We start from the raw sequence: 57,671 nt of genomic DNA on the forward strand, positions 1-57,671 counted from the left end.
AGGCGAGGATCGGCGCGCGATCAAAATTTATATCCCACCGTCACACCATAGGTCCGCGGCGTACCGTAGGACTGGAGGGTGCAGCCGCAGATCTGGGTGTTGTCGAAGCCAATCTGGCCGTAGCGCTTGTCAAACAGGTTGCTGACATAAGCGGTCAGGCTGAGGCCGGTCGGCTGCTGAGCCCAGCTGGCGCTGAGGTTCACAAGCGTACGTCCCTTGTACCAGTTGCCCTGGAAATTGCGCAGATTGTAGTAGAAGCCCGAGGAATAGTTTCCAAGCGCGCTGAACGAGAGCTCGCCGCCAGCAATTTCCTCAGGGTAGGTATAGGCAAGCGAGGCCGTCACCTGCGTGCGCGGCGCATAAGGCGGACGGACCGTCTTGAAGACGCCGGGCGCCACCTCATAGTCCTTCACAACCGCGTGGGAGTAGGCTCCGGCGACAGTTGCTCGTAGCCCGTCTGTTACCTGCAAGCTCATGTCGGCGTCGATGCCCCATACCTTGCTGTCCTGGTTCTTAATGACGCCAGCAGCGTTGGAGAACAGGAACGCCTGAAAGTCCTGATAGTCGTAGTAGAAGCCAGAGGCGTTCAACGAGAAATCGCGGTCGCCATATTTGAACCCGGCTTCATAGGCGATCAGCGTTTCGGCCTTATAGGGCACCTGCGCGTCGGAGATGTTCACCCCGAGGGCCTTCCCGTTATAGTTGCCACCCTTTACGCCGCGATTGACGCCCGCATAGACAAGGAGATCGCTGTTCGGCCGAAATTCGATCTGCGCCTTGCCGGCCCAGAGCGTTTTCGTGCGCTCGTCAGAAAAAGGCGCCGTATAGGGAAACAAGGGCGTGTCGTAGCTCGGATGATAGGCGTCGCCACTGCGGTAGGCGTTCCCGACCGAAGCATATTCCTGATGCTCCCGGATGACGCGTCCACCCAGAATGAACTTCCACTGCTCCGACAGGGCGAGTTCGAACTGCCCGAAGCCGGATATGGACTCGGTCTTGGTCCTGCTGATCGGTCCGATAAAGACGCCGGCGGAGGTCAGGTTGAATAGCGCTGCGACGATCGAGCCGGGCGGTCCGATCAAGCCGCTTCGCGAGTCATTCCTGAGATTGAGATAGTAAGCGCCGGCCGTCCAGAGGAAGCCATCTTCATCACCGCCGCTCAACTTGAATTCCTGCGAGAAGGCCTTGGTGTCGGCATCCGCAGAAACTGCGACGAAATTCGCAGGGCCGCCATCGCCGTCCAGCACCTGGAACTTCGAATGTTTCTGATAACCGGTGATCGACGAGAAGGTGACGTCGCCAAAGTCATAGTCGATGTGCGAAGCCGCCATCCACACCGACGCGCGGTTGGTGTCCTGTCGTGCATAATCCGACGAGAGCTCGAGATCCTTCGCGCTGATGGGCACATATCCGAACCAGTCGGCACCTGGTGCGCGGGTTCCGTTGCCCGGGAACGCGAAAAGCGAATATGGTACACCGACGGTCGGCAGGTTCTGTCCGTTGGGACCGATCGCGAACCGCGTTTCCGTAGGCGAGGCATAGTCGTTTTCGACATATCCGCCGGCGGCATTATAGGTCCCGATCGTTGCCACTGAAGTATAGGGCGCGGTCGACATACGCTGCTTGGAGCCGGAAATGCCGATGCGGATCGTCAGATCGTCAGTCGGCTCCCACTTGAACTGGGCGCGGCCCGCATAAGTCTTGCCGCCGCCAAGGTCTTCGCCGCGGGGGGTGACCGGAGGACCGACCGTGCCGGGTGCGCCGGATGAAAGCCCTTCGGGATAACGGTTCTTCCAAAAATCATCGATCCGCGAATAATAGCCCGCGACGCGGAGGGCCGCATTCGATCCCAAGGGGAAATTGAGCGCGCCCTCCGCCTTCAGCTCGTTGAAGCGAGCATAAGAAAGATCGACATAACCGCCGACCGCGGAGGGATCGGGCTGCGCGATCAGTGTATGCACAAGACCGCCGGTCGCGTTGCGCCCGAAAAGCGTGCCCTGCGGGCCTTTCAGGATTTCGATGCGGTCGATGTCGAACAGCGCAAGCATGTGGCCCTGCTGAGCCGGGATATAGATGTCGTCGACATAGACCGCGACCGGAACCTCGAGCGAATCCGAGAAGGCCGACTGGGTAACTCCGCGGATCGTATATTGCTGCGTCTGGCCGCCGTAGCTGCCTGACGCGTAGACGCCCGGCGTGATCTGCGCGATGTCGGTGCTTTCCGACAAGCCCATCGCCTTTAGCGAGTCGCCCTCGAAAGCCGCGACCGAGATGCCCACATCCTGAAGGCTTTGCGCACGGCGCTGCGCGGTCACGACGATCGTACCGTCATTCGACGACTCGGCTTTTTCGGCGGCAAGTGCGCCGGTTGTTTGCGCCGATGCAGGCGCCACCAAGGCGGCGAGGGCCGCGATCGCCGTTCCAGCCAGCAGGGCCCGGGCCGGTGCCGTCCTCAGCGTCCGCTTCTGCTTTTCTTTCGAAGATGTCAAATTCATCACTAATCCCTCTCGATTATTTGCTCTGACTTGGCATTCCGTCCGGTTTTTCCGGATCTTGAGATCTTTCGAATGACGGGTGCGGCGAATGCGAATCCGTTTCCCCGGATTGCTATGCCAGCACCGGCGCGAGCGATTGGCGTGCGGGCACATGACGATTGATGATGAAGCAGCCGCACACGCCTAATATGAGTGTGGCGGCAATGACGTAGAACAAGCCGGTCGGCCCGAAGGCGCTGTCGAGGATCATCCCGCCGGCGATGATCGCCGCGAGGCCGCCGATCCTGGCGACGACAAGCGCGAGGCCGATCCCGCGACCACGGCACCCGTCGTCATAACCGCAAGCGAGCAGCCCGTTGAGCGCAGCAGCGAGGATCGAGTAAATCGCCCCCATCGCACCGATGCCGAGGTAGATGACGAACCGTAATGCGTCGCTGGGTCCCGCTTGGTGAAGTCCGACGACATTGGCCAGAAGGATCGCGTTCGCAATGCCGATCAAAAACGCCGTGATCATCAGGCGGAGTGTTCCGATCCGGCTGATGACCAGGCTCGTCACCAACGGACCGAGCAGCGCCATGACGTTGTAGGCGAGATAGCCCATGACGGCTTCGGAGAGCGGAAGACCAGCCTTTGCTAGGATCATTGGCGTCCAGGCGAAGGAATAGCCCATATAGGTGATACCGGCAAAGGCCAGAGGGGCGCCAACGTTGATGCGGCGGTTTTTCGCCGTGAACAACGGCGTTTTCGTCGGTGGTGCGTCAGGGTTTGCACCACCGCGAGCCGGCCCCATGCTCGCAACCGGAGCCGGTAAGGTCGCAAGAATGATGAGGGTCAGGAGCATCGCGGCACCGGCCGCGATGAAGCAGGCATGCCAGCCATGGCCTGGTTCGATGAGCAGCACGACGACGCTGCCGAGCATCCCGCCCGCCGGACCGCACGCTCCTGATAGAGCTCCGACTGATGCCCGTCCTTCTGGACGGAGCGCTTGCGTCATATAAACGAGCGTACTGGTTGCCGTGGCGCCGATTGCGATGCCGGTGAAAAAGCGAACGGTCGCCATCTGGATAATGTTCTGGGTGAGCGCAGTGAGCGCGGTGAGCGCTGCACATCCGAACATCGACCAGAGCAGAACCCGCCGGTGTCCGACATGATCACCAATCCACCCACCCAATGCGGCTCCCAGCGCGATCCCAACAACCGCCGAGGCAAGTGCCTGCGAAAAGGCCGAATTACTGATCTGCCACTCTTGGATGACTTTCGGGCCGACCATGCTAAGCAACTGCACGTCGAGCCCTTCGAGAATTAGGGCGATCAGCACGACTGCGATGACGAGACAGGAGCCCTTGAGCCCCTTTGAGAGAACGCCTCTCATCGCACGCGACCCAAGATCGAACGGCGGTGCCCACAGCGATGGTGCGCAATTTGTCGAAAGCCACTTCCGGTGCGTGCCAACCGATCCTCCATCCCTAAATCTTCTGCACGCCGGCTACCGGTGGCGATATGAGCTTGCGGCGGGAGCCTGTCCTGACCCATGCCGCGCAGCCTCGCATCCGGCGGCGCTTTTTTGTTGCTTGAGAGTTAACGACCGAGCGGGTGCAGCCGCAAACGCGAAAATTTTGGCCAGTCATGAATAGAAATAATCAGGGGCATTCTACTTAATTCCGTTCGGTGCTGGTCGGGGCACCCACATACACAGCCGCGCGGGCGACGCAGACACAGCCATATCGCCGTCCAGTCGCCCACCTTCATTGTTAGTCGGACCGGTCAGTGACTCACGCGAAAGGCGCAGGCGAGCACCTCCCGCGCATGAACGATATTTGCACTGCGCGGACGCCAGGCTTGAGTGCCTCGTCCCCGAACGAAATCTTCTCATTTAGGTCATGAGCAAAACTGATCGGATCATGGCAACCGCCTTTTGTGCTTTCGTTGAATACCGCGCGCAAGATCGGGGTTTATCGCCATTTTCGTCGCTCCACCTTCACTCGGCAGGTGCTCACCTGCTCCTCTTTCACGGGAGTGGCGCCAGCGATCTTTACTCGTTCACATAATATAATGCATAGTGTCATTCTCTTTAATTATTGACCTTCAACCCCTCGATGGTTTAGCGTCGGGTAAGCGCGGAATGGAGGAATTCCAGGGCGCAGCCTGGTTCCTACCGCTCCTTGAAGCACCACCTGAAAAGAGATTGGAAGGAACCGCCCAGATAGGTCGGAGAAGGATTGCCATGGCGGCGAAGCGGAAGCGTGTCCCGCTCAAGCAGAAACAAGGCAAGCGAAGTAAGCGCGTCGAACATGCCGGCACATTGGCTCGGTGCGCACCGCTCTTACCGCGTCGCGAAGGCTCGCTCCCTACTCACTGCGACATTTTGATCCCGCCTCGCGGACTAAAACCGAGGATTTTTTGCAATGGCGCTACTTGAATTGGAACCGATTGTGGAACGACAAGTCGAAGCGGATCTAGAACTTGAAGTTTCCCGCCGCTGGCTTGCCGCCGATGGCGTGGTCGCCCTCGAGCTACGCTCTGCGGAGGGTCACCTGTTGCCGGAATGGGCGCCAGGCGCGCACATTGATATTCTGCTCCCGGACGGCAGTGCGCGACAATATTCGTTGTGCGGTGATCCAGCGGACCGAATGGCTTGGCGTGTCGGCGTGCTCCGGGAAGCCGAAGGCCGCGGTGGTTCGCGCTGGCTTCACGACGATATCCGTGCAGGCGACCAGCTCAACGTCCGCGGTCCGCGCAATCATTTTAGCTTCGACGCCGCCACGGACTATCTGTTCATCGCCGGCGGCATCGGCGTGACGCCGCTCCTTCCGATGGTTGCGGCTGCGGAGGCGGCAGGCGCTTCATACCGATTCATCTACGGTGGCCGTTCGCTCAATACGATGGGTTTTCAGGATGAGCTGGCGCGGTTCGGCGACAAGGTCGAATATTGCCCGGAATCCGTGACCGGCATACTCGATCTGGATGAACTTCTGAGCACGCCGAAGCCGGGCACACTCGTCTACACCTGCGGTCCGGGCGGACTTCTCGATGCCATCGAGGCGCGGGCATCGCACTGGCCTCCAGGCAGCGTCCGTATGGAGCGCTTCAGCCCTCGGACGCCGGTGCGGCGCGAAGGGGGCGACACCGAGTTCGAGGTTGAGCTCGCCCGCAGCGGCCGGATTCTCACTGTACCGGCTGATCGTAGTCTGCTCGATATTCTCGAAGAAGCCGGCACCGACGTGGTGAGTAGCTGCGCCGAAGGAACCTGCGGCTCGTGCATCACGACCCTGCTCGCTGGCGAGGCCGATCATCGCGACTCGGTATTGACCGGCATCGAACGGGCCGCAGGCGACCAGATCGTCGTTTGCGTCTCGCGCTGCCTCGGGAAGCGCCTGACACTTGATCTTTGAGGTGGTGGAGGCCACAGGGTTGCCCGGACCGAGCCGAGACGGCCCCTGGAAAGATATAACGATATGAGCGATACCGGACCTGCGTTGCTGTACTCGGGCAAGGTCGAGCCCCCAGGGGCAAAGCGTTCGAATGGCCGCGGCCGTCCGACCCGCGAACAGAGCGAACAGCGGCACCTGGAACTGCTCGACAGGGCGCTCGACCTCTTTCTCGAACGAGGTTTTGACGGCACGTCGATCGAAGCGATCGTGGATTCGCTTCGGATGGCGAGGCGTACCGTCTATGCGCGCTACGGCGACAAGCTGACGCTCTTCAAGGCGGCGCTCCAGCGCGCAATTGACCGGCTTGTCATTTCCCACGCGACGCTGCGCATGGCCGAAACGGACAGTCTCGAAGAAACGCTACTCAACGTCACCCGTAATATTGTGGCGAACATGCGGACACCCGAGGGGCTGAGGCTGATGCGGATCGCCAATGCAGAGGCGTTCACGAAACCCGAGATCGGTGCCTATCTGTGGGAACGGACTGGGGGCGTGACCCTGATCTATCTCACCGATCTCTTCGAGCGCCGCCTCGATCCAGAACACGCATCCGACGCCGCTCTCGCCTTCTATCAGCTCATGATCGACGGCGCGTTCCGCACCTGGCTCTGGTTGCGCCCGTCCGACGATGAGATCGACCGGCAGGCCGTCTATCGCATTCGCCTGTTCATGGCGGGTATGGGTCGACCTATTTCCGATATTTGACCGGCCGATCGGCAGTCTAGGTGTTTGGTCCCGGGCTTTGATGGTGCGAATCTAATCTGAATCGGTCTGGCTCGGTTGTCCAGCATTTTGCAGATATATTCGGAGCGTGTGAGGCCGCGGAACGTCTTGAGGCGCGGCCGTAATTGAGGGCATAGCGTGGAAAGTACGCCAGACAACGCTAAGAGTCGGTTTGAACCGCGCCGTGTTTGCTGGAGGCTCCAACTTCTGAGTAAGTGGAGCCGATATGAGCAAGACGACGAACAAGTTTGCCCCCGAGGTTCGCGCACGGGCGGTGCGGATGGTGCTGGATCACGAGGCTGATCATCCTTCCCGCTGGGCAGCAATGATTTCCATTGCCGAGAAGATCGGGTGCTCGGCGCATAAGGGGAAAACCTGCCCGCCGGCACTTTGGCCAGTCGGGACACGTCAATGGGCTTCGTCACGCGCGGGGCATCGTCGAGAATCGCGGAGTCAAGCGACAGGCCCCATAGCCGGTGACAACGACAAACGGCACTGCGCGGGCGCTCATCAGCATCATGCAGCGATGGCCGATCGCGGGAAAGTCATGTTCGACCTCGAAGCCGGCAATATGGTCATCATCGGCAGGGGGGTCTTCCAGCAGACATCGAAGCTCGAGAATATCCCATTGACCGTTCCCCAGCAGAATGGGAGAGGGCGTATCCACCGGTTTTAATCAGCACGGATTTGATCGTTTCGCCGGTTCAAATGTTACTGATTGTTGCTGGTCCCATTTCTGAAGGACCAATAACAAACAGAGGGTGCCGCCATGGATCGCTTGTTCACCGCCATCGCCACTCGCATCTCCGCCGCTTCGGGGCAGCCGCTCACCTTCGCGCTCGCCTTGGCGATCATCGTCGTCTGGGGGGTTACCGGGCCGGTCTTCGGCTATTCCGACACCTGGCAGCTGATCATCAACACAGGCACGACGATCGTGACGTTCCTCATGGTCTTCCTCATCCAGAATAGCCAGAACCGCGATGCCGCAGCCATGCAGGCCAAGCTTGACGAAGTGATCCGCGCGCTCGACGCGGCACGCGAACAATTTATCGGCATCGAGCATCTGACTGCGGCGCAGGTAGAAAAGGTCCGCTCAGCGATCGAGAAGGAGGTTGGCGATGCCAAGGGCAAGGCCGGCACCGCAGACGATAGCGTTGAGCGCGTGCTCAAACGCTATTGATTCAGTATTGTCCTCTTCAGATCGACAAAGTTGGACTGTTCAACGAAGTGACCGGTCGAAACCGGGCTGGGGAAACGTGTCCACGCAGTGGCGTTATATTCGCCCGAACCGGCCCTGACGATCCTGGTGCTGCAAAAAAAGGATGATGGGAGGGGGGGACTGGCACAGCCTCCAAAAATGACATCGCCACACAGACGCACGTGGGACTTCACCGGGCAGCGGCAAAAGGCACCCGGCGGCAGGTTGACGATGTCATTGATTCAGATTCTCTTTAGGCCGCGAGCAGTTCGTCAGCCGGACCAAAGAACTCATAATGGATGCGGGTGGCGGGCACACCAGCCAGCGACAATGTGGAAACCGCGTGGCGAAGGAAGGGACGCGGTCCGCAGATATAATAATCGGCCTGCGCCACGGGCGTGTTTGCAACCAGCCATTCGTCGGTGATGATACCCGCGGCGTCGAAATCCTGGCCCTCGATTTCGTCAGCCAACGGCGTCTGATGGAAGTCCGTCACCTGAACGGCGCTCCCCTTTGCGGCCAGTGTGCGAACATGATCACGCATCGCATGGGTATCCCGATCGTGGGTGCCGTGAATATATTGGACCGGCACGTCCGCGCCATTTTTCACCAGCGATTCCAGCATGGCGACCATCGGGGTAAGCCCAACGCCGCCAGAAAGCAGGACGATGGGCCGTTCGACATGTTCGCTAAGGAAGAATTCGCCAGCAGGGGCGGCAACCTTCAGCATGGCGCCCGTCCCAACCGCATCATGCAGCCAGCGGGAAGCCATCCCCTGTGGTTCGCGCTTGACGGAGATGCGGTACGTCTCACCATTGGGAGCCGAGGAGATCGAATAGTTGCGTTTGAGCGGCGGGTGACCGGGGATTTCGAGCCAGAAGGTGAGATATTGCCCCGGCAGATGCGCCATAACTGGTCCGCCATCAGCAGGCCGCAGGATAAAGGAGTTGATCACGCTACTCTCGCGAACAACCTCCTCCACGCGGAAATCGCGCCAGCCGTTCCAGCCACCGGTCATATCCTTCTGTTCGGTATAGATACGCCCCTCGCGAGCGATAAGAATGTTGGCGAGGAACCAATAGGCTTCGCCCCAGGCCGCCAGGATTTCATCTGTCGCCGCATCCCCGAGCACCGCCTTGATCGCTCCCAGCAACGCTTCAGCCACATGAGGATAATGCTCGGGCAGGATTTGCAGGCCCACATGCTTCTGCGCGATACGTTCGACGGCGGGCGCCAGTGCGCCGAGATTATCGATGTTGTTCGCGTAGGCCAGGATCGCGCCTGTCAAGGCGCGCGGCTGTGAACCGCTGTCACCATGGTGGGACTGATTGAACAGGTCGCGGATGTCCGGATTCTGAAACATGCGCGAATACATTTCGCGCACGATGTCGAGGCCATGTGCCTCCAGAGCAGGAACGGTGGCCTTGACCAACGCGATCGTCTGTTCACTAAGCAGCTGATTCATCGGGAACTCCTTCGTTGAGCATGGGCGGCATGGCGGTTCGGCCGATCAAAGACCCGGCGCGTGATCATAGAATTCAACCTGCATCTTCATCGGACCAAGCGGCGTCACAAAATGCGGTTGTTGTGGGAGTAGGAGGCCGGGCGTATCGGGGCTCAGCACCATTTCCCAAGCCGGATCGAGATAGGTGAGCCTCACTTCGCCCTCGATGATTCGCAGCAGGCCCCACACGCCCGCCTTCGTACTGTGACGTGAGCGTAAGGCCGCGGGCAGCGTGTCCTGATCGAAGACCGGCGTAGATCGATAAGGAAGCTTCTCAGGCATGGTCACGCTGTCTCGTCAGTCGTTCGACCCAAGGAGCATCCATCTGGCTTTCGCTCCAACCGAAAGAACATCGCCAGCTGCAGGCTCTCGGCGATCCGCGCAGCCTTGGCTTGAAGGGCAGACGCGGCACCCGCTTCCAACAACTCCCCCGTCGTCCTGTTCCACAGGTCCAGCCAGCGATCGAACAAAACTGGTGTGATCCGGACCCTGTGCTTCATATGCGCGGGCACTGGCTGACCCTTATATTGGCGGCTGCCCAACATCACCGATGACCAGAAATCCGTGAGTTTGGCCAAATGGCCGGGCCAATCATCGATAGCGTCGTTGAAGACTGGCCCCAATTCGGTGTCAGCCCGCACGCGAGCGTAAAAGGCGCTCACCAGTTGTTCAAGATCTGCTTCGTCAATCCTTGTGCCCACGACTGAGGCTCCAATCATGTATATGAGATACATCTATAATGAGTGTTTGAAACATGCAAGCATGATGCATATTATGAAGGGGCCGATCGACGGCCCCACGGACCCCGTATGAAGCTAACCTTGTTCACAGACTATTCTATCCGGACGCTGCTCTACCTTGCCTCGCGCCCCGAACGGCTGTGCTCGATTGCGGAGGTGGCTCAGGCCTACCGCATCTCCCAAAATCACCTGATGAAGGTGGTCAATGATCTTGTTCGTGCCGGCTATATCGAAAGCGTGCGCGGACGCGGGGGAGGAATTCGCCTCGGAAGGCCTCCTGAAGAAATCAATATCGGCACGCTCGTCCGGCATACCGAAGAAGGTTTTGATCTTGTCGACTGTGGGAACTGTGTGATCGCCCCGGCATGCGGGATGACGGGCGTGCTCAAAGAGGCCCTGTCCGCTTTCCTGGCAGTCCTCGACCGCTACACGCTTAGCAATCTCGTAGATAAGCGCCAGGAATTTGGGCAATTGTTCGGGAGGAACTTTTCTGGTGCCGTTTCCTTCACGCCTTGAAGATCGCTGTATCACAGTCCGCTGATGAAGCAGCGGTGGTGAGGATTGCCGCTGATACAGAGCGAGGGCCAATATTCGGCGGACGGAAACTTAACATAATGATTATTATCAAACATACCATAACCGACTGAAGACCGATAAGCCCGAGTGCTTCATTCCCCATCCCTGATCAGGCGCCCAGTGTTGATTTATGAAATAGATTCTCATTAGCATTTTCCTTGCCTGCGTCGCAGCTGATTGCTAACGCTCACTGCACCCTTGCCACGTACCTTGTGGTCAGGGCGTCGGAGAATTCAGTGTGAAAAGCTGGCGAAAATGGACCCGCATCTCGTTGGCCGGACCGGGAGCGGTGCTGGTGGCGCTGATGATCATGGCGGGCATGCCGCTGTGGCTTCCAGGAGGAGCGGCCGGCGTCGACAATCTGGTGCTGCCGCTGGTTCTGATGCCGCTGATCTGGGCTGCGCTGTTCTTCCATGCCTGTCTTGATCACAGGCTTTCGCGCGTGGCTGCTGTCGCTGCTGCCCTTTTCCTTTTGCACGCAGCTCTGGTCGCGCACAAATTTTTGATCCAGAGGACAGACACGGGGGAACAGCGCTCATGATCCACCTGAAAAAGGAGGAAACGAAGCTGATGGTCGCCGTCCATGGCTGGTCGGGGATCGGGCTGGGATTGCTGCTCTACGCGGTCATCTTCACCGGCATGGCGGCTGTTTTCGCTGAGGAGATCGGCATCTGGTCGGCTGGCCATGTCGAAACGCGCTCGGCCTTCGAGCGGCCGATGGACAGCAGCATCCGCCGTCTTGCCGCGCAAACGCCCGCCAAATATCATGAGGGCGTCGATATTTTCGAGATTGGCGATCATGATCTGGGCGCCTTTTTTCATCGGCACGAAACCGATCCGGACGGCACTTTGGTCAGTCGCGGCATCTATTACCAACTCGACAAAAAGGGCGATGTTGCCAAGGCGCTGCACGGAACCGGCGAGGAAGTGTTCGGGCCACGCAACGACGATGCACTGAGCAATTTTCTGGTCGACACCCATGTCCGCCTGCACGTGCCCAATCCGTGGGGCCTGCTGTTGACCGGCATAGTGGGGCTGGCGATGTTGGTCGCGGCCATTTCGGGCCTGCTGATCCATCGCCATCTGTTCAGGGACATCTTCACCCTGCGGCAGCGCGCCAACCCCGTGCTGGTGGACCGCGATCGGCACAGCGTGGCCGGAACCTGGAGCCTGCCCTTCGCCTTCGTCCTGGCGTTCACGGGCAGTTTCTTCTCCTTCTTCGGGACGATCGGCGTGCCGATTGTGGCGATGGCGGCTTTTGGCGGCGACGTGCAGGCGTTCAACAACGCAGTCTTCGGTAATCCGGGGCGGCCCGACCCCCGCCCCGCCGCCATCGGCAATATGGACCGGATCGCTGCTGATGCCATTCGCCGGACGGGCGAGATCCCGACCTTTATCACCATCGAGAATTTCGGTCGGGCTGACGCGAAGGTCACGAGCTTCCATCCCCCAAAAGCTGGAGACATCGAGCCTGTGGCCCTGTTGTATGACGGCGCACAGGCAATGTTCCTGCGCACCAAGCCGTCGATCGGCACGCAACCATCAGCGGGCGGAACACTGGCCGCCATCATGGCGCCCATGCATTTCGGCAATTTCGCGGGCATGCTGTCCAAGGCTGTCTGGTTCGCGCTGGGATTCGCCATGTGCTATGTCACCTTCACCGGCCTGCGGCTGTGGCTCGCGCGGCGGGAGGATATGCGCTCGCTCGAATGGCTGGATCGCACCGTGATGGTGGTGAGTTTCGGCCTACCCTTTGCGCTGGCGGTCGCGGCCGCCGCCTTCCTCATCACAATGCCACTGGGATCGGCGACATATTGGACCCCCGCCGCTTTCCTGATCGCGTCCGGCATGGCCGTAGCGGGCGGCGGACTCGCGCGCTCGGCAGCGATGCTGGGTCGGGTCCTGCAACAGGGCACCGGGCTGGTCATGGCTGTTTTGCCCCCACTTCGCTGGATCACTGGCGGACCGGGCTGGGGCCGTGCCATTGAGGCCGGTCAGCCAGTCATCGCTGCTCTTGATCTTGCATTCCTGCTGGCGGGAATAGGGATGATCTGGCGGGCGGCGGCTTCGCCCCAAAGACCGTTGCCGATTGCTGCTCGCCCGGTCGCTGCGGCATGACCACATTGCTGACCTTGATTGCAACCAGCATATCGGCATTGGCTCTTATGGCCCTATGTGTGGGCGATCCCAAGCGGAACCGTGCCGCGGGCGCGCGGCGTGGAAGTCAGACAAAGCGGATGCGACAGCTGCTGTCCGGCGCAGCCTGCGTCCCGGGGATCATATGCGCTCTGACGGGGGATGCGGCGGCTTTCCTCATCTGGCTGGGCGGCTGCGGTGTGATTGGCTGGTCGATAGCAATCTGGTTCCGCCACAGCCGACAGGCAGGTTGATACCGGCCACAATGGGGGCGCGCCGATCCCGGGATGAGGAGTCACGGCTCCGTTTGAAATATCGATATACGCCAATAATCACAGGAAGATAGTCTCCTCACAGATAGACACCGTCCCCATAAAAAATAGGCTGAGAGGATATTGCAATTAATTAGCAATAACGATAGTAGGCCAGCACTTTTTGGGGAGGTCCATATGAAAAATCGCTTTTGCCTGGTAAGCCTGTCAGCACCTGCGATGGCGGTGGCAACCACAGCCTATGCGGCAGATGGCAGTGGCGCGACGGCGCACCCGGATATCGTCGTCACCGGCAGCAACCTTGCCGAAGCCATTGCTGCCGGTAAATCGGACGTCCCGTTGATCGAAACGCCTCAGGCCATATCGGTCGTTGCCGCCAATGACATCGAGGCCCGCGGCGTCACGCGGCTCTCCGAAGCCCTGCGCACGGTCGCCGGCGTCTCCCGCAGCACCACCTACGGCTTTTACGATGCCTATACGATCCGCGGCTTCGACGCCGCTTATGGCAGCGTCTACCTCGACGGGCTGGTCAATGAAGCAGGCGTCGGCTTCAATCAGGAGCTGTCCGCTGTCGAGCAGATCGAAGTGGTCAAAGGCCCTGCCTCCATGCTCTTCGGCCAGGCGCCGCTCGGCGGCCTTATCAACCTTGTCAGCAAGCGGCCGCGCGATGATGCCTTCCTCAAGGTCACCGCGTCAGCCGGTTCGTGGAATCTTGTCGAGAGCACGGTCGATGCCAACGCGCCGCTCAACAGCGGCGGAACCCTGCTCGGCCGTTTGACCGCCACCTATCGCGATGCTGACAGTTTCGTGCGCAATGCCGGAATCAACCGTATCTTCGTTGCGCCAGCCATTAGCTGGCGGCCCGGTCCCGACACGACCCTGACCCTGCTGGGCCGCTATCAGCGCGACCATGACAACCCGATTTCGCCAGTCCCCTCCTATGGCACGGTCCTGCCCGGACTGCTCGACATCCCCGAAGATTTCGCCATCAACAATAGTGGCAGCCAACGCGTCATCAACAATCGCGACCGCGTCCAGATCGGCTATATTTTCGATCATCGCTTCAGCGAAACGGTCAGTTATTCCCAGACGCTGCGCTACACCCGCCGCAAGGAATATTGGAACCGCTGGATGTTCGCGGCGGGGTTCATCGACAGTGACGGCGATTATACGGATCAGCCGACCGACACGATCGGCCGTTATTACTACGGCCCCTATCGAGCGACGGACAAGGACTTCGCGGTCGACAGTCGGTTAAAGGGCAAGTTCGGGACCGGCGGCATCATGCATGAATGGCTGGCAGGCGTCGACTATCGCCAGAACAGGAACAGCTATGACAGCGCGGGTGACTATGATCCCACCCATTTCCCGCTGAGCATCGCCAACCCTGACTATAATGCCCTGTACGACATCTCTGCCGTCCGGGGTGCGCCAAGCGGCAGCAAGTCCCATCAGACCGGCATCTATGTCCAGGACCATCTCAAATTCGGCAATCTCGTCACACTGACGCTGGGCGGGCGCTATGACTGGGCGGAAGCCTCAGGGCAGAAGGACGACGCCTTCAGCCCTCGGGTCGGCGCGACGGTGAAGCTCGCGCCCGGCATCAATGCCTATGCCAGCTGGTCCAGATCCTTTCTACCTCAGCTCTACAGCCAGCAAGTGGTCGGCTTCGACGCCGACGGCAATCCGATCGGCGGCCCGGTTCCACCAGAGCGCGGCAAGAATATCGAACTGGGCTTCAAGTTCGCGCCCGATGGCACAACGCTCAGCGGCAGTCTCGCAATCTATCAGCTGACCCGCCAGAACGTCGCGACGGCGGACCCGATCTACCTCGACTTTTCGGTTGTGTCCGGCGAACAACGCGCGCGCGGTCTTGAGGCAGAGCTTCAGTGGGAGCCGATCAACGGCCTCAGTCTCAATCTGGCCTATACCTACGTGGATGCGGAGGTGACAAAGGACAATTTCTTCACCGTCGGTACGCCCCTGTCCAACATACCCAGGCATAATTTCGGTGCGTTCGCCCAATATGAAGTGCGGGAGGGACCCTTGACCGGCCTGGGCACGACATTCGGCATCAGCTACAACAGCAAGCGAAACGGTGACATCTACTCGACAAAGCCGGATGGGTCCGTGCTGCTCTGGCTGCCAGAATATATGCTGGCCGACGCCGGCCTTTCCTACAGGCGCAGTGGCTGGGGCGCTCAATTGACCGTCGCCAACATCTTCGACAAGCGTTACTGGCCCGACACCGGCGGTATCGACCGCGTGACGCCCGGCAATCCACGGAACTGGCGGCTGACATTTTCGCGCGAATTTTGATCGTCATCGGCGAGTTCGTTCAAACATCGTTTCAAACCCGAGCCAAAGCGCGCTTCACCTCCGGCATGATGGTGTAGACGGCCTCACGCTGCGCGCCCCGGTTCGGATGATCGACGCGGAAGCCCTGATAATGGCGCCGAAGAACGCCCGCCCGCACAAGATCCGATACCGCGCGACTCACATTGGTGCGTCCCGAACGCAGGATTCGCGACCGAATTTCTTCCTCCATTCGACGTTGGACGCCGGATGGGTCCTCCTCCGGCGACTGCCCCTCCATGGCCAGCTCCGCGCGCACCGCCTCCACCATGGCCAATCGACGGCAATCTCGCCGGGCCAAGGGAGCAAGCGCCTGACAGAGCCAGTCCCGAACCGGAACCCGGCCCCCCTTGTCGCAAACATAGGGGCCCAGGCTGCCATTATTGCCCGCCTCTTTCGCAATCAGGTTCAGCACCATGAAGGCATAGCGCGGTCGCCTCGATACCCGCGATATCCGCTCGACCAGATCCGGCAGATCGACGGACTCTGCGAAGGCTTGGGGCTGCTCAAAAAGATCGGCTTGGTAGAACATATCAGGAATCTAGCACAAGCTGACTCCATGTGAATCCCCTTCCGACCGCCGGCGACACAAAAATCACAGATGTCACTTTACCTTGCAGAAACTCTTTGTCCCGGCCCGCAAAGCCGATATGACTTGGCCTCCCAATAGGAGAGATGCGATATGAACAATAGCATATTGGCTGAAACGCTGGCCGCCGAGCATGGCCTGACCAAGACCGATGCCCGCAAATATGTCGATAGCGTCTTTGCCGCGATCACTTCTGCGGCGGCCGATGGCAATGAGATTTCGCTGAACGGCTTCGGCAAGTTCAAGATCAAGGACCAGCCCGCGCGTGAGGGCCGCAATCCGGCCAATGGCGAAACCATTCAGATCGCCGCGTCGAAAAAGCTGACCTTCAATCCCGCCAAGGCCGTCAAGGATCAGCTTAACGGCTGAGATCCTCCGGGGCGCCGCTACAGCGCAAGTCAGCGGCGCCTTTGGAAAATCACCCGTGTCACTTTATCGCCAGTAGTCGGGTAAAGTGACACATATGTCACTCATGTGAAGATCACGAAGCTGCGGTCCCGGTTCCAGACCGCCAGAGCGTTGTTGGGGAAAATCAATTAACGGGCCATGCTCGGGTCGATCCGACCATATATCCTTCAAGCGAGCCTTGGAGCGGCGCGGTCAGCAGCCCGTCAGGTCGCATTTCCCAGCGACATCAGGCCCTTGAAAACATAAGAGACAGTAAGGCGGACCGATTATGGACGCCCAGTTTCCTGTAAATCCGCCTCAAATGGTTTTCCACGGTGTAATCCGGGATGGATAGCTCATGCGCGATCTGCTTGTTCAAAAGTCCGGATTTGACGAGAGAAACGATCGCTGAGTCCCTCTCGCTCAAACGATACCGATCGACAAGGCCGTTCAAGGCATCGACAGTTGAAATTTCGTTCCCCTGATCCAGAGCGCCTATCGCGACACTCATCAATCGGGATGCTGCGCAGTCGAGCACGCCACCCATTTCATCGGCTACGGTCGCTATGCTGGCGTCCGACGGACGATAATCGCCGTGCAGCGCGCCGACCAGGAAAACGTCCGAAGTGATCGGCTTGATGATCGCGCCGCCCACGCCGATCTTGTATCGTGACAGAAATGCCCAATATTCGGATGCGCACATGTCTTCCCGCACCTCGCAATCATTGGACTCGACCACAAGCCACCCCTTTTCACCAACGCGCCGCCGCACGACTTCCTGCGACAAAAAGGGATCATGCGTGAAAATTCCGGCCGCAGAATAATCCTGAAGCGCGGCCATGGGTATGCCATGGGCATAGAGACGGTGAAGGCTGGGCGCAGTCCTGGTCCTGTCGCACAGGAAAACGACTGCGCTCTGGGACCGTGTCTGCCTTATCGAATGGGCAAGCAGGTTAGACGCCTGCTGATCCAAAACCACCCTGACGTTCACCGGACCCACTCTCTGCCAAGAGCCGAAATTTCCTGAAAGAACAGCGAAAAAGACATCATCGTAAACCAGCGCAAAATTCGGCGCCTCGATTGTAGATCATGACAATCGGCTGCGCAAGCACGTCCGGGTTTACGGATTTCCGTATTTTGAAGCCGGATCAGCAGGCGATAAATCCCTGGCTGCTTCCGCATCCTTCGCCGCGCGGAAAGATAAGGAACCGGCCTCCTTCGCAGGCGGAACGAAAGACGGCTGAAATCGACGACGCCCACATGCCTATCGCATGCGCGTCAGGAGAGGAAAAAATGGTGCTGGTTGAACCTTCGACACAAAATGCGGGCAAGCTCCGGTCCGTTCCGACGACCATCAACTATCTCGCCCGCAATTGCCCTGAACCCTATGTCAACAATGGCGACTTTTCAAAAAACCGCCTGCCGCTCGAAAAGGTCGAGGTCAACATCCTCGACGCCGACGCTTTCCCGACTCCGCCAACGCTGGAGATCGAAGGCTTTTGCAGCGTTCCGCACAAGATCGACCTGCCCGATCTGGCGGATTCCCGGGAAGCCGCCGCTTCCTATCGCGAAAGCCTGCTCCCTCTCCTCAAGGCAATGACCGGCGCCGACGAACTTGTCATGGCGCAGTTCTGCGTGGTCCGCCGGCAGGAATTGACGGCCATCGAAAAGGACATCGAAAAGACCGTCGGGGCGGATTTCGTCCATTGGGACGTCACGGATATCGGCATAGAGCAAGTGACGGACTATTTCTACGCGCGTCCGTCCCGCCCCGGCATGCGGCGCATGGCGCTCTACAATATATGGAAGCTGCTCTCGGTCGGGCCGACCAACCTGCCGCTGGCAGTGTGCGATGCGCGGTCGGTCCGTCCGGAGGACATCACGGCGGGCCCGGCCTATTTCCCCAGCGTGGACGGGGATGTCGACACGGGTTTCTTTCACCCCAACGACCATTTCCGCTGGGCCTATTTCTCGAAGCTGACGAGCAACGACGTGTTGATATTCAAGCAATATGACACGGACCCCACCCAACCCAAAATGGTTCCCCACAGTGCGTTCAACGACCCCTCCTGCCCGCCTGGAGCGGCGCCGCGTATCAGCATTGAGAGCCGCTGCATGGCCTATTGGTACTGAACGAGCAGCTGGACGACGCCCCTCAGCGCTCCGTCCGCTGCGATCCAAGCCGGTTAAACGAGAGATTTTCCATGAACAGCTATAGCAAGACCTTCCTCCCCGAGATCAAACACCGTCAGTTGCTGATCAACGGTCAGTGGCGCGACGCATCGGATGGTCCCTTGATGGACACATATGATCCGGCGACCGGCGCCGTGATCTCGTCGGTCGCGCAGGCGACGGCCCAGGACGTCGATCGCGCCGTCCTGGCCGCCCGGGCCGCGCTGGAGACGGGCCCGTGGGGCAAGATGGCCGCGGCCGATCGCGGCAGGCTGCTCTATCGGCTGGCCGATCTGATCGAGCGCGACATCGAATATATCGCCGCGCTCGACGCCTATAACAGCGGCAAACTGCTGATCGACGCACGCGACGAAGCGGGCCTTGTCGTCAATTCCCTGCGCTATTACGCCGGTTGGACCGACAAGATCGAAGGCCGGACCATTCCCGCGCGCGGTGATATTTTCGCCTATACGGTCAAGCAACCCGTCGGGGTCGTGGGCCAGATCATCCCCTGGAATTTCCCCCTGCTGATGCTGGCATGGAAATGGGGTCCCGCGCTTGCGGCCGGCAACACGATCGTCATGAAGCCCGCCGAGCAAACGCCCCTTTCGGCGCTTTATCTTGGCCAGCTCGCTCTGGAGGCCGGATTTCCGGACGGGGTGATCAATCTCGTCAACGGCCCCGGTGAGATCGTGGGCGATGCGATCGTCACTCATCCCGGCATCGACAAGCTTGCCTTCACCGGTTCGGGCGCGACGGCCCGGATCATCCAGAAGCGCGCGGCGGACACGCTGAAGCGCTGCACCTTCGAACTGGGCGGCAAAAGCCCTATCGTGGTCTTTGCCGATGCCGATCTCGATCAGGCCGTGGAAGGGGCGTTCTCCGCCAATTTCTGGCACGCCGGACAGTGCTGCTCGGCCGGAACGCGCATTTATGTGCATGATGAGGTCCGACCGGAATTTGTCAGCAGACTTGCCGCGAAGGTGGCGAAACGCCGCCTGGGCCATCAGCTCGACACGGACGTGACGCAGGGACCGCAAATCTCGCAAGAGCAAAGCGACAAGATATTCGGTTATCTGGAGGCCGGACAGCGCGAGGGCGCGCGCCTTGTCACGGGCGGGGCGCGCCACGGAAATGAGGGATATTTCATCCAGCCGACGATCTTCGACGATGTGACGGACAATATGTCCATCGCGCGGGAGGAGATTTTCGGCCCGGTCGCCAGCGTGTTGGGCTTCACCGATACCGGGACGGTCGTCGATCGCGCCAATGACACGAATTTCGGTCTGGCCGCGGCAGTCTTCACCAAGGATATCGATCGCGCCAACCGTTTCGTCCAGAAGGTCAAGGCAGGTTTCGTCTGGGTGAACTGCTATTTCGTCCTCGACGCCAGCCTTCCGTTCGGTGGCTTCAAGCAGTCCGGTTATGGACGCGACAATGGCGAAGCCGCGCTCGAACAATATAGCGAACTCAAGACGGTGGTTGTCGCGCGCAGCTGAACGAAAAATGATCCGCCCGCCGTTCCCGGCGGATCATCGATTAAGACAAAGATGAGAAAAAATAATGACTTCGAAAAAGGGAAGCGCGAACTGGCATTATGATGACAAGGTCGCCCTTGTCGTCGGCGCCAGTTCGGGCATCGGCCTCGCAATTGCCGAAAGGCTCCTGGCATCAGGCGCCCGGGTAGCGGTGGTAGGCCGGCGAACAAGTGAGCTGGAGGCCTTTCAGGCACGGTCACCGGAAAGGGCCGTCGCCATCACGGCCGATGTCACCGACGCGGATCAGGTCGCCCGGATGGTGCAACATACGGTCGAGGCCTTCGGGCGGCTCGACGTCGCCTTCAATGTGGCGGCCAATTTGCGGCTGGGCCAGATTGTCGATCTTTCGGAAGCGGACTGGGATGCGGTGCAGGACGGCGTCCTGCGCAGCGCCTTCATCTGCGTGAAGCATCAGGCCGGCCAGATGATCCGGCAGGGGGTGGGCGGCGCGATCGTCAATGTCACGTCGGTCAGCGCCCATATACCGGGACGAGGCGCGGCAGCCTATTCATCGGCCAAGGCGGGACTTGAAATGCTCACCAGGACGGCAGCGCTTGAACTTGCCGAACATTCCATCCGGGTGAACGCCCTGTCGCCCGGTCTGGTGAACACGCCCCTGACCGAGCCGGTGCTGGCCCAACCGGGCGTTCTGGACATCTACCGGCAGCGGATCGCGCAGGACAGGGCCGCCGATCCTTTCGAAATGACGGGACCTGCCTTGTTCCTGGGCAGCGACGAAGCGTCCTATGTGACCGGCTCGATCCTGGTCGCCGACGGCGGCTGGAGCCAGACCGGCTATCCGGATTTCCGGCAACTGGCCTGATCGACTGCCCGCCGGGCGTTACGAACAAATTGGGAGGATGAGAAAATGCGCAAATTCATGAACAGGGAATATAAGCGGGGGGACGTGCACCGGACGCGTGGCGGATATGCACGCTATCTGAAGCTGGCGATGGTTTCGACCGCCCTGCCCCTGACCTGGCAGCCGGCCGTCGGCCAGACCGCGCAGGACAATGCGGCATCGGGCGATATCGTCGTCACGGCGCAACGCCGCGAACAGAGTTTGCAGGATGTCGGGATCGCCGTCGCTGCCTTCAGCGCCGATACGCTGAAGGAAATGGGGCTTTCGAAGAGCACCGACATCGCGCAATTGACGCCGGGTATCTATGTGTCGGGCAGCTATGGCGGCCAGACACAACAGTTCACCATCCGTGGCGTGACGCAATCGGACTTCAGCGATTTTCTCGAAGCGCCCGTGGCCGTCTACATCGACGACGTCTATGTCCCCACCCAACAGGGTCAGACGCTGGCGCTGTTCGACATCCAGCGCGTGGAGGTCCTCAAGGGACCCCAGGGCACCTTGTTCGGACGCAACGCGACCGGGGGTCTGGTCAACACCCTCGTCGTTCAACCGAAAACCGATGCGGTAGGTGGCTCCTTCGATCTGACCTATTCGCGCTTCAACGACATCAAGACGGAAGCGGCTGTCAATCTTCCGCTCTCCGCCAAGGCGGCGGTTCGGGTTTCCGGTTACTATAATACCGTCGACAATTACTGGAAGAACATCTATCCGGCGGGCGCAGTAGCAGGCGCACCGCTGAGCTATGGACCCGCCGGGGCCAGCCCAACCCCGTGCTGCCAGGACCTCGGCGGCGGCCGTACCTATGCGGGCCGCGCGCAATTGCTGCTGGAACCCACGGACGATCTGAAGATCAGGCTGAGTTTGTCCGGCGCGAAGCAGAGCCTGTCATCGGCCCCTTACACTTCGGTGGCGACGATCGGCACCTATGATGATCAGGGCCGCCTAGTCCAGGTCGATCGCGCTTCGCCGACCGAAACCCGTCTTGCCATTGGGCCGGGCGGCGGCAATTATGCCGACTATTCCGTCATCCCCTTTGCGTCCTTCGCCTTTCCCGGCAACGGCACGCGCGCGCCGGGCGCGAACTGGTTCGGATATGTCCCCGTCGATCCCAAGGATCTGAACCTGTCCGTGGATTATGCGCGGCGCAGGTTGAACACCGCATCGGTCTGGACGGGGTCCGCCCATATCGACTATTCGCTGGGTGACGTCGACATCGCTTCGATCACCGCTTACCAACGGCACAACAAGCAGTTCTTCCTGGACGGCGACGGTTCGCCGGTCAACTTCGTCGCAGTACCAACCCGCGCCCGCACCAGCGCCTTTTCGCAGGAAGTGCGCGCCAGCGGGGGTGACAAGGGGTTCCGCTGGACGGCAGGCGTCTATTATCTGGACAGCCTGACCAACTCGGAAGGTGGCCTGCTCGGCGCCCGTGGGTCAGTTGTCGCAGCGCTGTTCGGTCAGGCGGCAGACGGAATCGACATCGTGCCCATTGCCCGGTTGCATACGAAGTCGATTTCGGGCTTTGGACAGGCTGAAATTGGCTTGGCCGACAAATGGACGCTGATCCTGGGCGGCCGCGTCATTCGCGAACATCAGAATTACGACATCACGATGAATGTCTACGCCAATGTCGATGATTACACGATCGATACCGGCGTCTTCCTGTTCCCCTATGCCGCACCGTACAGCAACGAGCGGACGAAAACCCTGTGGGCCGGCAAGGCGCAGTTGGAATATCGGCCTGTCAACAAGCTGTTGCTCTATGCTGGCGTCAATCGCGGCGTGAAGGGCGGCAACTATAATTTCCCCGGACCGGGCACTCCCCTCACGTCCGCGCAGATGTCCTATAAGCCCGAAGTCCTGACCAATTACGAAGGCGGGTTCAAATATGGCGACCGGCTCTTCTCGCTGAACGGGACCGGCTTCTATTATGACTATAAGGACTATCAGGCTTTCCTGTTCTCGAACGCATCGGGCTTCGTGCAGAATGTGAACAGCAAGGTCTATGGTTTCGACCTCGACGCAGGGTTCCAGATAACCGACGCGTTGCGGGCGACGCTGGGCGCATCCTATTCGCATGGCGCGATCAAGGATTTCGAAGTCGCGCCGGGTATCTTCCGGACCGTTCGTCCTACCTACGCGCCCAGAAAACAGGCCAGCGCAGCCCTGAACTATGTGGTTCCGTCGGACGTTGCCGGTGGCCGCCTGTCCTTCAACGCACAGGCCAATTACGCCTCCGGCTTCTATCACAACCTGCGCAACTTCGATGGCGACTGGTTCAAGGGGCGGACGCTGGTCAATCTGAGCGTCAATTGGAATCAGGAACCTGAAGGACTGCGCCTGACCGCTTTCCTCAACAATGCGTTCGACAAGCGCTATGGTCAGATCGGGTTCGACAATGTCGCGATCTGCGGTTGCAACCTGGAATCCTACGGCACGCAGCGGACCTATGGCATGACGCTGGGCTATCGCTTCTGATGACCTTTGACAGCCCATGGAAGATCGCCGACGGTCAAATCTTCCATGGGCCAATTCCTGCAATCAACCCGTTGTTTTCGCTGACTGGATCGACTGAAAATGCATTCGACAATGGTTCTCAAGGACAAGCGCCCGCTGCAATCCCATGCAACGCTTCCGCCTGGTTGCGGGCATGATGGGAAAGGTTCGCGCCCAGAAAGAACCATGTACTCGCCATCGCTTGCTGCAAAAGGGGCGGGGTCCAGACTCTGGTGGCCCATCGCTGCCATGAGTCTGGCCCTTGCAGCTTGTTCCGGCGTGAAAGGCGATGCGCCGAAGGTCGACCAGTCGCAGTTCACCGATGTGACAGACGGAACGAACTGGTCCGCCTATGGCAGATTATATGATGAGAGCCATTATAGTCCGCTGACGCAGATCAGTTCGGACAATGTGAACAAGCTGGGGCTGGCCTGGCATATGGACTTGCCGCCGCAGATCAGCACCGTCAGCGCCCCCCTGGCGATTGACGGCATCCTCTATTTCGGCATCGGGCTAAGCCATCTCTATGCGGTCGATGTCGCAACGGGCAAGACGCTTTGGGAATATGATCCGGAAGTCGCCAAGGTGGCGGGGGCGAAGGCGCGTCTCGGCTGGGGTATTCGCGGGATCGCCTATTGGAACGGGAAAATCTATACGGCCACCCAGGACGGCCGGCTGATCGCAGTCGATGCGGCCACCGGCAAGCCCACCTGGTCGGTCGAGACTACCGGCAAGAATGACGGGCTGTCCATCACCGGCGCTCCACGGGTCTTCGCCGGTAAGGTCATCATCGGCAATGCTGGCGCCGACTATAGCGCAGTGCGTGGCTATGTGACCGCCTATGACGCAGAGAGTGGCAAGCAATTGTGGCGTTTCTACACGGTGCCCGGCGATCCGGCCAAGGGCTTCGAAAATGAGGCGATGGAAAAGGCCGCCAAAACCTGGACGGGCGAGCTTTGGAAAAAGGGCGGCGGCGGTACGGTATGGAACGCCATCACCTATGATCATGAACTGCACAGGATCTATATCGGCACCGGCAATGGTTCGCCATGGAACGCGAAGGTAAGAAGCCCCGGCGGCGGCGACAATCTGTATCTCTGCTCGATCGTGGCGCTGGATGCAAATACCGGAAAGTATCTCTGGCATTATCAGGTCAATCCCGGCGAGACATGGGACTGGAATGCAGCCATGGACATGCCGCTCGCCACGCTGACGATCGGAGGCAAGAAGCGCCGCGTGCTCATGCAGGCGCCCAAAAACGGCTTCTTCTATGTATTGGACAGGGACACGGGGAAACTCATCTCGGCTGAACCTTTCGTCAAGCAGAACTGGGCGAAGCGCATCGATCTGACAACCGGACGACCCATCGAAAATCCGGAGGCGAGATTCCCGAAGGGCAGTACCGAAATCTGGCCGAGCGAGGCGGGCGCGCATAGCTGGCAACCCATGGCGTTCAGTCCGAAAACCGGCCTGGTCTACATCCCCACGACCGAATTGTCCGTTGTCTGGAACGACCGGGGCGTCGATCATAAACAGTGGAAACGCCCGGGCGACTACGCGCTTGACGGGTCCTTCAATCCGCTGAGGTTCGGTTTGCCGCCGGGGGTGACCAGTCCCGGCTCGCTCCAGGCATGGGACCCGGTCCGTCAGCGCCGCGTGTGGTCCGTGCCCCTTCGCGCACCCTTGAACGGCGGCGTGGCGGCCACCGCCGGCAATCTCGTTTTCCAGGGCAATATCGAGGGCAAGTTCGTTGCCTATGCGGCGGACACGGGCAAAACCCTTTGGAGCTTTGATGCCCAGAACGGGATCGTGGCTCAGCCCATCACCTATATGGTAAAGGGACGCCAATATGTCACGGTCCTGACCGGCGTTGCCGGTGGAGCGGGCCTGATGGCGGGAATGCCCGGCGTCCCAGTCTGGGACTACAGATCACAGATGCGGCGCGTCCTCACTTTCGTGCTGGACGGCAAGGACACCCTTCCCGCCCCGCCACCTGCGGCGCCGGAAACCGGCAGTATATTGTCGTTCCCGGTCAACGCCGCGCTGGCGCGGGAGGGTGCACAAATCTACGCGGCCAAGTGCCAGATGTGTCATGGCATCGGAGCATCGGCTGGCGGCTCTGCCCCCGATCTGCGAAAATCGCCCGTCGTCGCGGACAAAGCGACATTCAGGCAGGTCGTGCAGGAAGGTCTTCTCAAGGAACAGGGCATGCCCCAGTTCACCGTTTCGGACGCGCAGTTGACAGCGGTCAGAAACTATCTGGGTCAGCAGGCGAAATAACGGAAAACCGCTTGGTTAGAGGGGCATGATGGAACATCCGAACATGGCATCAAAAAAAAGCACAGGCGGGGCGCTCCAGTTGCGGATATGCTGGGGCCTGGCAGCCCTGTGGCTGACGATATATGTGGGCTCGTCGATTTTGGGGGAATCGGCCCTGGGCGGCATGTTGTGGGGGATCAGCTTCCTGCTCCTGTTTGCGATCCTCTTATGCCACGGCTCCCTTCTTTATGGCTGGCGCGGGGTTGGGGCTTATCTCGCCATCGCCCTGGCCGCGGGCTTCACATTCGAAGCATCAAGCATCGCCACCGGATTTCCATTTGGATATTATGTCCACAATGTCCCCGGCCCCTCCCTGTTCGGGGTCACCATCATGGCGGCGACCATCTACGCCGTTGTCGGCTGGTATGCGTGGATCGTCGCGCGCTCGATCCTGCTCGACCGGCCTGACCGGAATCGGGGTTCGGCGCGCTTTACCACGCCTGTGATCGCGGCTTTCATTCTCGCGGGATTTGACTATCCCTTCGATCCGATCGGATCGACCATTCGCGGAATGTGGACATTCGCCTATCCCGGCGGGCAATTCGGCGTGCCGTTGTCGAATTTTCTGGGCTGGATCTTCACGGGCTGGATCATCTTTCAGGCTCTGGCCCTTATCGAGCATCGTTTTCATGGCGCCAGCATCAGCGCGTCGCGCAACTATTGGTTGCTGCCATGCCTGATCTGGATGGCCATGGCGCTGCAATATCCACTTCTCTGGGGGAACGCGCCGAGCGGGATCACAAAGCTCGGCTCGCGCAGCTTCGTGACTGCCGATATCTACGAAGCCGCGCTGATTGGCAGCCTGTTCACGCTTCTTCTCGTAGGCATGATAGGGGTGGCCCGGCTATGCCGACCTTCCCTCCAACCCATCTGAGCCAAGCCGTCCTTGCCTCCGAAGGAGAGACGGCTTTGCTTGCCAATCGCGACACCGCAACGCGGCCTCTCCGCGCGGGGAGAGGCCGGGAACGCGCCGTATTTCACATGTCGAAGCCCAGCGTCACGCCATAAGTCCGTGGCGGCGCGTAGCTGGCGCGCCGGATGCCGGTCGCACCGAACGACTGAACGCCATCGACATTGGCGACAACCGCATTGGAGAGATTATTGCCCCACACCGAAAGCGACAGACCTGAATCAGTCCGGTAACGGATGCTGGCGTTGATCAGATTATAGGCCTTCTGGCGGGTGGCATTGTCCGGCTCGTGAAAAAATCCGCTATTATAATAATAGCCCGCGTTGAAACCCAACTCGCCCGAGGCCAGCTTGACCGCATAATCTGCCGCAAGCCCGAGCGTGTGCTTCGGACTCAGCGCCAGCCTGTTCCCAGTCGCTGATCCGGTGGTCAGCGAATAACCACCCGCCACCCGGGTAACGGCGATCACCGCCAGCGGGAAATCCTTATACTCGGCGTCTGGGATGAACTGATATGTCGCATGCAGATTCAGGCCCTCGACAGGCCTTAATTCCAGTTCCCCTTCGAAACCATATTCCCGGGCCGGTCCGCTATTATAGACGCCGGTATTGCCATTCACATTACGCTGAACCTGGAGGTCCTTGAAATCATAATAGAAGGCGCCGAGGTTGAGTCTGGCCCGGCGGTCGAGGAACGTCGTCTTCAGCCCGGCCTCATAAGAATCCAGGATTTCGGGGCTGAAGGCCGGAATGGCCGGTGTATTGGCGTTGAAGCCACCGCTCTTGAACCCCCGATTATAGGAAATATAGGCCATGGTATCGTTGGTGATCTGATAGTCGAGTGCAAGCCGCCATGTCAGTTTCTTGAAATGCAGGGACGCGTCAGGAAAGACCTGCGGAACGATTGAACCATTCTGGAAGTACATGGTCTGGACAGCATCGACCAGACTCTTCTTTTCGCTCGTATAACGAAGTCCGGCGGTGAATTTCAAACCGTCGAAGATGGGTGCCGTGGCCTGACCGAAGCCGGAAACCGAGTCCGCCTTATGATAACTGTACAGGTTGATCCGGTTCAGACCCGCCACAGGCCCCGCAGGAGGGACGGCAACGCCTCTGAAATAGAAATTGAACGGATCATAGCCGCTGCTGCCCTTGAAATAATAAGCGCCGGCGACCCACTGTATCGGGCTGGAATCGGGCGAAAGCAGTTGCAGTTCCTGGCTGAACTGCCAGTCCTTCTGCGTGAAGGCGATGTAGCGCCCGTTGGCCGGCGTATAATCGACATCGAAATTAAGCAGCGTGTCGGACCGCCGATAGGCGGAAATGCTGGCCAGCCGCACGCCGCCGAGGTCCTGATCGATCCGCAGGCTCCCGCCCCCGCCCTGGAAATGGGTGAGGGGCTGTTCGCCGCTGACATCCCAGGGGCTGCCACCATAGGACGGGCCGTAGGGCGCGGGCGCCGTGCCGCCGACGGGCAATCGGGTCGCGTTGTTACTGCTCTTCTGATCGGTATAGTCGAAGATGATGCGAATCTTCGTCCGGTCCGAAGGCGTGAAGACCCATTTGGACCGGATGCCGATGTCGTGATCGACCTTGTAGACATCCCGCCCATTCAGAAGATTGGTGCCATAGCCTTCGCCCATGGTCGAATAGGTCATGGCAATATCGGCGCTGGCTGTATCAGACAATGGGCCGCCCACATAGGCATTGGCCCGAATGGTGTCATAATTGCCATAGCTGAGGCTGACATTGCCACTCAAGGCATCGCCCGGATCACGGGTCTTGACCTGCAACAGGCCGGCCGTGGTGTTGCGCCCGAACAGCGTGCCCTGCGGCCCCTTCAGGGCCTCCACCTGCGCGATATTGCTCAGGCTGAACATCGTGGACGTCTGCGCGGCGATATAGACATCGTCCACATAGATGGCCACCGAAGGCTCCAGCCCGGCCGAAACGCCCTTGAACGCGATCCCGCGGATGATGGGAAGAGCAAAGCCGTTATTGCGTTGCACGTCGACGCCGGGCAGCGCGACTTTCAGATCGACCATGCTGCTGACGCCGCTGGCCTTCAACTGGTCCGCCGTGGCGACCGCCACCGCAATCGGAACCTTCTGGAGATTTTCCGAGCGCCGCTGCGCCGTGACGATGATTTCCTGAAGGCCGACATTGTCGGTCGTGCCGTTCCCACGAGTGGCTCCCCCCTCTTCAGCAATCTGGGCGGAGGCAGCCTGAACGCATGCCGGCATGCAGACAGCCGCGAGCAACCCGATGGCGCTGACGTCAAGATAAAGTGAATTAACAGATTTCATGGAAATCCTCCCTATATTTATTTTATTTTATGCTGAAAATATTTTCGTATTCCACAAATATTGGCGTGATTATTTAACAATATTTTTGGGAAAAAGAGCAATATTTATAATCATTACACAGAAATATTGCAAAGATAAGCTATCCGACTGGTGTCCGGGCCACGAAATTTTCAACAGTACACATTCATGACCTCAACGACCCCGCGCAACCAATAGAAAATGAGCGGATGTCAATGCATGATTCTTATGGTTCCCAGCAAAACGAAGTGTGCGCAGGGACGGCGCCAAGCTCAACCAAGCCGCTGTGCGGCTCAATGCTCTTCGCTTATGACGGCAGGCCCTGGCCCGAAACGATCAGGACCGTTCAGCGGTCATGAGCTGGTCCAGCATCCGCCTGTAGCGGACCGGGGCCTCATCGATCTTCAGCAACACCGGCCGCGAGGTATCGACGGCGGGGTTCAGCACCCGCGCCTGCTGCGCGGCGATGACGCGGCCGTCCTGTTCCGAAAATGCCATGCGGCGCAGCGCGGAAATCTGCTCCCGCACGTCCACCTCCACCGAGGGATCGAGAACGGGCGGATTCTGCCGGACGGCGCAAAAATGATAGAGCGTTTCGGTCGGCGTCACCGGCGTCAGGAAATGATGCCCGTATATGCCGGTGCCATCCTCCTTCGCGCCGCCGACTTCGGTAACCCCGGTATCGTTCACCATGCATCCGGGCGCCTGCCAGGTCATCGTCGTCCACATATCGACCATGCCGCCGTCACGGCGATACATCAGATCGTACATCCCCGGCACAGGCACGTTCGGCGTCAGCCGCGTGACCGACAATGTGCCCCCCTGCTGTTCGACTGCGATGTCGGCATCGATCGAATGTTCATTGCCCAATATGCCGTCGTGGAGGATGCTCGCATGACTGAGATCGAGCAGATTCTCGGTGATGAGAATATAGCTGGCATCCAGAGTCAAATGGTCGCGCTTCGATATGTGGCTTGGCGAACTTTCGACCAGAAGCGGAAACCGGGCTATCGTCGCGGGATCGGCCTTTGCGGGGTCGCCCATCCATATCCACAGGATCGAATCCTGCTCCACCACCGGAAAGATGCGGACCGTCGCGGCGCTCGGCAGATTGCCGGGACGGTGGGGGTTGTGGACGCATTCCCCTTCCGCATTGAACTCCAGCCCGTGATAAGGGCATTGCACGCGATCGCCCGGCAGCAGGTGCCCCAGCACGCTGAACGCGGCAAAGCGATGCGGGCATATGTCGAGCATGGCCGCCGGGCCGCCATCTTCCCGCCGGAAGAAGACGATGGGCAGGTCCAGCAGCTTGCGGGGTTCGAGGACCCCCGTTCCAAGGTCATCCGCCCACATAGCGACATACCATGCGTTCAGCAGATACATAGAGGAAGCTCCCGACTCCGTAACCATCTTCAGACGAACGCCGAAAGGTTCGGATAATCGTCGAACAGGGCGCGCCCGTAGATTTCGAGCGGCACTTCCGGCGTGAGAAGTCCGTGCCGGGTCGCCGTGCCGATGTCGCGCCAGACCTGCTGGATCGGATTCGCCTCCATGAAGCCGCTCGTCCCCTGGACCGACATCAACAAATCCACGCCCTTGCGGCAGTGATCCATCGCAAGGCCCAGCTCGGCGCGCATGCGGGCGCGGTCGTCATAGGATAGTTGCTGAAGCGACGCCGCAGCATTGACGATATGGTCGCACCAGGCCTTGACGCTCGCATTCGCCGTGCCGATCAGGCTGGCGGCCTCCGCAAGCTGGAGCTGCATCGCCGGCGATTGGCGGGTATCGCCATATGTGCTGTAGGCGATCCGTTTGTTGCCCGCCGCCATGCGCTCTCGCGTCAGGTCGAGCGCCGCGTTCGCCATTCCCAGAACGGGGGCAGCGACCGCGATCACCGCCGTCGCGGCGAATGCCTGACGGTAGGGCAACGTCCGCTCCGTGTCCCCCAGGGCATTGAAGGCCATGACTTTCGAGAGGGGGATAAGCCGATGATCGGGCACGAATACGTCCTTGGCCGTCACCGTATTGCTTCCCGAACCGCGAACGCCGACCGAATACCATGTATCTTCGACCGTCAGCTCGCGCATCGGCACCATGATCAGGCCAAGGTCCCTGCGCCCGTCGTCGAGCGTCAACGGCACGGTGAGAAGCGCCCAATGGGCATGAAGGCTGCCCGATGCATAGCCCCACGTCCCATTGACGCGATAGCCGCCCTCGACACGGGCCGTCGTCGCCGTTGGAGCGAGGATGCCGATGAACCGCGTATCCGGGTTCTGGGCAAAGATCTCCCGCTGCGCCTCTTCCGGAAAATAGCCGGCGATCCAGGCGCCCGTGTTCGAAATGAACGCGACCCATGCCGTCGATCCACAGCCGCGTCCAACTTCCGAGATGACATCCATATAAGTCCGGCAATCGCCCTCATAACCGCCCCACCGGCGCGGCGCGCAGATGCGGAACAGCCCAGCCTCCTCAAGGGCTGCGACATTTTCCTCCGGCAACCGGCGATCCCGATCGGCCCTGGGAGCGTTCGAACGCAGAAGAGGAATCAGCGCCGCCGCCTTGGCCGCCAACTCGGTTCGTAGCGGAGCCTGATCGGCGTCGGCGCAATCCATGTTCAGAACCATCTGCATCTCTCCAATTCATATTCCCGGGCATCGGCCTCAAACGGTGATACCCGCGCTCAGCCCCTTATGGTCCGCAGCGCCAGCTCTTGACCAAAGGCCCGAATTCTCCTGCAAAGACTTCGTTCATCGCCCCGACGACTGCCAATAGAGACTCTGCTGGGATCAATGCATAATGCTTATCGGGATCGGTCCATGGTGGAACGACGCTCATTGCTCGAACATTGCCTGGAGTTCCGCGACGAAGCGGTCAATCGCGAGCGAAGTCCGGATGGGCGAACGGCGCGCGATGCCGGCGCTATAGTCCCAGATTGGCCGTGCAACCGCCAGCGGCACCAGATCGCGCCCAAGGATGCTGTCCAGCAGGGGTTCGGCAAGGCATGCGATGAATTCGCCATGGACCATCGCCGCGACCGCGCACGCCACCGACGGCGTTTCCAGCATGATCCGCGGAGGGTCGACACCCTCGGCGCCGAAAAAGGCGCTGATCTGCCCACGGCCGACGACATCATGCGCGAGCGAGGTCCAGGGGAACGCCGCCAGATCGTCCGCAGTCACCCCTTCCCTCCCTCCCAGGGGATGGGACTTCCCGGCCACGATCACGTGGCGAATGGGAAGCAGGCGAACGCTTTCGACCTGGGGATGATCCGGAAAATCGAGCGATCCACAGAAAAAGTCGATTTCCCCGGCAAGCAACGCCGGCAACATCGTGGTGATCGTTCCCTGCACGATGGAGAAACGGACGGCAGGATATCGCTTATTGAACCGGCTGACCGCGATCGGCAGGAAATGCGATATCCAGACGGGGCCCGCGCCTATCCTGACTTGCCCCGCATTACCGCCGCGCATCGCATCGATTTCAAGCAAGGCGTGGCGATAATCCTGGTGAATCCGTTTTGCATATCGATACAGAAGTTCGCCATAGGGCGTCGGGACCAGTCCGTTGGGAAGACGGTCGAACAACTGCACGCCCAGCTCTTCCTCCAACATTTTGAGGCTGCGCGTGAGCGCCGGCTGGGTGATATTCAGATCATCCGCCGCCGCCGTTACGTTCTTGCGTTCGAATGTCGCCAGAAAGTGGCGAAGAGTCCGGGAAATCATTGCTGCGTCCCCTGCCGCTTCCTCCATAGCGGCAGGGCAAGCCAGGACGGGTGAGCGGGGCCTGAATGCAGCGTCACACCGCCGCCGAAGATCGCGGCCGGACGGTCGCAGGGATCGTCATGGGTCATCGGCACCGTCGCGGCTCCCTTTCCGGCACTGGCGGGCCAGACGAAGTCGGCGCCCGCGATGGTCAGGCCAAGGCGGCATCCAGCCGGAATCTCGATCCCTGCCGGCCAGATCGAGACTTCGACTTCATATATCTCTCCGGGCGTCAGGGGCTGGCGCTCGTCATGCTGGTGGCAGGGCAGATATTCCGTCGTGCGGCCGGGGTCCAGCTTGCGCTGCGAGGCGCGCAGCCATCCCTGCGTCGGCGCTGCCCAGGGATCGGTCGCGCTGAAAAAGCTGACCTCCGTTCCGTCGGGCCTGACGATCCGCACCGTCAGGAACAGGTCCGTGTCCTCAGTCTCGCACGCCAGATGCAGCCTGGCGGACAATGGACCGGCGATGATCATGGGTTCGGCCAGCGGTTCGCCGAGCAGCGTGATCTCATTCTCCCCCGGCGCATAACTTGCCACGGCCGCCGCTCCGGGCGCGGCGGCGGTCAGGCTGCGTTCGGCAAGATCGAAATGAAGGCGTTGCCATTCGATATCCGGCAGCGGCCAGTCGGCGCCGGTCAAATCCCGCGCAATGCCGTCGTCAGTGGACCGGACGGACAGCTCAACCCGGGGCCGTTCCACCCATCCATTGTCCCTGCCCTTGAGATGATGGTCAAAGAACTGCTTCAGATAGGCGACGCGTTCGGGGGTGAAGAAGGTGAAGAAATAGGAACCCCCCTCGACCTTCAGCCATTTGCGCGCGGAACCAAGCCGGGTCCAGCCGCCAATCGTGCCGCGCAGTTGCAGCCCCAGACCGCCCCAGTTGGCGATGACGAGCGACGGAATCCCTATGCTGGAAAGACCGGCCAGCCTTTCAGCAAACCAATCATCGAGAAGAGGATGGTCGAGCAGCGATGCGGGATAGTCCACCCGATTGGCGGCCAGCTTCTCGGGCGGGAAGCTGTCGATGCCAGTGGCGACATCACCGGTATACATGTCCGGGAACGGGCTGTCGCCATTGCCATGCTGGTTGGGAAGGCCATGCATGTTCCACCACAGGCTGTTGAAGCCGCTGTTGTAAATGCCGTCATTGCGCGCCCGGTCGCGGTAGAATTCGGGCGTGCCTTGACAGAAAACGGCCGCCTTCAGGCCGGGCGGCCGAAGCGCCGCGACCCGCCAGTTGGTGCAGGTGATATAGCCAAGACCCAGCATGGCCGCCGATCCGTCGCACCATGGCTGCTCAACCGCCCACTGGATGACATCATAGCCGTCCAGCGCCTCAATGGGTGAATTGGGCTGCATGAAGCCCGGCGATTTCCCCGTTCCCCTGACATCGACCTGAAGCACCGCATAGCCTTGATTGACCCAGCTTTCCGGATCGGGACACTCCCAGATCATATGGGCGCAGGATGATGCAGCCAATATTTCGGGATAGCGTTCCTGAACGGTTCCCCATACCGGCGGCATGGCTTTGCTGACATGCACATCCTTCCCATAGGGCGTGCACGACACGATCACCGGATGGCGCGCATCCCCGCAGGGCCGGTAAAGATTGCCGTATAATATCGCGCCATCGCGGACCGGCACAGGCACGTTCCGTGCGACGATCATGGCGGCCTGATCAGAATGCATCGTCGGAAATCCTCATGAGCGTCGATGCGCCAGCCCTGATCCGGGCTTCCAGAGCAAATATTTCCGGCAGTATCCGCGCCATATAGAATTCGGCCGTCGCGATCTTGCCATCAAGCCGGGCGTCAGCTTCCCCGGCGTCGAGCAGGCGGCCGGCGGCATGCGCCAGCTTCGCCCACATGAAGGCGAGGGAAACATGGCCGAGCATGCCGAGATAATCGTTCGAGGCCGCACCCACCTCATCCGGATCGCTGCGCCAGAGCGGCGCCATTTCCTGCGTCAACCGCTCCATCCGATCGACTGCGGCGCGAAGTGGCGGAAGGACGGCCCCCAGCCGGGGCGAAACGGAGGCTTCGTCCGCGAACTGGCGGATCAGTCCGAAAAACCTGTTCAGCTCCTCTCCATTATCGCCCAGCACCTTGCGGCCGAGCAAGTCCATGGCCTGAATGCCGCTGGTGCCTTCGCCCAGACGCAACATGCGCTCGTCGCGCAGATACTGCTCGACGCCATTTTCCCGGATATAGCCATGGCCGCCAAAGCATTGAAGCGCGAGATCGATCATCTCGAAGGCCTTGTCGGAGAGGAAAGATTTCACCACGGGGGTCAGCAGCGAAACGAACGCATCGCTCCGCTCGCGCGCCTGCGCATCCTCGTGGGATTTCGACCGCTCGATTTCCAGACCGACCCACAGACAGAGCAGCCGGGCGCCTTCGGAAAAGGCGCGCATCGTCATCAGCATCCGCCGCACATCCGGATGGACGATGATCGGGTCGCCCGGCAGATCGGGATATTTAGCGCCCGAAGGCGATCGGCCCGCAATCCGTTCCCGGCTGTAGGCCAAAGCATGCCGGTAGGTGGCGTCCGCCATGCCGGTAGCCATGACGCCGGTGGCGAGCCTGACCGCGTTCATCATGATGAACATGCTCGGCAAGCCCTGATTGGGAGCGCCCACCAGATAGCCCGTCGCGCCATCGAAGTTCGTGACGCATGTCGGGCTGCCATGAATGCCCATTTTCTGCTCGACCGAACCCACGGAAAAGCCGTTGCGTTCGCCCGGCCGCCCTGACGCGTCGGGCAGGAATTTGGGCACCAGGAACAGGCTGATCCCCCGCGTGCCCGAAGGCGCGTCGGGCAGCCGGGCAAGAACGAGATGGACGATATTCTCCGCCATGTCGTGATCGCCCCAGCTGTTGAACATCTTGGTGCCGGTGATCCGGTGGGAACCGTCTCCCACCGGCTCGGCGCGGGTCCGGATCAAACCGAGGGCGGAGCCGCATTGCGGTTCGGTCAGGGACATGGCGACGGCCCATCGCCCCGATACGACGTTGGGGATGTAGGTCCGGCGGATGGCGTCGGAAGCATGGCGCTTGAGTATTTCATAGAAGCCGGAAGCCGGGGCCGGTCCCATGGCGAAGGCGAGGTTCGCGCCACCGAACATCTCGTCGCGAATGTTGAGGAAGATATGCGGAAGACCCTGCCCCCCATCTTCCGGACGCGCGGTCAGCGACGCCCAGCCCCCTTCCGCGAAGCCCTGATAGGCCCCGGCGAACCCTGCCGCCGTGACGACGCCATCGGCCTCCAGCCGGCATCCCTGCCGGTCGCCGGCTTCATTCGCAGGCGCCACCACCTCCGCCGCAAACTGGCCCAGCGCATCGATGATCGCATCGACCGTTCCGGCATCCAGTTCCCTGAACGACGGCAGATCATCGATCTCGCCGATCCGCAGCACTTCATGAAGGATGAACTTGAAATCATCGACAGGCGGCGCATAGGCGATCATGAATGTCTCCGGTCTTCAAGGCTGGCTGGTGGCCGACGGGACGCCAGCCTCGCGCAGTGCCTTGCGGTTGAGCTTGTTGGTGGCGGTGTAGGGCAGCGCTTCCACGAAATGATAAGCGCGCGGGCGCTGATAATCGGAGAGCGAGGACTGCCTTATGAAGCGGTCCAGCGCCTCGGCGTCGAGATCGTCGCTTGCGCGGATGATGAAGGCGTGCGGCAATTCGCCCCATCCCGAATCCTTGATGCCGACGACTGCGGCTTCCGCGACATGCGGATGTTGCAGCAATGCCTCTTCGATCGCGGCGGGCAGGATGTTGATCCCACCCGAAATGATCATGTCATCCCGCCGACCTTCCAGAAAGAGAAACCCTTCGGCGTCGAAGCGGCCAAGGTCGCCCGATCGCCACCAGCGGCATTCGCCGTCGGAATGCAGCACCTTCGCCTCGAGCGCGGGATTATTCCATATGCCCGCGGCAACGCTGGGCGAATTGACCCAGATCTCGCCGATTTCGCCCTGCGCGACCGGATGCACGCCATCCTCGGCCATCAGCCGAACCTCAGTGCCGGGAAATGGCCGGCCGACGCTCAACAGGCGTTCGCCCGCCATGTCGGCGGCGGCGTTCACGGTCACAAGGCCCAGCGTCTCGGTCGAGCCATAGGCCTGCACGACATGGGGCGTGACGATGTCCCTGATCCGCGCGAGCGTCGCGCTGTCCATCGGCTCGGCGGCAAAGCTCGCCAGCCGGATCGATATGTAGCTCGACGGGTCCGGCATCATCGCCAGCAGCTTCCTCCACATCGTCGGCGTGAGCGACATATGCGTGATCCGCTCTTGCCGGATCGTCGCGGCATAGCGTTCCAGATCGAACTGCTCGAGGAAGACGTTACAGCCGCCCGCGTGGAGAAAGGGGAACCAGCTGATGTAGCAGCCCGTAAAGGCGGTGCTGTAAGGCACGATCCCGCGAGCCCCAGGACCGGTATGGCCGAACATCGCCACGCCCGATCGCGCCGCTTCGATCAGATTGCGATGCGTATGCACTATCCCCTTGGGCAGCGAGGTCGTGCCGGACGACAGGATGATGACGGCGGGGTCATCTTCAGCGAGGCGCGGCAGGTCGGACGCGGGCGGATAGGCTTCGAAATTCGCTTCCGTCACCCCATCGCTGCCGCTTGCGTCGGCGGCAGCGGCCCCCGAGCGAACCCGCATCCGGCGCAGCCCGGCCGGAAGGCACGCCGCAATGCCGGCTGCCGCCGCGTCGAGCGAGGCGTCATGGATCAACAGGGCAACATCGAAGGCATCGCAAACCGAAGCGAGCGCGGCGTGGGATTCGCGCGTGTGAAGCGCGAGCGGCAGCGCGCCCAGTCGCACCAGCGCCAGCCAGGCCACCATGTGCATAGCTGACGGAAGCGTCATCAGCGCCACGCGCATTCCCGGCGCAACGCCCTCTTCGCGCAACTGCGTGACCAGCCGCCGGACCGCTTCGTCCAGTTCGCGATAATTGAAGCGATAATAGCCGTCCACGACCGCCGGGGCATCAGGGTTCGTGCGCACCACGCGATCCATTGCCGACGCGACCGTCAACGGACATGCCGTTGGCGACGGCCCGACCATGCGCGTTCCCTGTTGGCGTTCACTGCCCATTGCGGAAGCCTCCATCCCCTCAACCCTCATACGAATAGTGATGCTGGCGGACTTTTTTATCCGCTCGTTTTGCGATTCTCATTAGATTATATTTTATCAGTATATATGACAAGCATATCCGTGAAATAGCAGAAAATTCCATATTTTCTGCGATCCTGTCGACAAATATAGGGATGTTGAAGCGGTATATGAAAGGCTCTCCGACTGGTCGCCAATGCCCGCCGCAGCGGCGGAGCAGCCTTCAGTGGAGGAACAAAATGAGCGGTTCGGTTGTGCGCAAGGAAATCCGGAAAAGCATCGTTACCGTCACGCCGCACCGGCCCGAAAAGCGGAATCCGCTATCCAGAATGCTATTCGAAGAGTTGAGCCACTTCCCCGCTTGCGTCCGCGCCGTCATTCTTATCGGCGAGGGAAAGCATGTCCGCGCGGGTCTTGATCTGTCCTGCCTTGAAAACACGCAAGGAGGACCCGCGGGCATGCGGCTTGACCCTTTCCCCCCGCAGGGAAAGCATTGATGGCAAGCATTGGCGATCGAACCAGACAAGTGGACCGGCGGGTCATCTCCCGATCGAGCCGAGGAGGGCTATATGCTGGCGGCTTCGTGAACAACGACCAAAGCCGAACTACCCAACGCGGCTAGGCGACCGCTTCTGCCAGGTTGATTTCTCCTCCTGGCAGCAAGCTCATGGATTTGAAGACTGCATCGATTGAATGGCGGAACTGATCGTCCCGTCCAGCCGCCGCAACATAACGATCTGGGCGTATCAAAATGGCGTCAACCTGCCATTCATCGAACCAGGCTTCATAGAAGCCCTCTATATCCTCCGCATCACATGGAGCGCCCGGAGGAGCGAGAATGATTTTCCTTACGCCTAATTTTGCAAGTTGAGCCACCTGGAATGGATTCAATGATGCGGCAGGATCCTGCTCATAACCGAGCAATAACCATCCCTGCCCTGCCAGCGCATCCAACCGGTCCGCCCGTCCGGCAATCCGGGCCATTCCCTGTCGCGACAGCTGCCCAGCGCCGACATCTCCTTCCACCCAGACGCCACGACCCAGGGACGGGTGGGGAACGGGCGGCGGCGCCAGGCTGGGGTCTTCCACCACCGCTTTCATCATGCCGTCGCGCGCGGCGGCCTCTTCCGGATCGAGGACGCAGACCGCCTTGCCGATGTCGATGGAGAAATCCACGAAGTAACGCACATGCGCCTTACGCTCTTCGACATAGCTGTCCAGCAGCGCCAGCGCGCTTTCCCCGCGAAGGACCATATCCATCCGCCAGGCCAGCGAAGCGGCGTCGCGCAGTCCGGCGCACATCCCCTGCCCTGCGAAAGGCGGCATGAGATGCGCGGCGTCCCCGGCTATCAGGACTCGCTCCTTGCGCCATTCCTCCGCCCATTTCGCCTGGAAACGCCATACCGTGTGCCGTTCCAATATGGCCTCTTCCGGCGATATCCAGGGTTCCAGCAATTGCCATGCGGCCGCTTCGCTGTTCAGGGCTTCCGGTGCTTCGCCGGGCAGGACCATGAATTCCCACCTGCGCCGACCGGGTCCGGCGGGCATCAGCGTTGTCGGTCGCTTCGGATCGCAAATCTGGAGCACCGACGATTCCAGCTCCATCTCCGCATGGGGTCGAATATCGACGATCAGCCAGTCGAAATGGAAACCCAGATCGGTGATCGGCAAACCGGCCGCTCCCCGAACAAAGCTGTTGGCGCCATCGGCGCCGACCAGATAGGTGGCACGGAACTGATGCTCCGCCCGGCCATCCGAACAGGTCAGGCGCACTTCGTCGCCGTCCTGTTCCAGTCCAATCGCCTCCATCCCGCGGACCACGGAGACGTTGGGATAGGCCCCCAGCATCGTTTCGAAGCGCGCCTCCAGGTCCGGCTGGTTGAAGAAATAGTGGCAATGCCAACCCGCGTCGGTTCTACCGGTCCAGTCGAACGCGCCAATGCGCTCATTCTCCGCATTGACCAGATAATACCATTCGTTGACGAATTCGATGGCGCCGTCATTATCGGGATCAATGCCGATATCGGCCAGCACGCGCGCGATTTCGTCGTCAAATGCGACGGCGCGGGGCAAGGGATAGGCGGAAGGGTGACGTTCCACCACCGTCACCCGATGCCCCAGCCTGCCAAGATAGAGCGCCAGCAATTTCCCCGTGGGACCGGCTCCCACGATCAGAACATCGCTGGGTTGGTTGGCAAGGGCATGATTTGAATAAAGGCTGTCAGTCATCACTGGACCAATCTTTTGCAGGACGGGATCAGATTTCCACTTCGATGGGAAGCGAATGGAAACCACGAAGAATATTGCTCATCAGCCGTTCGGGCGCTCCCAGATGGAAGCGCTTCACGCGCGAGGCGAGCGCCCGCAGGACGCAGGTGACTTCCAGCTGCGCCAGATGCATGCCCGCACAGATATGCGCACCGTTTCCGAAGCCCAGATGATCGTTCACGCCCTCCCGTTCGATGTCGAATCGTTCGGGATTGGTCCATTTGCGCTCATCCCGATTGGCCGATGCATAGAGCATGGCGACACAGGCGCCCGCGGGTATCGTCACGCCGTCAACCTCCACATCCTCGGCCGCAAAGCGCGAGAAGGTGCGGATCGGCGATTCCAACCGCACGACCTCCGCAATGGCGCGCGACATCAGGGCGGGTCTGGCGCGCAGAAGGTCCCATTGTTCGGAGAATTGCGCGAACAGCCAGATCGCGCTGCTCATCGCGCTGACCGTGGTGTCAAGGCTGGGCGCGACATAGTCGATGAGCAGGCTGACACATTGCTGCGCCGTGATCTCGCCGGCTTTGGCGGCATCGAAAATGCGCGTGCTCCAGCTTCCCGGCAACAGCCGCTCGGGAAGATCGGGCGATGCGACGAAATCATGCATCTCGAAATTGTCGGGCATCGCCGCCAGCGTGCGCGGTTTGTCGGCAGGACCGATCGCATCGAAGGTGGCAAGGCCCCATTCCCGCATCCGTTCCCGCCCGTCCTCCGGCAGACCGACCAGCCGGGTGACGACCGTGGAGGGCAGATGCCAGGCAAGGTCCAGCACCGCATCGAAGGATCGGCCTTCGACCAGGCGCGCCACCAACGCCTCCGCTTCCTCCGTCAACCCTTCGGCAAGAGCACGGACAGCCGCCGGATAAAGCGGCGGCGCAATGATGCCCCGCAACTTATCATGCAGGTCGCCATCGCTCGCCAGCAACGTGCCGCGAATATGCTGATTGGCCTCGGCATTGAAGAACACGCCCTCGCCCGAAACGAAGCGTTTTCCGTCACGCAGCGCCGCCCGCACGTCCCTGTAGCGTCCCAGCGCATAGACTTGGTGGCGCGGCAGCCAGACCGCCGGTCCGGCGTCGCGAATGGCCGCATAATTTTCATAAGGATCAAGTATCGATTCTTCGGTGAACAGATCGATGTCCAGCACGGGTGCATCAGCCAAGATCATTTCCCCTCTTCCGCGGCAACGATGCGATTTTGCAGTCGCCCGACACCGTGCACTTCCGTTTCCATGATATCGCCGGCAGAAAGAAATTCACCCGTCGCCTGGCCCACGCCGCCAACGGTGCCGGTGACGAATATATCCCCCGGCTCCACCGTCATGAAACGCGTCGCAAATTCGATCTGCTCTTCCGCCGAGAAGATCATCTCGGCCGTGCTGCCGTCCTGTTTCGTCACGCCGTTCACTTTCAGCGTGATCCGAAGCTTGCCGGCATCCCCCACATATTCTCGCGGCACGAACAGCGGGCCGATTGGTTCGAAGCCGTCATGCGATTTCGACGCGAGCCAGTCGGTCCTGAAATTCTTCCGGTCGTCTCGCCAGAGCATATCGCGACAGGTGACGTCGTTCGCGACCATGAAGCCCGCGACGTGATCCATCGCCCGGTCTGCCTTGATCTCACGGCCGCGCCGCCCGATCACGACGGCCAGTTCGGCTTCCCAGTCGATCTGGTGCACACCCTCCGGCAACCGGATGTCATCATATGGCCCGGTCAGCGCGCTGGCCGCCTTCAGGAACAGATAGGGACTTGCACCCTTTTTTTCACCGGTGAAGCGGGCTGAAGGATCGGTGCCGTTGGCGGTGTTATAAGCAGCCATTTCAGCGACATGCTCGCTATAGTTCGCCGCCGAATGGAGGATCTTGCCCGGCTTGCGAAGCGGCGGCAGATACCGTACGCCATCCGGCGCGACCTCCCCGATATTGCCCTGCTCGGCATGCGCGAAGCGAGCCAGTTCCTCAAGGCGAGGGAAATTCTCCTCCCATCGATCGAGCAGATCATGGAGCGTTGCGCCCATCAGGAACTGACCTTCTCCCTTTCGCGCGGCCGACTGAAGCGCCCGAAGGTCGAAAATCCGGTCCGCCACGACAAGCCCGGTGAATATCCGGTCGTTCCCGGCGAATGTCCCCAGCGCGAACATCAGGCCAGCCTCAACAATCGGCGGGCATTTTCGAACAATATCCTGTCGCGTTCGCCATCGTCGATCGCCAGCGATCCGACCGCGTCGATCGCGCCGCTCATCAGCTTGCGTCCCCCTTTGTAATCGAACGGAGCGTCGGAGGCGAACAGCAGATGATCGCTACCGAAAAATGCGTGGCCACAGGCCGCCGCCGCGCGCGAACCGTTGATCGCCGTATCGGCATAGAGCATGCGATAATAATCCAGCAGTGGTCGCTTGAGTCCCGCGCGGACCGCCAATGGATTGACCCCTTCTCTGCCTTCGAAAATCTGGTTGAACCCCAGGCCGACCTTTTCGGAGAAATAGGGGATCATGCCGCCCATATGATGGGTGATGATCTTGAGCGTCGGAAGCTTGTCGAAAATGCCCGAGAAGATCAGGCGCGTCACTGCCGCGCTGGTTTCATAGGGCCAACCAAAGGTGAACCAGATTTCGTCCGCCGACGCCTCTTCCGTGCCGTAGTCAGCGAAATTCGGGCCGCGCATCGGATGTATCCAGACCGGCAGGTCATGGCGGGCCATCGTCTCGAACAGCGGGAAGAATGCCGGATCGCTGAGCGGCCTGCCAAGCACGTTGGTATAAATCTGAATGCCACGGGCACCCAGTTCCGTCACCGCGCGGTCGGCCTCCGCGACGGCGGCGCGCGGGTTGTTCATCGGCAGATTGGCGATGAAGCCCGGGAAACGATCTGGATGCGCGCGACATACCCCGGCCAGGGCATCATTGGCGAAACGGGCCAGCGCGGGTGTTTCGTCAGGCGTGCCCAGCAATTCGATCGGCGGATTGGATAGCGAAAGAATTTGCTGATAATCGGAATATTCCTCCATCAGCGCCAACCGGCTTTCGATGTTCCACAGCTCAGGCAGCTTTTCGAAGATTTTCAGGCCGAAATTGTCGGGCAATATCTGCTGAAACTTGCGGAACACCGGCTCCGGAAGATAGTGACAGAAAATATCCAGTCTCATTGCGATTCCCCGTTCATTTATATCGAGCTGTGGTTGACGAACGCCTCAGGCGCATCGTCGCCCCATTGGGAGGAAAATCCGACCTCCACCGGATGGGAACCCTGCGGGTAACTGGCATTGAACAGATCGGTGTCCGTCCAATGCTCGTGGATTCTTCCCCACGGGTCCTGCCAATAATCGAATATCTGACTGCCCAGAAAATGGCGTCCTACGCCCCAGGCGTGACGATAACTGTTCAGTTCCTGCAAATATTGATGGCCGGCGACGACATCATCGAAATCCTGTACCTCGAAGGAAACATGGTTGAGGCCGTTACGCTTTTGCTGGACGACGAACAGGACGTGATGATCCACGAAGTCGTCGCCGCGATCCACCCTGTTGAAAGAACCGATCACATGGTCTGGCTCCCCCGCCCAGACATCGTCGGTGCCCAGCATGCCCAGCGTTTCACGATACCAGGCCACTGTCCGCGGCAGATCGGTCGCGTGCAGAACCACATGCCCGATCCGCTTGACGCACGACGGCGCCATCACATGCCGGTATTCACGACCGAGCCGCGTCGCGCCATGTGCTCCAAGATTCAACGGCGGCCGTTCCACCGCCTGCGGCGCCAGGGCCGCGACGCCGGAGAGAATCTCGATCTGGAAGCCCAGCGGATCGGTCAGCCGCACGCGTTTTCCGCCGCCCGGCTCATCCACGCTTTCAATGCCTTCCCTGCCGGCCAGAGCGATCAGATCGGCTTCATCGCGCGCCATGTAGCCGAAGCCGACCACCTTCGGTTCGCCCAGTTCCGTGATGTGCAGATGATGGCCGCCATCGGTCCCCCGCATATAGAGGGCCGTCGGCGTCCGTTCGACTTTCGTCATGCCGAAATGGGTCAGAAACGCCTCCGCCTCGTCAAGATCGGGCGACCGCAGGCGGACGAAGGCGAGTTCCGGAATTTTGACAATAGCTTCGGTCATGCAGCTTCCACCTTTGCAAGGTGCCGGTCGAAAAACGAAAGCGTCAATGCGAACGCCTCGTCCGCCTCTACCTTGCGATAGGTCAGGCCGCCATGTCGCGCAAAGGCGTGGTCCGCTTCGGGATATTGGTGGATGGACACAAGTGGATTGGGCGACAGTCGTCGAACAAGCAGATCGTTTACTTCCCGCTGAACCCAACGATCCTTCATTGCCATGTGGAGCAGGAAGGGACGGTGAAGATTGCCTGCTTCCCGAATTTCATGTTCGATATAGGTGCCATAATAGGCCACCGCGCATGCAATGTCCGTCCGGCAGCACATCATATAGCAAAGCTTGCCGCCCAGACAGTATCCGACCGCGCCCACGCTGAGGTCAAGGCCGCCGAACTCCTTCAGCCACGCCTCGCAATCCTTCATGTCGCGCACGCCAAGATCGTAATCGAATCCATAATAAAGGTCGAAAGCATGTTCCACGTCGGCAGGGTCCCGATCCGACAGCTCGACGCCCGGCTCCTGCCGCCAGAACAGGTCGGGCACCAGGCAGACATAGCCCTGTTCTGCAAACTCCCTGGCATGTTCGCGCATCGTATCGTTGACGCCCCAAATCTCCATGATGGCGATCACCGCTCCCTTGGGAGCACTGTTGGGCTGGGCCAGCCAGCCGGACATCTTGCCGTCGCGAAGCTGAATTTCGACAGGGCCTTCCTTCATTGTCCGCCTCCCAACCGGCTAACGGCTTCCCTCAGCCGGTTTTCATGATCCTTGGTCGCATGCGCCAGCGCCTGAAATGAAGCCGACAGTTCCAATATGCTTTCCAGCCGCGTGGTCTGGGCTTCCCGCAGCAGACGCTTCGCCATACGCAGAGCCTGCGGCGGATTCTGTGCAATGTCCCGCGCGAGCGCCTTTGCCCGGTCCATCAGTCCGACATCGAGCGTCACTTCCGACACCAGCCCGCATGCCTGCGCCTCGGCCGGGCCAATGGTCCGCCCGGTGAAGGTCAGTTCGGCGGCCTTCGAAATGCCGACGATCCGCTGGAGGAGAAAGGCGCCTCCATCGCCCGGAATGATGCCCAGCTTGACGAAACTCTCCGCAAATCTGGCGCTTTCGCCGGCAATGCGGATGTCGCACAGGCAGGCAAGGTCAAGGCCCGCACCGATCGCCGGCCCGTTGACGGCAGCGATCAGCGGCACTTCCAGATCAAAAAGCGCCCGGGGAATGCGATGGATTCCATGCTTGTAATGGTAACGGTCATCGACTGCCTCCAGCGCCGGATCGTCAATCCTGCACAGCATCGCCTTGATATCGCCGCCCGCGCAAAAGGCCTTGCCCGCGCCCGTCAGAATGACGCACCGGATGCGCGGGTCCAGTTCCGCCGCCCGGCAGGCCGCCTCGATCGAGGCATATTGCCCGTCATCCGACAACGCGTTGCGGCTTTGCGGGGCATTCAGGGTGAAGATGGCGATGCCGTCATCCACTTCCACTTGGACGAAGTCGGTCATATCACGCCCTTTCCTGCCAGAGCTTCGATTGCGGCGGACCGACCAGCAGCGGGGCCGATCGGGATTCGACCGAAGACAACATCACCCTCCCTCATATCTTGCGTTGCATCCTGTCTAGGACCGGCCGAATGATAATCAAAATCGCCGTTACCTATCCCGATAAAAGGAAAATCTTATAATTCATCCGGCTTTCCAGGCGGCGCCATGACCCATCGACAGGTCCGAAGACCGTCGCTGTTCAAACGCAATAAAAGTCCGCCATCGTCGGTAGATAGTCATTTTTCAGAACGACCTTCTTCCGAGCGATCTTCCACTCGCGCTGCAATTGGAGATCATGCTCATAATGCCCGAAGAAGGTTTCCATCACATGGGCGAGCGGAAAATAGACATGGCTGACCCATGCCGTGCGCAGCCGCATGAAATCGGATCGTGGATCTTCCAGAAACTGGGTGCCGGACAGTAGATGACTGGTCCGCTGCAACGGGCGGGACGCCGCCGCGCGGCCAGACCGGATGCGCATGATCCGTTCCTGGAAACCGGCATGCCCGACCACATGGATGTGCGAAACTTCATTACCCGGATCTTCTGTCAGGGTTCCGCACCGGCGCCATGTCGGCATCCAGAAAACCGAATCCGGCGTGTAGAGCGCAAGCCATTCATCCCATAGCGCATCGTCGAGAAGCGCCGCTTCCCTCAATATGATCCTCCTCCCTTCCTCCAGAAGGAGACGGGAATCGATTTCGTTCTTCAGCATGACGCCGCGCTCCTCAGGTCCTGTTCGACGCCCTTGTCAATCATCGTCGACCATGCGCGGTAGGGCTGCTGCATAAGCACTTCCACAAAGGCGCCCATGGGTCCGATGGTCGTCGTGGCGGGATGCAGCCCCACCTCCTCCGACAAGGCGTTGCCGCCGAAGATGAAGTCCCTCGTGCCGCGCGAATAGCCTTGCAGCCAGGGCAGCCCCACAGAACCCATGCCCTGCTGGCAATGTTCGTACACTACCGAGTCATCTGGCGTCGCCAATCCGCTGGGATTGAAGAAATCCTCATATTGACGCAGACGCCAGTTGCGCATCGCGGGCTCTTCATCCACCGGCGCCAGGCAGAAAGCGGTCATTTCCGTCAAGCCAACGCCGATCGGCCGGAAAATGCGGATCATCAGGCTCTGGGAATCCTGAATCTGCATGTTGGGAAAGAGATAATAGTTCCGGCCGCGCCGCATCCAGTCGGCCTTGACATCCCCCACTCGCGGTCGCGCTCGTTCCGCCGCGATATAATCGGGGCGCCCTTCCGTGTCACCTTCGTCCACCCATAGGACGGTGTGCCCATGATCGAAGGTCAGCGATCCCTGCTGAAGATTTTCACGCTTGCGCCAACTGACTTCGCGCACCGCCACATTGCCTTCCCCGCGTGCGCGCCGATCCATCACATCGATAAAGGTCGAATGGGCCGTGTTGAGATGGTAGGAATCCATGCCATTTTCCATCTGCAACTTCCAGTTGGCGCGATAGGTATAGACTGTCGATCCGGGAAGATATCGCAGTCCGCCGGGATAACGATCCACGATCAAATCCAGGAAAAAACGCATGTCGCCCAGGAAATCCGACAAGGGCGGAACATCGGCCGAAAGGCTGCCGAAAACGAAGCCACGATAGGCTTCCACTTTGGGCAGAGCGATCAGATTGTGATCCAGATTGCGAAACCTGTCCGTATAGCCCGCAGCGGACGCGTCACGGATCGACCGCAACTTGCCCCCCGCATCATAGCTCCAGGCATGATAGGGACAGACATGAAGCGGCGTATTGCCCTGTTGCTCGACGCAGACGAGCGCCCCCTTATGGCGGCAGGCGTTCAGGAAAGCATTGACCCGTCCCTGTTTGTCGCGCGTAACCAGAATGGGCGTATTGCCGATATGGGTCGTGATAAAATCATTTGGTCGCCCGACTTCGCTTTCAAGCGTCAGGAAACTCCATGTCGATCTGAAGATGTGACGCTGTTCGAGGTCAAATATGCCTGGATCGGTGAAGACATCGGGATGAACGGAAAAGGTTCCGTTGACCGCTTCATCACGTATGTAATCGGAAGCGCGGGGGAATCTCATTTTTTCGTTCCTTGATGAGGGAAATGCGGGCTGGCTGTGTCGTTGCCCTGAACTCCACGCCAACGTGCCCGCCAGGTTTCCAGAATTTCAGGATTGCATATATAGAGCGGCGGCATGCCCCGGAGCACGCGGAGCACGCTTTCGGTCGCGGCTTGCGGCAGGCGCTCGATCGTTTCCGTGGTGTGTCCCACCGAATGCGGGGTCAAGATGGCATGCTCCAGCGAACGCAACGGGCTGTCGCGCGGCAGGGGTTCCACGTCGAACACATCCAGCGCGACATGCGCAAAATGCCCCTCTGCGGCGAGCGAAGCCAAAGCAGCTTCATCGACGATGCCTCCGCGCGACACGACGATCAGACGCGCACCACGTCTCATTTGCCGCATCCGCTCGTCATTGAGCAGCATGCGCGTGGTTTCATTGCGCGGGGCCAGCACGCACAGCAGGTCGCTGGCGCGCAACAATTCCTCCAAGTCGACCTGCCCGACATGCGGATCGACAATCGGACGGCGGGCCGTTGCGATCACGCGAACTCCCCATGGGACGAGACGACGGGATATCTCTCCAGCGATCCGTCCATGCCCGAGAAGCCCGACCACCTTGCCCTTGAGCATTGTCGCCCGGCGGTGCGCGGCACCAAGAAACTCCGCCTGCCTGCCAGGCAGATCATACAGGCTAGCCAGCATCAACATGATCGTCGCCTCGGCCATGCTTTCATAATTTTCGGGTATTTGCCCGTTGCCGACCAGGATATTGAGGCCGCTGGCGGCCGCCACGTCAAATTCTTCCGTCCCGGTAAAGGGCGAGATGACCGCGCGCAAATGAGTTGCTCCCTCCATCGCCGCCCGGCCGACGGGCACCGATCCATCGGCGACCAGCACGGCAGCTTCCCTCAGTGCGCTTGCTTCCGCCAGGAAGTCTGCCTTGTCCCGGAACCGCCTCACGCTGCACCCTGCGTCGATGAGCGCCCGCTCGATGGGATCGGCGATCGCGTCAATCGCGCTTACGATGACGATCTGTTTCATGACCTGCTCAGCACCCCGCAATGCCTGCCCGGCATTCGGTCGCATCCCAAATGGGTAAGGACATTTTCCAATTCCTCGCGCAATATTTCGACCAGCGCAGGCGGCCCGGCCTCAGGTCCCAGGGCGGCGACGGCGTAAAGCCAGGATCGGCCCAGGAATACGAAGTGCGCACCTTCCGCGAAGGCCTTGACCACGTCACTGCCGCGTCGGATGCCGCTGTCCAACATGACTTTCGTGCTCGGCCTCAGGACTTCGCAAATGGCAGGCAGCGCGTCGATGGCGGCGCAAACGCCGTCCAGCTGCCGTCCCCCATGATTGGACACGATGATGCCATCGGCTCCGGCAGCCTCTATCGCCACCGCCTCCTCCGGCGCCAAAACGCCCTTCACGATCAAATTGCCGGGCCATGCAGCCCGGAGCCGATGGAGCGTTGTCCAATCCGCCCGAGGGGCCGAAATAAAGGCGCCTGGCTGCGTGCGCCGGGCCTCGGCCAAGTCCTTGTACGCGCTCATATTCGCCAGTTGCGGACGGCCATGCCGCATGATCGCCGCACTCCAGAAAGGATGGCGCAGAAAGTCGCTCCATTGGCGAAATGAGGGACGAAAATCGGGTTTCAGCCCATGCCGCAAATCCCGGAACCGCCGGGCGGGACGCGCGACATCAACGGTGAACACCAGATTATTCACCCCGGCCGCAGCCGCACGCCTCAGGAGGTCGTCCGTTACCCTGGCATCATCGGCCGCATAGAGTTGAAACCAAAGGTGATCGCCAGCCAGCGCGGCGGCCTGTTCGATGCTGATGCTGGCGGCAGTCGACAGGATGTAGGGAATGCCCAGCTCACCCGCGAGCCTCGCCAGGGCAGCAGCCGCCCCGGGCCACACCAGATCGGCAAGCCCGATCGGCGCGACGCCGAAGGGCAACGGGCATGACGCGCCGAACAGGTCGACGCCGATTGCCGGTGTGGCCGTCCCCTTCAACGGCTGTGGCACGAAGCGCCGGCGCGAAAAGCCATCCTTGTTCCACGCCATGCTCAACTCGTCCTCTGCCCCGCCCTCCAGAAAATCGTAGACGATGCGTGGCAATCGCCTTTCCGCCATCGCCTCAAGATCCGCCACGCACCAGGCAGCCGACTTGCGAGGGGCGCCGGTCGCGCGCATCTTCATAGCCGGGTCGCCCTGCTCATACCTTCGCCATGCCGCAGCGCTGATGATCACCATCAGCCAAGCTCGAACACCTTCTTTTCGGTTGCGTGAAGGCATGTCCCCGGCCCGTCCGCATCGATCACGTAGTTGTCGCAAATATATCCGCAGGCGTGCCGATCGATGAAATGGGGATGGACCGCCATGTTCATTCCGGCCTCGACATGACCCGGTTCGTCGGCGCGCACCAAGGGACTTTCAACCACATCATAGCCTTGGCTATGGGCATAGAGCCGACGCTCCGGCGCCAAGCCATGGCCTTCCAGAAAGCGATCATGCGCATCAGCGATCTCGGCACAAGCCGCCCCTGGCGTCATTCTTGCCAATGTGGCCAACTGCGCCTGCCGCGCGATCTCGAACGCGTCGAGAAGCTTGGATGGGGCCTTGCCGAAAACAATCGTCCGACCGAGTTCCGTATAATAGCCCCCAGGGCCGTTATTTTCGATCAACAATGTGACCGGGTCACCGGGATTTATCGTCCTCATCTGCCAATGATTCAGCCGGAACGGCGCGGGTTCGCCCCGGGGCGCCGAACCGCAGAAGAACACCCCTCCTTCGCTTCCCAGGCGGCGGCCTTCGGCCTGGGCGATCGCGACGATATCGCAATCGCGCATTCCTGGCCGGGCATTCTCCAATACATGCCGGAAAATCTCATCCTGCATGGCGGCCGTCTTGCGGATTTCGAATATCTCGGCGGCACTCTTGATCGCTTTCATCCGGTCGAGATCGTCCGTCATGTCGCTGATCTCGATACCGGGAATATCCGCGATGATGGACACGAACCTGTGCGGCATCCCGCCCATTCCCGCCATGCCGATCCGGCGGCAGTCCCGCCGCCGCAAGGCTGAACTGACCAACTCCCCCTCCGCCCCGTGGAGATAGTGGATCGAACGAAAGGCGGAGGTCTGCAACACTTCACCTACACCCGGATAGTCGGGGTCCGATCCGTCGCCCGTTCTCGACCCGCCCAGCGGCCCATGCTCGATGATGGTCATCAGATCATCGGGATAACATATGATTGCCAGATGATAGGCGTTATAGGCTGGCCGGTCGATCAGCCACCGAACATAGCCGCCCAGAAAATCGTCAGAGCCCAGAATGACGAGGGCATCCAGATTCCGTTCCTTCAGCCGGGCCTGCACAAGTGCCCAGCGCCGGCTGAGTTCGGACATCGGCATGCGCGTAAGCACGCGTTCGTTCATCGTTACGTTCATCTATATGCTCCGCCAAAATCCCGCTCATGATCGCCGTCGCGTCCGTCTGCCGCTCGCTTGAGGTTTTCGCGGGACATGTCCGGTGAGAGGGGTTCGTCCGGGTAGGGCGGAAGCGCCGCCAGGAAGCCGACCGATACCGCCAACAGAATTCCACACCCCAGGAGGCCCATCGTATAGGAACCGCTGGCCTCATGGCTGAGCGCCAATATGGTCGGACCGCTGGTCGCCGTGATCGTGTAGGCGCCAAGGATATAACCGTAGGTTCTGGCGAAAACGGCGGCTCCGAAATAGCGCCGGACGAAATAGGCCGCCAGTTCCATCTCGGCACCCAGTCCCATGCCCAAAAGGACCAGCGCGAACATGCTGAGTGCGGGCGACGCGATGGTCAGCATGACCGCTACGCCCATCAGCGCCGACATGAGCATGGGAATGCCGATCTTGGGCGATTTGACAATGTCCAGCAGCATGCCGGTGCAGAAGCGACCGGTAAGCTGCGCGCCAGCGATAATGGAAATACCCATCGCTGCCCACTGATGGGACAGGCCCTTGGCGGTGAGGATCGGTACGATGCTGATGAGAATGGAATTGACTGCCATGCCGCTGAAACCAATGGTCAACAGGATCAACCAGAAGGTGCGGGAAGCCAGCACATTAACACCCCCTCTTTCGCCCGCCGCAGGGGTCGGGGCCACGTGATTGGCGCCAGCCAGTTCCAAATCCGCCGGCGGCCGAGTGAAAATCCAGGCGAGCGGCAGGCAAACCACCATCGTCATCAGCGCCAATGTCAGTCGGGTCCCTCGCCAACCCTGAGCGCTGATCAGCGCATCGACCAGAATGGGAACCAGTATGCCGCCCAGCGCGGTGCCCGACAATGCGATGGCCAGACGCGATCCTGCCTTGGAACTGGGCGAAAGGAGTACCGCCTTGGAATAGAGCAGGACACCATGCGCGCCTTGAAGAATCCACAAGGCGACGATGAGCAGCATATAAATTGTCAGGGATGAACCGATGGCTCCCAAAGCGGCATAGCACAGGCTGTAGAGGACGATCGCGGGTATCAATATGCGGCGAACCCCCATCGCATCCGCTAGAGAGCCGATGTAGGGCGTCGCCACTGCTGAAATCAGCCCCGCCAAGGCCAGAGGCGCGTAATATTGAGCACCGCTCCAACCAAGGTCCGCTGCCATCGGTCCGAGGAAAAGGCTCTGCGTGAAGACGAGCATGGGCGCGCCGCTGAATATCAGCGCAAGACAACTCGCCACGGCGACAGCCCAGGGCCAATAGTTTGAAGCAGATGCTTTCATGCTGGATCCGGCCCTTCGTGAAAATCCCGTCCTGCCCGACAAACCGGCCCTGCGACCAAGCCAGCGATGGGTGGACTGGCCGGGTACCATGCATCGTTATCCATCATGGATGAAGACGGTTGCGGCATTCCAAGCCAGCCCTGTTCTCTAGATTTTGAATTTGGCCATCAGGCCATAGGTGCGAGGCGGCAGCTGGTTGTGTGCGGCGCTGTTAGGCCGACTTTCCACGCCAAGGCCAAGAATGGCCCTGTTCTCCAGATTTCTCATCCAGAGGCCAAGGCTCCAGGCGTCATCGGGTGCATTATAGGTCAGCGATAAATTGGTAAGCGTATATGCTTTCTGACGCGGGGCGCCCGCCAGACAGCTCGGAATCGGCGGGTAGATGTTGAGCGTCAGGCACTGGTTCACGCCATGCGAAATGGTCGTCCAATAGCCGCTGTTGTAAGAGGTCAGGACATTGGCCGAGAGCCGGCCTCCATTCGAAAATTCCCAATCATGCTGATAATTCAGATTGGCAGTGAGCTTGGGTGCGGCAGACATGGTAAAGCCGCTGAAATCCACCACGAACTGGCCGAGTACCGGATTGTTCTGCGGCACCGTGAAGTCCTTGAATTTAGCCGATTGCGCCGTCATGCCGATCGAAATCGAATCATTGCGTGTGGGCGCGAAGGTTGCATTGGCTTCAAGGCCGTAAATTCTTGACTTGGGAACATTGAAGACCTGGGAAGCGCCAAACGAAGATCCAGAAAACACCAGAACTCCGGTCTGGTAATCCTTGTAATCGTAATAGAACCCTTCGAAGTTCAGCGTGAGGCGATTATCGAACAACCTGTTCTTCCAACCTCCGGTGTAGGACAACAGCTTCACGGCACGCACTTCATCCCCGGGATTGGTCCCGCCTCCACCCACAATATGGAAACCAGGTGCGAGATAGCCGCTCTGCACCGTAGCATAGAAGAGCGAAGAACGACTCAGATCATATTCAACGCCAGCCTTCCAGTCGATCCGATTGCGTTTGATGTCGACAACGAACGGCGTCCTGACGTTGTTGACGAAGATCGCGCATTCTTCCGCCGAACACTCCTTCTTGTCGACACCATAGCGCAATCCCCCGGTCAGCCGCAGGCTTTCGGTAACCGAATATTTGACCTGGGCGTAGGCTGAATAAGATGTATGCAGGGGATCAACGTCGTAATTCCTCGACAAGGCCGTGTTGCGCGCCTCTCCCCACCTTTGACGAAGATAATAGGCACCTACCAGCCATTCGAAATCATCCGTCTTGCCCGAAAGACGCAGTTCCTGAGACAGAATTGACTTGTCGACGCGCGTCGTCTGCTGGATCGCGACCGGCGCGGTAATCGGGCCGCCGCCATCGATCAGCAAACGCCCACGGAGATCGACCTTCTGGTAGCTCGGAATCCAGCTCAGGGTGACGTCATCGGCGACGTCCAGATCGACCTGTCCGGCGATCTGCCAGAAATCCGCCTTGCGTCCACGCGCCTTGTCCGCCGGATCATAGGATAGCTGACCACAGCAGATCGGAAACGGCTGGAAAAATTTCTTCCCTTGGCGGGCGGGGAATAGATAACCGGAATCTCCCAGACCGCCCATGTGGACATAATCGCCCCAGAGCAGCACCGACAAAGCGGGCGATGGCTTCGCTACCAGGGTCAACCGCCCTGCCCGCGAGCGTTCGTCATCCAGACCATTGCTGGAATAGCCGTCGCGGTTCACAAAGTTGCCGGAAGCGCGAAGCTGAACATCGGTACCGATGGGAATGTCCAGCCCCACCTGAACACGCCGATATTCATAATTGCCGACTTCGACCAGACCGTCGGCTGCGAATTCCGTGCCCGGCTTGCGCAGGGAAACGCTGATCACGCCGCCCGCCGCATTGGTGCCGTAAAGCGTGCCCTGCGGCCCTTTCAGCACTTCGACGCGCTCGAGATCAAACAGGGCCGATCCCTGCCTTTCACTGGCAATCACGGCGCCATTGAGAATGACGGCGTTGGCGGGATCGGTATTCGGCGCCGTCTGCGTCACGCCGACACCGCGAATGATAATATGGGAATTGGTCTGCTGCTTGGACATCACGAAGCCGGTGCCCAGCGACTGCAACGACCGGAGATTGGTCACGCCCTGCTTGACCAAAGCCTCGCTCGACAGAACCTGTATGGAAGCAGCCGCACGCTGAAGACTTTCTGACCGCTTCTGCGCCGTCACGACAATGTCCGCGACGCCGACGCCCCGCTCCGTCGGGGAAGACGAAACCTCTCCCTGCGTCTGCGCGGTCGCGGCGGTCGATATCAGCATTCCAACGATGAACGCCGAACCGGATACATACGACATTTTCCTCTCCCCAAAGTTCTGATTGAATTTATCCAAAATAAGCATCGATTATATGGATTATTATTATGCTTTCTGGCTTTTATACTGAAACATGATCAATTTTACTTACGCTCTGAAATGAGCAGAAGGCGCGGATGCATTCTCCTCTGCCTTCGAAGCCATCCTAGACGCGCGCATAAAATAATTAAAATTGCCATTTCCTATAAAAATTAAAGGCAAAACTTATACATGCAGAGGGGAGCGCAGGACAACACATCATGAACGGCTCGCAATCCCACTCCCCGCCATCCTTTGCCGCCCGTTGAGTTCAGGCAAAGTCGCTTTGAACAATTCAGAAAAATTTGAAGCGGGGGAAGAGGATGTTAGCGTTACCATGGGCAATCGCCCCACGCTCGACAGCAGACAAAGTCAGGCTGCGAAAACCGCCAACGCTCAATTCCAGAGGAATATAGGGAACATCGGAACCGAACAATAAACGATCGGGGGACGTCATTTCGCACAGCGCAGCATAACTCGTCGGCACCGCCACCGTCGCAAGATCGAAATGAACATTCCTTATCGCTGCCTTGACACCATCCGGAACCTTTTCCTGCATTTGTGGTAACTGCCGGGCCATTTGATCCCATCGCCCGATCAACATGGGGACAGCGCCTCCGCCATGGGTGAATATGAACCGGATGCCGGGATATCTGGCAAGCGCCCCGCTGAACAACAGATTACCGATGCTCCTCGTCACTTCGAATGGCAGTTCCGTGTGGAAGGCACTGAGGTTCAGCATGGGCGCAGGGATGGCCGGCGGCATGATGGGATGCACGAACACCACAGCCCTTCGCCGGTCGAGTTCTGCGAGCGTCGGCTCATAAAAGGGATCGCCAATACGCTTTCCGCCATAATGGCTGAGCAGCGCGATCCCGTCCGCCTTCATCTTGTCGAAGATATAGGCGATCTCTTCACTCATGTCGCCGCGGCTCATGGAAAGCGCCGCGAAAAGACCCAATCGATGCGGATGCTTCATCATCAATTCGGTCGCCTGTTCGTTCGCCGCGGCGACGAAGGTCCTGGCCGCGGCAGGATCCTCGGGCAAACCGGTCGGCGGAATGACGGATTGGATGGCAACGGCAATGCCATGCGCGTCCATGTCCGCCAGCGCCTGTTCCATGTTCCAGCGTTTCATCATCGCAAGAAACGGCGCCTGATCCGGCAACATGCGCCGACCCTCCATCAATTCGACCAGAGCCGGAACGGTGGGGTGATAATGCACGTCCAGAATAGCTGGCACCACTGCCTTGCCCTTTGGAGACGAATTTCTGGAGTGCAAGACATTCGCGCCGGCAGAAACCGCCAGTGCTGCTCCACCCCGGAGTACCATACGGCGATTCACGCGATGCATTCTTCCCCTCCCCGCGCTCCGACATCGGCCTGCCCGGCGGCATGGCGGGTCGTCATCCAGGCCTTATCCGCTTATCCTATGACAATAGGCACATAACGGAAATCTTGTTTCCTTATTGCAACCGAAAGTCTTCCCTATGACCAGCGAGAAGCGCGCCGGCCGACAGCACAGCTCTCCGGGGTGATTGGAGAGAGCGCATGTCAACCTGATGGCACGGTTCACGGGCAGACAAGATTCGACCTCTTGCTTCGGGCGCCTCGGCGGAGCTACAGAATGGATAAGAAAAATAAGATATTTTGCCAAAACTGAAAGGCAGGAATTATGGAAAGGCCCCGCTCGGCAATCAAGCTTCGGCAGCTCGAATATTTTCTCAGTGCCGCAAAGACGCTGAATTTTTCAAAGGCCGCCGCCGCGCTTTTCATTAGCCAGCCCGCGCTTTCCCAACAGATTGCCGAGTTGGAGGCTGAACTCGGCATTCCCCTTTTCCATCGGAAGGGCCGCCTGATGAGGTTGACCCAGGCCGGAGAACTCTATCGCACGCATGCCGCGAACGCGATCGCAGAGGTCCACGCCGGACAAGTCGCGCTTGCCGAACTGGCCGGCATGACTCGCGGCTATCTTCGCGTCGGCGTCAGTCAATCGCTCATCCACCGGCTGCTGCCTCCGGTGCTGGGGGAGTTTATCGAGCATTATCCGCAGATCGAGGTCGAAGTTCTTGAGCAGGCCCCAGCAGATATCGAGAAAGGATTGGCGGAAGGCACGCTGGATGTCGGACTTGCTTTCGCTCCGGCCATTCTGGAAGACACCGAACTGGAACCGTTGCTGGAAGAACGGCTCGTGCTCGTTATGCGCTCATCAGAAGCATTCGCACGCCGCAAGAGCATTCGCCTGGCAGAGTTGAACGGGAAGCGACTGGTTCGGATGACAGACAATTTCTCGACCCGTCACCTTATCGACCGCTACTTCATGATAGCGAAGGCGATGCCGATCTTCGCCTATGAAACAAATTCGATCGCCGTCATGCGGGGGATCGCCGCTGTGTCGGACGTTATGGCCATCATGCCGGAAGGGGCGGTCAGCAGCGAACATGGCTTGACGGTAGTACCGCTGATCGACCCCACCCCCATTCGCATCACAGCGCTTCTTTGGTCGCGCAACAGTTTCAGGACCTATGCCGCGCGGGCATTTTCCGATATCGTTCGCGCTCGCTTTCCGACCCTCCTGCCATTATCCTTCACCAGCGGTGTTCGAAATACTGGTTTGGAATAATCTCAATGATCTAAGCGGAAATATAATTTTCCTGGC

General features: G+C 60.0%; 45 protein-coding genes and 2 pseudogenes. 17 read left to right on the forward strand and 30 right to left on the reverse strand.

Annotation, left to right across the window (positions count from 1 at the left end):
* Nucleotides 1-20: 20 nt before the first annotated feature.
* Together RUH75_RS09615 and RUH75_RS09620 are read right to left on the reverse strand one after the other, a co-directional pair.
* Nucleotides 21-2,648: a TonB-dependent receptor domain-containing protein gene (locus RUH75_RS09615; RefSeq protein ID WP_313805092.1), complete on the reverse strand. Its 2,628-nt coding sequence runs from the start codon at nucleotides 2,646-2,648 to the stop codon at nucleotides 21-23.
* Nucleotides 2,608-3,813 (reverse strand): MFS transporter, encoded by a 1,206-nt coding sequence (locus RUH75_RS09620; RefSeq protein WP_313805095.1) that lies wholly within the window; start codon nucleotides 3,811-3,813, stop codon nucleotides 2,608-2,610. The genes RUH75_RS09615 and RUH75_RS09620 overlap by 41 nt, the downstream gene beginning before the upstream one ends.
* A gap of 1,087 nt (nucleotides 3,814-4,900) precedes the next feature.
* Here RUH75_RS09620 and RUH75_RS09625 point away from each other — a divergent pair.
* Together RUH75_RS09625 and RUH75_RS09630 are read left to right on the forward strand one after the other, a co-directional pair.
* Nucleotides 4,901-5,887 (forward strand): PDR/VanB family oxidoreductase, encoded by a 987-nt coding sequence (locus RUH75_RS09625; RefSeq protein WP_313805098.1) that lies wholly within the window; start codon nucleotides 4,901-4,903, stop codon nucleotides 5,885-5,887.
* Nucleotides 5,888-5,950: 63 nt separating this feature from the next.
* Nucleotides 5,951-6,631, forward strand: coding sequence for a TetR/AcrR family transcriptional regulator (locus RUH75_RS09630; protein ID WP_313805101.1), 681 nt, complete (start codon nucleotides 5,951-5,953; stop codon nucleotides 6,629-6,631).
* Nucleotides 6,632-6,647: 16 nt separating this feature from the next.
* Here the strand turns inward: RUH75_RS09630 and RUH75_RS23665 are convergent.
* Nucleotides 6,648-6,765, reverse strand: a pseudogene (locus RUH75_RS23665) (IS481 family transposase); the annotation flags it as partial.
* Between the two features lie 110 nt (nucleotides 6,766-6,875).
* Between RUH75_RS23665 and RUH75_RS09635 the strand changes: the two are divergent.
* Nucleotides 6,876-7,011, forward strand: a pseudogene (locus RUH75_RS09635) (IS3 family transposase); the annotation flags it as partial.
* Between the two features lie 407 nt (nucleotides 7,012-7,418).
* A complete protein-coding gene (locus RUH75_RS09640; RefSeq protein WP_313805104.1) occupies nucleotides 7,419-7,829 on the forward strand; it encodes a low affinity iron permease family protein in 411 nt (136 codons plus the stop codon).
* Nucleotides 7,830-8,100: 271 nt separating this feature from the next.
* Here RUH75_RS09640 and hmpA read toward each other — a convergent pair whose 3' ends face one another.
* The 3 genes from hmpA to RUH75_RS09655 are packed head-to-tail and all read right to left on the reverse strand — an operon-like array spanning nucleotide 8,101 to nucleotide 10,085.
* The gene (hmpA, locus tag RUH75_RS09645; RefSeq protein ID WP_313805107.1) at nucleotides 8,101-9,312 is read right to left on the reverse strand and encodes an NO-inducible flavohemoprotein; all 1,212 of its coding nucleotides are present in this window, start codon (nucleotides 9,310-9,312) and stop codon (nucleotides 8,101-8,103) included.
* Nucleotides 9,313-9,357: 45 nt separating this feature from the next.
* Entirely contained in the window at nucleotides 9,358-9,633 is a 276-nt protein-coding gene (locus RUH75_RS09650; RefSeq protein WP_313805110.1) for a DUF1971 domain-containing protein, read from the reverse strand.
* A 2-nt stretch (nucleotides 9,634-9,635) separates the two neighbouring features.
* Nucleotides 9,636-10,085 (reverse strand): group III truncated hemoglobin, encoded by a 450-nt coding sequence (locus RUH75_RS09655; protein ID WP_313805113.1) that lies wholly within the window; start codon nucleotides 10,083-10,085, stop codon nucleotides 9,636-9,638.
* Nucleotides 10,086-10,160: 75 nt separating this feature from the next.
* Here RUH75_RS09655 and RUH75_RS09660 point away from each other — a divergent pair, with 75 nt between their 5' ends.
* The 4 genes from RUH75_RS09660 to RUH75_RS09675 all read left to right on the forward strand — a co-directional run bounded on the left by RUH75_RS09660 (nucleotide 10,161) and on the right by RUH75_RS09675 (nucleotide 15,394).
* Nucleotides 10,161-10,607, forward strand: coding sequence for an Rrf2 family transcriptional regulator (locus RUH75_RS09660; RefSeq protein ID WP_313805116.1), 447 nt, complete (start codon nucleotides 10,161-10,163; stop codon nucleotides 10,605-10,607).
* A 364-nt stretch (nucleotides 10,608-10,971) separates the two neighbouring features.
* Nucleotides 10,972-11,208, forward strand: a complete 237-nt coding sequence (locus RUH75_RS09665) for a hypothetical protein (RefSeq protein ID WP_313805248.1) — start codon at nucleotides 10,972-10,974, stop codon at nucleotides 11,206-11,208.
* Nucleotides 11,205-12,785, forward strand: a complete 1,581-nt coding sequence (locus RUH75_RS09670; protein WP_313805119.1) for a PepSY-associated TM helix domain-containing protein — start codon at nucleotides 11,205-11,207, stop codon at nucleotides 12,783-12,785. The genes RUH75_RS09665 and RUH75_RS09670 overlap by 4 nt, the downstream gene beginning before the upstream one ends.
* Before the next feature lie 467 nt (nucleotides 12,786-13,252).
* A complete protein-coding gene (locus RUH75_RS09675; protein ID WP_313805122.1) occupies nucleotides 13,253-15,394 on the forward strand; it encodes a TonB-dependent siderophore receptor in 2,142 nt (713 codons plus the stop codon).
* 31 nt (nucleotides 15,395-15,425) lie between these two features.
* On the opposite strand, the gene RUH75_RS09680 is transcribed toward RUH75_RS09675, so the two are convergent.
* Nucleotides 15,426-15,962 (reverse strand): hypothetical protein, encoded by a 537-nt coding sequence (locus RUH75_RS09680; RefSeq protein ID WP_313805125.1) that lies wholly within the window; start codon nucleotides 15,960-15,962, stop codon nucleotides 15,426-15,428.
* A gap of 150 nt (nucleotides 15,963-16,112) precedes the next feature.
* Between RUH75_RS09680 and RUH75_RS09685 the strand changes: the two genes are divergently transcribed.
* Nucleotides 16,113-16,388, forward strand: coding sequence for an HU family DNA-binding protein (locus RUH75_RS09685; RefSeq protein ID WP_313805128.1), 276 nt, complete (start codon nucleotides 16,113-16,115; stop codon nucleotides 16,386-16,388).
* Between the two features lie 265 nt (nucleotides 16,389-16,653).
* On the opposite strand, the gene RUH75_RS09690 is transcribed toward RUH75_RS09685, so the two are convergent.
* Nucleotides 16,654-17,247: a helix-turn-helix transcriptional regulator gene (locus RUH75_RS09690; RefSeq protein WP_313805130.1), complete on the reverse strand. Its 594-nt coding sequence runs from the start codon at nucleotides 17,245-17,247 to the stop codon at nucleotides 16,654-16,656.
* A 452-nt stretch (nucleotides 17,248-17,699) separates the two neighbouring features.
* On the opposite strand from RUH75_RS09690, the gene RUH75_RS09695 reads away from it, so the two are divergent.
* From RUH75_RS09695 to RUH75_RS09725, 7 genes are all read left to right on the forward strand, one after another.
* Nucleotides 17,700-18,539: a CmcJ/NvfI family oxidoreductase gene (locus tag RUH75_RS09695; protein ID WP_313805133.1), complete on the forward strand. Its 840-nt coding sequence runs from the start codon at nucleotides 17,700-17,702 to the stop codon at nucleotides 18,537-18,539.
* A gap of 71 nt (nucleotides 18,540-18,610) precedes the next feature.
* Nucleotides 18,611-20,077 (forward strand): aldehyde dehydrogenase family protein, encoded by a 1,467-nt coding sequence (locus RUH75_RS09700; protein WP_313805136.1) that lies wholly within the window; start codon nucleotides 18,611-18,613, stop codon nucleotides 20,075-20,077.
* A gap of 64 nt (nucleotides 20,078-20,141) precedes the next feature.
* Entirely contained in the window at nucleotides 20,142-20,939 is a 798-nt protein-coding gene (locus RUH75_RS09705; protein ID WP_313805143.1) for an SDR family oxidoreductase, read from the forward strand.
* Nucleotides 20,940-20,984: 45 nt separating this feature from the next.
* Nucleotides 20,985-23,456, forward strand: a complete 2,472-nt coding sequence (locus tag RUH75_RS09710) for a TonB-dependent receptor (protein ID WP_313805146.1) — start codon at nucleotides 20,985-20,987, stop codon at nucleotides 23,454-23,456.
* The gene (locus tag RUH75_RS09715; protein WP_313805151.1) at nucleotides 23,456-23,632 is read left to right on the forward strand and encodes a hypothetical protein; all 177 of its coding nucleotides are present in this window, start codon (nucleotides 23,456-23,458) and stop codon (nucleotides 23,630-23,632) included. Before RUH75_RS09710 ends, RUH75_RS09715 begins: the two co-directional genes overlap by 1 nt.
* A 91-nt stretch (nucleotides 23,633-23,723) precedes the next feature.
* Nucleotides 23,724-25,754, forward strand: a complete 2,031-nt coding sequence (locus tag RUH75_RS09720; protein ID WP_313805156.1) for a PQQ-dependent dehydrogenase, methanol/ethanol family — start codon at nucleotides 23,724-23,726, stop codon at nucleotides 25,752-25,754.
* Nucleotides 25,755-25,797: 43 nt separating this feature from the next.
* Nucleotides 25,798-26,667, forward strand: coding sequence for a carotenoid biosynthesis protein (locus RUH75_RS09725; RefSeq protein WP_313805160.1), 870 nt, complete (start codon nucleotides 25,798-25,800; stop codon nucleotides 26,665-26,667).
* A 103-nt stretch (nucleotides 26,668-26,770) separates the two neighbouring features.
* Here RUH75_RS09725 and RUH75_RS09730 read toward each other — a convergent pair whose 3' ends face one another.
* From RUH75_RS09730 to RUH75_RS09835, 22 genes are all read right to left on the reverse strand, one after another.
* The gene (locus RUH75_RS09730; protein WP_313805163.1) at nucleotides 26,771-29,008 is read right to left on the reverse strand and encodes a TonB-dependent receptor; all 2,238 of its coding nucleotides are present in this window, start codon (nucleotides 29,006-29,008) and stop codon (nucleotides 26,771-26,773) included.
* Nucleotides 29,009-29,362: 354 nt separating this feature from the next.
* A complete protein-coding gene (locus RUH75_RS09735) occupies nucleotides 29,363-30,409 on the reverse strand; it encodes an aromatic ring-hydroxylating dioxygenase subunit alpha (RefSeq protein WP_313805167.1) in 1,047 nt (348 codons plus the stop codon).
* A gap of 29 nt (nucleotides 30,410-30,438) precedes the next feature.
* On the reverse strand, nucleotides 30,439-31,650 hold the full coding sequence (locus tag RUH75_RS09740; RefSeq protein ID WP_313805170.1) for an acyl-CoA dehydrogenase family protein: 1,212 nt from the start codon (nucleotides 31,648-31,650) through the stop codon (nucleotides 30,439-30,441).
* 207 nt (nucleotides 31,651-31,857) lie between these two features.
* Nucleotides 31,858-32,748, reverse strand: a complete 891-nt coding sequence (locus RUH75_RS09745; RefSeq protein WP_313805175.1) for a LysR family transcriptional regulator — start codon at nucleotides 32,746-32,748, stop codon at nucleotides 31,858-31,860.
* Complete coding sequence (locus tag RUH75_RS09750; protein ID WP_313805180.1) at nucleotides 32,745-34,475, reverse strand: CocE/NonD family hydrolase; 1,731 nt, start codon at nucleotides 34,473-34,475, stop codon at nucleotides 32,745-32,747. Before RUH75_RS09750 ends, RUH75_RS09745 begins: the two co-directional genes overlap by 4 nt.
* Nucleotides 34,465-36,252, reverse strand: a complete 1,788-nt coding sequence (locus RUH75_RS09755; protein WP_313805182.1) for an acyl-CoA dehydrogenase C-terminal domain-containing protein — start codon at nucleotides 36,250-36,252, stop codon at nucleotides 34,465-34,467. Before RUH75_RS09755 ends, RUH75_RS09750 begins: the two co-directional genes overlap by 11 nt.
* Nucleotides 36,253-36,267: 15 nt before the next feature.
* Nucleotides 36,268-37,893: a class I adenylate-forming enzyme family protein gene (locus RUH75_RS09760; protein ID WP_313805185.1), complete on the reverse strand. Its 1,626-nt coding sequence runs from the start codon at nucleotides 37,891-37,893 to the stop codon at nucleotides 36,268-36,270.
* A 636-nt stretch (nucleotides 37,894-38,529) separates the two neighbouring features.
* Nucleotides 38,530-40,140 carry a bifunctional 3-(3-hydroxy-phenyl)propionate/3-hydroxycinnamic acid hydroxylase gene (locus RUH75_RS09765; protein ID WP_313805188.1) on the reverse strand — a complete coding sequence of 537 codons (1,611 nt, stop codon included), beginning with the start codon at nucleotides 40,138-40,140 and terminating at the stop codon, nucleotides 38,530-38,532.
* A 28-nt stretch (nucleotides 40,141-40,168) separates the two neighbouring features.
* Nucleotides 40,169-41,347 (reverse strand): cytochrome P450, encoded by a 1,179-nt coding sequence (locus RUH75_RS09770; RefSeq protein WP_313805191.1) that lies wholly within the window; start codon nucleotides 41,345-41,347, stop codon nucleotides 40,169-40,171.
* 2 nt (nucleotides 41,348-41,349) lie between these two features.
* On the reverse strand, nucleotides 41,350-42,324 hold the full coding sequence (locus RUH75_RS09775) for a fumarylacetoacetate hydrolase family protein (protein ID WP_313805194.1): 975 nt from the start codon (nucleotides 42,322-42,324) through the stop codon (nucleotides 41,350-41,352).
* The gene (locus tag RUH75_RS09780; RefSeq protein WP_313805197.1) at nucleotides 42,324-43,328 is read right to left on the reverse strand and encodes an amidohydrolase family protein; all 1,005 of its coding nucleotides are present in this window, start codon (nucleotides 43,326-43,328) and stop codon (nucleotides 42,324-42,326) included. Before RUH75_RS09780 ends, RUH75_RS09775 begins: the two co-directional genes overlap by 1 nt.
* A gap of 17 nt (nucleotides 43,329-43,345) precedes the next feature.
* Nucleotides 43,346-44,290 (reverse strand): VOC family protein, encoded by a 945-nt coding sequence (locus RUH75_RS09785; RefSeq protein ID WP_313805200.1) that lies wholly within the window; start codon nucleotides 44,288-44,290, stop codon nucleotides 43,346-43,348.
* The gene (locus tag RUH75_RS09790; RefSeq protein ID WP_313805203.1) at nucleotides 44,287-45,000 is read right to left on the reverse strand and encodes a dienelactone hydrolase family protein; all 714 of its coding nucleotides are present in this window, start codon (nucleotides 44,998-45,000) and stop codon (nucleotides 44,287-44,289) included. The genes RUH75_RS09785 and RUH75_RS09790 overlap by 4 nt, the downstream gene beginning before the upstream one ends.
* Nucleotides 44,997-45,788: a crotonase/enoyl-CoA hydratase family protein gene (locus RUH75_RS09795; RefSeq protein WP_313805206.1), complete on the reverse strand. Its 792-nt coding sequence runs from the start codon at nucleotides 45,786-45,788 to the stop codon at nucleotides 44,997-44,999. Before RUH75_RS09795 ends, RUH75_RS09790 begins: the two co-directional genes overlap by 4 nt.
* A 238-nt stretch (nucleotides 45,789-46,026) precedes the next feature.
* Nucleotides 46,027-46,542 (reverse strand): aromatic-ring-hydroxylating dioxygenase subunit beta, encoded by a 516-nt coding sequence (locus RUH75_RS09800; protein WP_313805209.1) that lies wholly within the window; start codon nucleotides 46,540-46,542, stop codon nucleotides 46,027-46,029.
* Nucleotides 46,536-47,888, reverse strand: a complete 1,353-nt coding sequence (locus RUH75_RS09805) for an aromatic ring-hydroxylating oxygenase subunit alpha (RefSeq protein WP_313805212.1) — start codon at nucleotides 47,886-47,888, stop codon at nucleotides 46,536-46,538. Before RUH75_RS09805 ends, RUH75_RS09800 begins: the two co-directional genes overlap by 7 nt.
* Nucleotides 47,885-48,910: an NAD(P)-dependent oxidoreductase gene (locus RUH75_RS09810; protein ID WP_313805215.1), complete on the reverse strand. Its 1,026-nt coding sequence runs from the start codon at nucleotides 48,908-48,910 to the stop codon at nucleotides 47,885-47,887. The genes RUH75_RS09805 and RUH75_RS09810 overlap by 4 nt, the downstream gene beginning before the upstream one ends.
* The gene (locus tag RUH75_RS09815) at nucleotides 48,907-50,127 is read right to left on the reverse strand and encodes an alpha-hydroxy acid oxidase (RefSeq protein ID WP_313805218.1); all 1,221 of its coding nucleotides are present in this window, start codon (nucleotides 50,125-50,127) and stop codon (nucleotides 48,907-48,909) included. Before RUH75_RS09815 ends, RUH75_RS09810 begins: the two co-directional genes overlap by 4 nt.
* Nucleotides 50,127-51,323, reverse strand: a complete 1,197-nt coding sequence (locus RUH75_RS09820) for a M24 family metallopeptidase (protein ID WP_313805221.1) — start codon at nucleotides 51,321-51,323, stop codon at nucleotides 50,127-50,129. Before RUH75_RS09820 ends, RUH75_RS09815 begins: the two co-directional genes overlap by 1 nt.
* Nucleotides 51,320-52,717, reverse strand: coding sequence for an MFS transporter (locus RUH75_RS09825; protein ID WP_313805224.1), 1,398 nt, complete (start codon nucleotides 52,715-52,717; stop codon nucleotides 51,320-51,322). Before RUH75_RS09825 ends, RUH75_RS09820 begins: the two co-directional genes overlap by 4 nt.
* A gap of 57 nt (nucleotides 52,718-52,774) precedes the next feature.
* Entirely contained in the window at nucleotides 52,775-54,976 is a 2,202-nt protein-coding gene (locus tag RUH75_RS09830) for a TonB-dependent receptor domain-containing protein (RefSeq protein WP_313805227.1), read from the reverse strand.
* A gap of 331 nt (nucleotides 54,977-55,307) precedes the next feature.
* Nucleotides 55,308-56,258, reverse strand: coding sequence for an amidohydrolase family protein (locus tag RUH75_RS09835; protein ID WP_313805230.1), 951 nt, complete (start codon nucleotides 56,256-56,258; stop codon nucleotides 55,308-55,310).
* A 429-nt stretch (nucleotides 56,259-56,687) separates the two neighbouring features.
* Between RUH75_RS09835 and RUH75_RS09840 the strand changes: the two genes are divergently transcribed.
* A complete protein-coding gene (locus tag RUH75_RS09840; RefSeq protein WP_313805233.1) occupies nucleotides 56,688-57,635 on the forward strand; it encodes a LysR substrate-binding domain-containing protein in 948 nt (315 codons plus the stop codon).
* The last annotated feature ends 36 nt before the right edge of the window (nucleotides 57,636-57,671 follow it).

Source organism: Sphingobium sp., from assembly GCF_032153725.1.
Classification (GTDB): Bacteria; Pseudomonadota; Alphaproteobacteria; order Sphingomonadales; family Sphingomonadaceae; genus Sphingobium.

Excerpts from the sequence above, each read along its gene's own strand:
- RUH75_RS09815 (WP_313805218.1), bottom strand. The coding sequence starts at position 50,127 with ATGGTGATCATCAGCGCTGCGGCATGGCGAAGGTATGAGCAGGGCGAC.
- RUH75_RS09650 (WP_313805110.1), bottom strand. The coding sequence starts at position 9,633 with ATGCCTGAGAAGCTTCCTTATCGATCTACGCCGGTCTTCGATCAGGAC.
- RUH75_RS09740 (WP_313805170.1), bottom strand. The coding sequence starts at position 31,650 with ATGGTTCTGAACATGGATTGCGCCGACGCCGATCAGGCTCCGCTACGA.
- RUH75_RS09695 (WP_313805133.1), top strand. The coding sequence starts at position 17,700 with ATGGTGCTGGTTGAACCTTCGACACAAAATGCGGGCAAGCTCCGGTCC.
- RUH75_RS09840 (WP_313805233.1), top strand. The coding sequence starts at position 56,688 with ATGGAAAGGCCCCGCTCGGCAATCAAGCTTCGGCAGCTCGAATATTTT.
- RUH75_RS09805 (WP_313805212.1), bottom strand. The coding sequence starts at position 47,888 with ATGAGATTCCCCCGCGCTTCCGATTACATACGTGATGAAGCGGTCAAC.
- RUH75_RS09685 (WP_313805128.1), top strand. The coding sequence starts at position 16,113 with ATGAACAATAGCATATTGGCTGAAACGCTGGCCGCCGAGCATGGCCTG.
- RUH75_RS09825 (WP_313805224.1), bottom strand. The coding sequence starts at position 52,717 with ATGGTACCCGGCCAGTCCACCCATCGCTGGCTTGGTCGCAGGGCCGGT.
- RUH75_RS09760 (WP_313805185.1), bottom strand. The coding sequence starts at position 37,893 with ATGGGCAGTGAACGCCAACAGGGAACGCGCATGGTCGGGCCGTCGCCA.
- RUH75_RS09800 (WP_313805209.1), bottom strand. The coding sequence starts at position 46,542 with ATGCTGAAGAACGAAATCGATTCCCGTCTCCTTCTGGAGGAAGGGAGG.
- RUH75_RS09615 (WP_313805092.1), bottom strand. The coding sequence starts at position 2,648 with ATGTGCCCGCACGCCAATCGCTCGCGCCGGTGCTGGCATAGCAATCCG.
- RUH75_RS09715 (WP_313805151.1), top strand. The coding sequence starts at position 23,456 with ATGACCTTTGACAGCCCATGGAAGATCGCCGACGGTCAAATCTTCCAT.
- RUH75_RS09665 (WP_313805248.1), top strand. The coding sequence starts at position 10,972 with ATGATCATGGCGGGCATGCCGCTGTGGCTTCCAGGAGGAGCGGCCGGC.
- RUH75_RS09625 (WP_313805098.1), top strand. The coding sequence starts at position 4,901 with ATGGCGCTACTTGAATTGGAACCGATTGTGGAACGACAAGTCGAAGCG.
- RUH75_RS09775 (WP_313805194.1), bottom strand. The coding sequence starts at position 42,324 with ATGTTCGCGCTGGGGACATTCGCCGGGAACGACCGGATATTCACCGGG.
- RUH75_RS09830 (WP_313805227.1), bottom strand. The coding sequence starts at position 54,976 with ATGTCGTATGTATCCGGTTCGGCGTTCATCGTTGGAATGCTGATATCG.
- RUH75_RS09780 (WP_313805197.1), bottom strand. The coding sequence starts at position 43,328 with ATGAGACTGGATATTTTCTGTCACTATCTTCCGGAGCCGGTGTTCCGC.
- RUH75_RS09790 (WP_313805203.1), bottom strand. The coding sequence starts at position 45,000 with ATGAAGGAAGGCCCTGTCGAAATTCAGCTTCGCGACGGCAAGATGTCC.
- RUH75_RS09720 (WP_313805156.1), top strand. The coding sequence starts at position 23,724 with ATGAGTCTGGCCCTTGCAGCTTGTTCCGGCGTGAAAGGCGATGCGCCG.
- RUH75_RS09755 (WP_313805182.1), bottom strand. The coding sequence starts at position 36,252 with ATGATCGCCTATGCGCCGCCTGTCGATGATTTCAAGTTCATCCTTCAT.
- RUH75_RS09705 (WP_313805143.1), top strand. The coding sequence starts at position 20,142 with ATGACTTCGAAAAAGGGAAGCGCGAACTGGCATTATGATGACAAGGTC.
- RUH75_RS09710 (WP_313805146.1), top strand. The coding sequence starts at position 20,985 with ATGCGCAAATTCATGAACAGGGAATATAAGCGGGGGGACGTGCACCGG.
- RUH75_RS09675 (WP_313805122.1), top strand. The coding sequence starts at position 13,253 with ATGAAAAATCGCTTTTGCCTGGTAAGCCTGTCAGCACCTGCGATGGCG.
- RUH75_RS09680 (WP_313805125.1), bottom strand. The coding sequence starts at position 15,962 with ATGTTCTACCAAGCCGATCTTTTTGAGCAGCCCCAAGCCTTCGCAGAG.
- RUH75_RS09670 (WP_313805119.1), top strand. The coding sequence starts at position 11,205 with ATGATCCACCTGAAAAAGGAGGAAACGAAGCTGATGGTCGCCGTCCAT.
- RUH75_RS09655 (WP_313805113.1), bottom strand. The coding sequence starts at position 10,085 with ATGTATCTCATATACATGATTGGAGCCTCAGTCGTGGGCACAAGGATT.
- RUH75_RS09725 (WP_313805160.1), top strand. The coding sequence starts at position 25,798 with ATGGCATCAAAAAAAAGCACAGGCGGGGCGCTCCAGTTGCGGATATGC.
- RUH75_RS09730 (WP_313805163.1), bottom strand. The coding sequence starts at position 29,008 with ATGAAATCTGTTAATTCACTTTATCTTGACGTCAGCGCCATCGGGTTG.
- RUH75_RS09640 (WP_313805104.1), top strand. The coding sequence starts at position 7,419 with ATGGATCGCTTGTTCACCGCCATCGCCACTCGCATCTCCGCCGCTTCG.
- RUH75_RS09785 (WP_313805200.1), bottom strand. The coding sequence starts at position 44,290 with ATGACCGAAGCTATTGTCAAAATTCCGGAACTCGCCTTCGTCCGCCTG.
- RUH75_RS09795 (WP_313805206.1), bottom strand. The coding sequence starts at position 45,788 with ATGACCGACTTCGTCCAAGTGGAAGTGGATGACGGCATCGCCATCTTC.
- RUH75_RS09735 (WP_313805167.1), bottom strand. The coding sequence starts at position 30,409 with ATGTATCTGCTGAACGCATGGTATGTCGCTATGTGGGCGGATGACCTT.
- RUH75_RS09820 (WP_313805221.1), bottom strand. The coding sequence starts at position 51,323 with ATGAACGTAACGATGAACGAACGCGTGCTTACGCGCATGCCGATGTCC.
- RUH75_RS09700 (WP_313805136.1), top strand. The coding sequence starts at position 18,611 with ATGAACAGCTATAGCAAGACCTTCCTCCCCGAGATCAAACACCGTCAG.
- RUH75_RS09765 (WP_313805188.1), bottom strand. The coding sequence starts at position 40,140 with ATGACTGACAGCCTTTATTCAAATCATGCCCTTGCCAACCAACCCAGC.
- RUH75_RS09750 (WP_313805180.1), bottom strand. The coding sequence starts at position 34,475 with ATGCATTCTGATCAGGCCGCCATGATCGTCGCACGGAACGTGCCTGTG.
- RUH75_RS09690 (WP_313805130.1), bottom strand. The coding sequence starts at position 17,247 with ATGGCCGCGCTTCAGGATTATTCTGCGGCCGGAATTTTCACGCATGAT.
- RUH75_RS09810 (WP_313805215.1), bottom strand. The coding sequence starts at position 48,910 with ATGAAACAGATCGTCATCGTAAGCGCGATTGACGCGATCGCCGATCCC.
- RUH75_RS09630 (WP_313805101.1), top strand. The coding sequence starts at position 5,951 with ATGAGCGATACCGGACCTGCGTTGCTGTACTCGGGCAAGGTCGAGCCC.
- RUH75_RS09660 (WP_313805116.1), top strand. The coding sequence starts at position 10,161 with ATGAAGCTAACCTTGTTCACAGACTATTCTATCCGGACGCTGCTCTAC.
- RUH75_RS09745 (WP_313805175.1), bottom strand. The coding sequence starts at position 32,748 with ATGATTTCCCGGACTCTTCGCCACTTTCTGGCGACATTCGAACGCAAG.
- hmpA (WP_313805107.1), bottom strand. The coding sequence starts at position 9,312 with ATGAATCAGCTGCTTAGTGAACAGACGATCGCGTTGGTCAAGGCCACC.